Source organism: Vreelandella indica (assembly GCF_037070225.1).
Lineage (GTDB): Bacteria > Pseudomonadota > Gammaproteobacteria > Pseudomonadales > Halomonadaceae > Vreelandella > Vreelandella arctica.
Genome location: NZ_JBANSO010000017.1, coordinates 1 through 57,671, shown reverse-complemented (window position 1 = coordinate 57,671; position 57,671 = coordinate 1). Strand labels below are relative to the sequence as shown.

General features: G+C 52.9%; 54 protein-coding genes and 2 tRNA genes (1 of these 56 running past the window's edge). 17 read left to right on the top strand and 39 right to left on the bottom strand.

Going from position 1 to position 57,671, the window contains the following annotated elements; all coding sequences use genetic code 11:
* A protein-coding gene (gene purU, locus V8L71_RS12960; protein WP_336274364.1) for a formyltetrahydrofolate deformylase crosses the window boundary here: on the bottom strand, positions 1-449 show its 5' portion. The gene continues 406 nt to the left of window position 1, outside the view; only the first 449 of its 855 coding nucleotides appear in the window; the start codon lies at positions 447-449; its stop codon lies beyond the left edge, outside the window.
* A gap of 230 nt (positions 450-679) precedes the next feature.
* Here purU and V8L71_RS12955 point away from each other — a divergent pair, with 230 nt between their 5' ends.
* Complete coding sequence (locus V8L71_RS12955) at positions 680-2,290, top strand: ribonuclease J (protein ID WP_336274375.1); 1,611 nt, start codon at positions 680-682, stop codon at positions 2,288-2,290.
* 36 nt (positions 2,291-2,326) lie between these two features.
* Here the strand turns inward: V8L71_RS12955 and moaE are convergent, their stop codons facing one another.
* From moaE to V8L71_RS12905, 10 genes are all read right to left on the bottom strand, one after another.
* Entirely contained in the window at positions 2,327-2,782 is a 456-nt protein-coding gene (gene moaE / locus V8L71_RS12950; RefSeq protein ID WP_035557489.1) for a molybdopterin synthase catalytic subunit MoaE, read from the bottom strand.
* 2 nt (positions 2,783-2,784) lie between these two features.
* Positions 2,785-3,582 (bottom strand): cyclic pyranopterin monophosphate synthase MoaC, encoded by a 798-nt coding sequence (gene moaC, locus V8L71_RS12945; protein WP_101145426.1) that lies wholly within the window; start codon positions 3,580-3,582, stop codon positions 2,785-2,787.
* Between the two features lie 5 nt (positions 3,583-3,587).
* Positions 3,588-4,151 carry a molybdopterin-guanine dinucleotide biosynthesis protein B gene (mobB, locus tag V8L71_RS12940; protein ID WP_035557484.1) on the bottom strand — a complete coding sequence of 188 codons (564 nt, stop codon included), beginning with the start codon at positions 4,149-4,151 and terminating at the stop codon, positions 3,588-3,590.
* Positions 4,152-4,209: 58 nt separating this feature from the next.
* On the bottom strand, positions 4,210-5,442 hold the full coding sequence (locus V8L71_RS12935) for a uracil-xanthine permease family protein (RefSeq protein WP_035557480.1): 1,233 nt from the start codon (positions 5,440-5,442) through the stop codon (positions 4,210-4,212).
* Positions 5,443-5,529: 87 nt separating this feature from the next.
* The gene (gene upp, locus V8L71_RS12930; RefSeq protein WP_035557479.1) at positions 5,530-6,159 is read right to left on the bottom strand and encodes a uracil phosphoribosyltransferase; all 630 of its coding nucleotides are present in this window, start codon (positions 6,157-6,159) and stop codon (positions 5,530-5,532) included.
* A gap of 93 nt (positions 6,160-6,252) precedes the next feature.
* Complete coding sequence (ung, locus tag V8L71_RS12925; RefSeq protein WP_200897148.1) at positions 6,253-6,936, bottom strand: uracil-DNA glycosylase; 684 nt, start codon at positions 6,934-6,936, stop codon at positions 6,253-6,255.
* Positions 6,937-6,938: 2 nt separating this feature from the next.
* Positions 6,939-7,418 carry a xanthine phosphoribosyltransferase gene (gene gpt / locus V8L71_RS12920; protein WP_008956229.1) on the bottom strand — a complete coding sequence of 160 codons (480 nt, stop codon included), beginning with the start codon at positions 7,416-7,418 and terminating at the stop codon, positions 6,939-6,941.
* A 6-nt stretch (positions 7,419-7,424) separates the two neighbouring features.
* On the bottom strand, positions 7,425-7,970 hold the full coding sequence (locus V8L71_RS12915; protein ID WP_035557476.1) for an adenine phosphoribosyltransferase: 546 nt from the start codon (positions 7,968-7,970) through the stop codon (positions 7,425-7,427).
* Between the two features lie 53 nt (positions 7,971-8,023).
* Positions 8,024-9,322, bottom strand: coding sequence for an NCS2 family permease (locus tag V8L71_RS12910; protein WP_035557474.1), 1,299 nt, complete (start codon positions 9,320-9,322; stop codon positions 8,024-8,026).
* 201 nt (positions 9,323-9,523) lie between these two features.
* The gene (locus V8L71_RS12905) at positions 9,524-10,165 is read right to left on the bottom strand and encodes a riboflavin synthase (RefSeq protein WP_035557472.1); all 642 of its coding nucleotides are present in this window, start codon (positions 10,163-10,165) and stop codon (positions 9,524-9,526) included.
* A gap of 574 nt (positions 10,166-10,739) precedes the next feature.
* Between V8L71_RS12905 and V8L71_RS12900 the strand changes: the two genes are divergently transcribed.
* The 4 genes from V8L71_RS12900 (at position 10,740) to V8L71_RS12885 (ending at position 13,908) form a co-directional block, all read left to right on the top strand.
* Complete coding sequence (locus V8L71_RS12900) at positions 10,740-11,798, top strand: methionine ABC transporter ATP-binding protein (RefSeq protein WP_035557469.1); 1,059 nt, start codon at positions 10,740-10,742, stop codon at positions 11,796-11,798.
* A complete protein-coding gene (locus tag V8L71_RS12895; protein WP_008956224.1) occupies positions 11,779-12,432 on the top strand; it encodes a methionine ABC transporter permease in 654 nt (217 codons plus the stop codon). Before V8L71_RS12900 ends, V8L71_RS12895 begins: the two co-directional genes overlap by 20 nt.
* Positions 12,433-12,535: 103 nt before the next feature.
* On the top strand, positions 12,536-13,327 hold the full coding sequence (locus tag V8L71_RS12890; protein WP_008956223.1) for a MetQ/NlpA family ABC transporter substrate-binding protein: 792 nt from the start codon (positions 12,536-12,538) through the stop codon (positions 13,325-13,327).
* A gap of 101 nt (positions 13,328-13,428) precedes the next feature.
* Positions 13,429-13,908: a GAF domain-containing protein gene (locus tag V8L71_RS12885; RefSeq protein ID WP_035557466.1), complete on the top strand. Its 480-nt coding sequence runs from the start codon at positions 13,429-13,431 to the stop codon at positions 13,906-13,908.
* Positions 13,909-13,965: 57 nt separating this feature from the next.
* On the opposite strand, the gene V8L71_RS12880 is transcribed toward V8L71_RS12885, so the two are convergent.
* A tRNA-Val gene (locus V8L71_RS12880) sits at positions 13,966-14,042 on the bottom strand.
* A 23-nt stretch (positions 14,043-14,065) separates the two neighbouring features.
* Positions 14,066-14,142, bottom strand: a tRNA-Val gene (locus tag V8L71_RS12875).
* A gap of 216 nt (positions 14,143-14,358) precedes the next feature.
* Here V8L71_RS12875 and V8L71_RS12870 point away from each other — a divergent pair.
* Entirely contained in the window at positions 14,359-15,429 is a 1,071-nt protein-coding gene (locus V8L71_RS12870) for an endonuclease/exonuclease/phosphatase family protein (RefSeq protein WP_035557462.1), read from the top strand.
* A 20-nt stretch (positions 15,430-15,449) separates the two neighbouring features.
* On the opposite strand, the gene V8L71_RS12865 is transcribed toward V8L71_RS12870, so the two are convergent.
* Positions 15,450-16,826 carry a class II fumarate hydratase gene (locus tag V8L71_RS12865; RefSeq protein ID WP_035557459.1) on the bottom strand — a complete coding sequence of 459 codons (1,377 nt, stop codon included), beginning with the start codon at positions 16,824-16,826 and terminating at the stop codon, positions 15,450-15,452.
* A gap of 309 nt (positions 16,827-17,135) precedes the next feature.
* Here V8L71_RS12865 and V8L71_RS12860 point away from each other — a divergent pair, with 309 nt between their 5' ends.
* Positions 17,136-17,510 (top strand): phasin family protein, encoded by a 375-nt coding sequence (locus tag V8L71_RS12860; protein WP_035557456.1) that lies wholly within the window; start codon positions 17,136-17,138, stop codon positions 17,508-17,510.
* Between the two features lie 123 nt (positions 17,511-17,633).
* Here the strand turns inward: V8L71_RS12860 and hda are convergent, their stop codons facing one another.
* Positions 17,634-18,341 carry a DnaA regulatory inactivator Hda gene (hda, locus tag V8L71_RS12855; protein WP_035557453.1) on the bottom strand — a complete coding sequence of 236 codons (708 nt, stop codon included), beginning with the start codon at positions 18,339-18,341 and terminating at the stop codon, positions 17,634-17,636.
* Positions 18,338-19,483 (bottom strand): AI-2E family transporter, encoded by a 1,146-nt coding sequence (locus V8L71_RS12850; protein WP_035557450.1) that lies wholly within the window; start codon positions 19,481-19,483, stop codon positions 18,338-18,340. The genes hda and V8L71_RS12850 overlap by 4 nt, the downstream gene beginning before the upstream one ends.
* A 225-nt stretch (positions 19,484-19,708) precedes the next feature.
* On the opposite strand from V8L71_RS12850, the gene purM reads away from it, so the two are divergent.
* Positions 19,709-20,776 carry a phosphoribosylformylglycinamidine cyclo-ligase gene (gene purM / locus V8L71_RS12845; RefSeq protein WP_035557447.1) on the top strand — a complete coding sequence of 356 codons (1,068 nt, stop codon included), beginning with the start codon at positions 19,709-19,711 and terminating at the stop codon, positions 20,774-20,776.
* The gene (purN, locus tag V8L71_RS12840) at positions 20,773-21,540 is read left to right on the top strand and encodes a phosphoribosylglycinamide formyltransferase (RefSeq protein ID WP_035557444.1); all 768 of its coding nucleotides are present in this window, start codon (positions 20,773-20,775) and stop codon (positions 21,538-21,540) included. Before purM ends, purN begins: the two co-directional genes overlap by 4 nt.
* Positions 21,541-21,641: 101 nt before the next feature.
* Here the strand turns inward: purN and dcd are convergent, their stop codons facing one another.
* From dcd to cobA, 4 genes are all read right to left on the bottom strand, one after another.
* Positions 21,642-22,208 carry a dCTP deaminase gene (dcd, locus tag V8L71_RS12835; protein WP_008956214.1) on the bottom strand — a complete coding sequence of 189 codons (567 nt, stop codon included), beginning with the start codon at positions 22,206-22,208 and terminating at the stop codon, positions 21,642-21,644.
* A gap of 11 nt (positions 22,209-22,219) precedes the next feature.
* Positions 22,220-23,020 (bottom strand): iron-sulfur cluster carrier protein ApbC, encoded by an 801-nt coding sequence (gene apbC, locus V8L71_RS12830; RefSeq protein WP_052703755.1) that lies wholly within the window; start codon positions 23,018-23,020, stop codon positions 22,220-22,222.
* Between the two features lie 151 nt (positions 23,021-23,171).
* The gene (locus V8L71_RS12825; RefSeq protein ID WP_035557440.1) at positions 23,172-24,461 is read right to left on the bottom strand and encodes a coiled-coil domain-containing protein; all 1,290 of its coding nucleotides are present in this window, start codon (positions 24,459-24,461) and stop codon (positions 23,172-23,174) included.
* A gap of 186 nt (positions 24,462-24,647) precedes the next feature.
* Positions 24,648-25,448: a uroporphyrinogen-III C-methyltransferase gene (cobA, locus tag V8L71_RS12820; protein WP_035557436.1), complete on the bottom strand. Its 801-nt coding sequence runs from the start codon at positions 25,446-25,448 to the stop codon at positions 24,648-24,650.
* A gap of 266 nt (positions 25,449-25,714) precedes the next feature.
* On the opposite strand from cobA, the gene V8L71_RS12815 reads away from it, so the two are divergent.
* The 4 genes from V8L71_RS12815 to V8L71_RS12800 all read left to right on the top strand — a co-directional run bounded on the left by V8L71_RS12815 (position 25,715) and on the right by V8L71_RS12800 (position 29,801).
* A complete protein-coding gene (locus V8L71_RS12815) occupies positions 25,715-26,617 on the top strand; it encodes a GGDEF domain-containing protein (RefSeq protein WP_035557433.1) in 903 nt (300 codons plus the stop codon).
* 30 nt (positions 26,618-26,647) lie between these two features.
* Positions 26,648-26,986: a 4a-hydroxytetrahydrobiopterin dehydratase gene (locus V8L71_RS12810; protein ID WP_035557430.1), complete on the top strand. Its 339-nt coding sequence runs from the start codon at positions 26,648-26,650 to the stop codon at positions 26,984-26,986.
* On the top strand, positions 26,987-28,177 hold the full coding sequence (locus V8L71_RS12805) for an amino acid aminotransferase (protein WP_008956208.1): 1,191 nt from the start codon (positions 26,987-26,989) through the stop codon (positions 28,175-28,177).
* A gap of 139 nt (positions 28,178-28,316) precedes the next feature.
* Complete coding sequence (locus V8L71_RS12800; protein ID WP_035557427.1) at positions 28,317-29,801, top strand: uracil permease; 1,485 nt, start codon at positions 28,317-28,319, stop codon at positions 29,799-29,801.
* On the opposite strand, the gene V8L71_RS12795 is transcribed toward V8L71_RS12800, so the two are convergent.
* From V8L71_RS12795 to leuC, 18 genes are all read right to left on the bottom strand, one after another.
* A complete protein-coding gene (locus V8L71_RS12795; RefSeq protein ID WP_035557632.1) occupies positions 29,798-31,132 on the bottom strand; it encodes an MATE family efflux transporter in 1,335 nt (444 codons plus the stop codon). The genes V8L71_RS12800 and V8L71_RS12795 overlap by 4 nt on opposite strands.
* 108 nt (positions 31,133-31,240) lie before the next feature.
* The gene (locus tag V8L71_RS12790) at positions 31,241-31,825 is read right to left on the bottom strand and encodes a YceI family protein (RefSeq protein WP_035557424.1); all 585 of its coding nucleotides are present in this window, start codon (positions 31,823-31,825) and stop codon (positions 31,241-31,243) included.
* Positions 31,826-31,908: 83 nt separating this feature from the next.
* Positions 31,909-32,490 carry a cytochrome b gene (locus tag V8L71_RS12785; RefSeq protein ID WP_035557421.1) on the bottom strand — a complete coding sequence of 194 codons (582 nt, stop codon included), beginning with the start codon at positions 32,488-32,490 and terminating at the stop codon, positions 31,909-31,911.
* Between the two features lie 201 nt (positions 32,491-32,691).
* A complete protein-coding gene (locus V8L71_RS12780) occupies positions 32,692-33,906 on the bottom strand; it encodes an O-succinylhomoserine sulfhydrylase (protein ID WP_336274363.1) in 1,215 nt (404 codons plus the stop codon).
* A gap of 12 nt (positions 33,907-33,918) precedes the next feature.
* Positions 33,919-35,439 carry an amidophosphoribosyltransferase gene (purF, locus tag V8L71_RS12775; protein ID WP_008956202.1) on the bottom strand — a complete coding sequence of 507 codons (1,521 nt, stop codon included), beginning with the start codon at positions 35,437-35,439 and terminating at the stop codon, positions 33,919-33,921.
* A gap of 87 nt (positions 35,440-35,526) precedes the next feature.
* The gene (locus V8L71_RS12770; protein WP_336274362.1) at positions 35,527-36,102 is read right to left on the bottom strand and encodes a CvpA family protein; all 576 of its coding nucleotides are present in this window, start codon (positions 36,100-36,102) and stop codon (positions 35,527-35,529) included.
* 3 nt (positions 36,103-36,105) lie between these two features.
* Complete coding sequence (locus V8L71_RS12765) at positions 36,106-36,798, bottom strand: SPOR domain-containing protein (RefSeq protein ID WP_336274361.1); 693 nt, start codon at positions 36,796-36,798, stop codon at positions 36,106-36,108.
* Positions 36,785-38,128 carry a bifunctional tetrahydrofolate synthase/dihydrofolate synthase gene (gene folC / locus V8L71_RS12760; protein WP_336274360.1) on the bottom strand — a complete coding sequence of 448 codons (1,344 nt, stop codon included), beginning with the start codon at positions 38,126-38,128 and terminating at the stop codon, positions 36,785-36,787. The genes V8L71_RS12765 and folC overlap by 14 nt, the downstream gene beginning before the upstream one ends.
* Positions 38,121-39,143, bottom strand: a complete 1,023-nt coding sequence (accD, locus tag V8L71_RS12755; protein WP_336274359.1) for an acetyl-CoA carboxylase, carboxyltransferase subunit beta — start codon at positions 39,141-39,143, stop codon at positions 38,121-38,123. The genes folC and accD overlap by 8 nt, the downstream gene beginning before the upstream one ends.
* 94 nt (positions 39,144-39,237) lie before the next feature.
* The gene (gene trpA, locus V8L71_RS12750; protein ID WP_336274358.1) at positions 39,238-40,041 is read right to left on the bottom strand and encodes a tryptophan synthase subunit alpha; all 804 of its coding nucleotides are present in this window, start codon (positions 40,039-40,041) and stop codon (positions 39,238-39,240) included.
* Positions 40,042-40,064: 23 nt separating this feature from the next.
* Positions 40,065-41,252, bottom strand: a complete 1,188-nt coding sequence (gene trpB, locus V8L71_RS12745) for a tryptophan synthase subunit beta (RefSeq protein ID WP_336274374.1) — start codon at positions 41,250-41,252, stop codon at positions 40,065-40,067.
* 188 nt (positions 41,253-41,440) lie between these two features.
* The gene (locus V8L71_RS12740; protein ID WP_336274357.1) at positions 41,441-42,079 is read right to left on the bottom strand and encodes a phosphoribosylanthranilate isomerase; all 639 of its coding nucleotides are present in this window, start codon (positions 42,077-42,079) and stop codon (positions 41,441-41,443) included.
* Entirely contained in the window at positions 42,076-43,014 is a 939-nt protein-coding gene (gene truA / locus V8L71_RS12735) for a tRNA pseudouridine(38-40) synthase TruA (RefSeq protein WP_336274356.1), read from the bottom strand. The genes V8L71_RS12740 and truA overlap by 4 nt, the downstream gene beginning before the upstream one ends.
* Before the next feature lie 9 nt (positions 43,015-43,023).
* On the bottom strand, positions 43,024-45,162 hold the full coding sequence (locus tag V8L71_RS12730) for a type IV pilus assembly protein FimV (protein ID WP_336274355.1): 2,139 nt from the start codon (positions 45,160-45,162) through the stop codon (positions 43,024-43,026).
* A 182-nt stretch (positions 45,163-45,344) separates the two neighbouring features.
* Positions 45,345-46,457 (bottom strand): aspartate-semialdehyde dehydrogenase, encoded by a 1,113-nt coding sequence (gene asd / locus V8L71_RS12725; protein WP_336274354.1) that lies wholly within the window; start codon positions 46,455-46,457, stop codon positions 45,345-45,347.
* Between the two features lie 224 nt (positions 46,458-46,681).
* Positions 46,682-47,761 carry a 3-isopropylmalate dehydrogenase gene (leuB, locus tag V8L71_RS12720; RefSeq protein WP_336274353.1) on the bottom strand — a complete coding sequence of 360 codons (1,080 nt, stop codon included), beginning with the start codon at positions 47,759-47,761 and terminating at the stop codon, positions 46,682-46,684.
* A gap of 159 nt (positions 47,762-47,920) precedes the next feature.
* Entirely contained in the window at positions 47,921-48,568 is a 648-nt protein-coding gene (leuD, locus tag V8L71_RS12715; protein WP_336274352.1) for a 3-isopropylmalate dehydratase small subunit, read from the bottom strand.
* A gap of 3 nt (positions 48,569-48,571) precedes the next feature.
* The gene (gene leuC, locus V8L71_RS12710) at positions 48,572-50,023 is read right to left on the bottom strand and encodes a 3-isopropylmalate dehydratase large subunit (protein ID WP_336274351.1); all 1,452 of its coding nucleotides are present in this window, start codon (positions 50,021-50,023) and stop codon (positions 48,572-48,574) included.
* Positions 50,024-50,180: 157 nt separating this feature from the next.
* Between leuC and V8L71_RS12705 the strand changes: the two genes are divergently transcribed.
* Positions 50,181-51,125, top strand: a complete 945-nt coding sequence (locus V8L71_RS12705) for a LysR family transcriptional regulator (protein ID WP_336274350.1) — start codon at positions 50,181-50,183, stop codon at positions 51,123-51,125.
* A 38-nt stretch (positions 51,126-51,163) separates the two neighbouring features.
* On the opposite strand, the gene V8L71_RS12700 is transcribed toward V8L71_RS12705, so the two are convergent.
* Positions 51,164-51,580: a GFA family protein gene (locus V8L71_RS12700; RefSeq protein WP_336274349.1), complete on the bottom strand. Its 417-nt coding sequence runs from the start codon at positions 51,578-51,580 to the stop codon at positions 51,164-51,166.
* Positions 51,581-51,921: 341 nt separating this feature from the next.
* Between V8L71_RS12700 and pgaA the strand changes: the two genes are divergently transcribed.
* From pgaA to pgaC, 3 genes are read left to right on the top strand one after another with little or no spacing between them, the layout of a single operon-like run.
* Complete coding sequence (pgaA, locus tag V8L71_RS12695; protein WP_336274348.1) at positions 51,922-54,348, top strand: poly-beta-1,6 N-acetyl-D-glucosamine export porin PgaA; 2,427 nt, start codon at positions 51,922-51,924, stop codon at positions 54,346-54,348.
* Positions 54,345-56,306, top strand: coding sequence for a poly-beta-1,6-N-acetyl-D-glucosamine N-deacetylase PgaB (pgaB, locus tag V8L71_RS12690; RefSeq protein ID WP_336274347.1), 1,962 nt, complete (start codon positions 54,345-54,347; stop codon positions 56,304-56,306). Before pgaA ends, pgaB begins: the two co-directional genes overlap by 4 nt.
* On the top strand, positions 56,303-57,514 hold the full coding sequence (pgaC, locus tag V8L71_RS12685; protein ID WP_336274346.1) for a poly-beta-1,6-N-acetyl-D-glucosamine synthase: 1,212 nt from the start codon (positions 56,303-56,305) through the stop codon (positions 57,512-57,514). The genes pgaB and pgaC overlap by 4 nt, the downstream gene beginning before the upstream one ends.
* The last annotated feature ends 157 nt before the right edge of the window (positions 57,515-57,671 follow it).

Genomic DNA, 57,671 nt, shown 5'->3' with positions numbered 1-57,671 from the left:
ACTTGCTTGTTATCGGGGTCGACTGGCACATAGTGATAAGGAATGCCGTACCATTCGGTCAATGAACGCATATCGTCATGGTTGGAAATGACGCCAACAATATCGCAATCCAACTCACCCGCCTGCCAGCGATAAAGCAAATCTACCAAGCAGTGTGACTCTCTAGAGACCATCAATACCACCCGGCGGCGCTGCTGCGTATCCACCAATGACCACTGCATATCGAATTCGATTGCCACCGGCTCGAACGCTGAACGTAGCGCTTCTACCGACATCCCCACTGAATCCGCCAAGATTTCGTAACGCATAAAAAAACAGCCCGTTTCTAAATCAGAATGCTGGCTGGCTTCAGTGATAGACCCCCCTTGCTTAGCAATAAAGCTTGATACTCGGGCCACAATACCTACCCGATCAGGGCAGGACACAACTAAACGATAATAATGGGACATGTGAGCGACTCTTGACCTATTTCTAAGGTAATTATGACAAACCAACGGCTTAGGTTGCATAGTGTATCGGAAGGCCAAGGATGATTGTTAGCCGCCCCTGCCTTCCCGTATAGTTGAGTCACTACTTTTTAGGCTTTTCATAACTGATGCACTCTTCACGCGTTCAAATTCGTCCCCGTCGTCGTCCTCCGCTGCGCATGTTGCCGCTGGGGGGATGCGGTGAGATTGGCATGAATCTAACGCTCTACGGCTACGATGATCACTGGATTGTCGTCGACTGCGGCATGATGATTCGCCAGGATCTCCCCAACTCACCGCTACAAGTGCCTAATTTTGATACACCAAAAGCATTAGGGATAGCCCCGAAAGCACTATTTATTACCCACGGCCATGAAGACCACATTGGCGCCGTCGCTTGGCTCTGGCCGATGTGGAATTGTCCTATTTATGCCACGCCATTAGCCGCGGGGCTGTTACGCCTTAAATTTGCTGAACATCAACTTAGCAGCGCTGCGATTCATGTCATCGAACCAGGTGAGGCACTTGAAAGCGGGCCGTTTACGCTGCGCTACTTGTCGTTGACGCATTCAATACCCGAAAGCTGTGCCATTATGATGATGGCTGGTGGTTATCGCGTTTTACATACTGGTGACTGGAAACTTGATCCTGAGCCGCTTATCGGTTCACCGGTAAGCGCGGCGCAGTTTAGAGCGCTGGCCCCGGTCGATTTAGTTGTCGGCGATTCCACCAACGCCCCCATGCCAGGCCACTCCGGCAGCGAGGGTGATGTGGCGAGAGCATTGGTAAAAACCCTCGCCAACTGTCAGGGCCGTGTGGTGGTCTCTTGCTTTGCCAGTAACCTTGCGCGGGTATTAGCTATCGGGCGCGCAGCGCATCAGTGTGGCCGTCGCATCAGCTTAATGGGGCGCTCAATGGAGCGAATGGTTAGCGTTGCGCGTGGGCTTGGCTATATGGATGACTTACCGCCGCTGGTACCCAATCACGACCTGGGGTACCTCCCCCCGGATGAAGTGGTCATTATCGCCACCGGCAGCCAGGGTGAGGCCCGTGCCGCGCTTCAGCGCCTTGCTCAGGGCCGCCACCCCTTTGTGGATCTTCAGCCCGGCGATAATGTCATTTTCTCGGCTAAAGCCATTCCAGGCAACGAACGCCCTATTGAACAGCTAAAAAAACGTTTAGCGCAGTTAGGTGTTCGTATTTACGACGAAATCAACCATCCCGAGTTACATGCTACTGGGCACCCCGCTCATGATGAGTTAATCAAACTCTATCAATGGATTAAGCCGAAGCACCTGATGCCTGTCCACGGCGAAGCAAGGCATCAGCAGGCGCATCAGGCAATTGCCCGTCAATTAGAGATCAGTGCGCCGTTGTCGCCAGTTAATGGCGATTTAATCAGCTTTGATAACCAAGGGCTGCGCTGCGAGGCACGCTATCCCCAGCCGCCCTGCATCGTCAGCCAAAACAGCGTGGTTCCTCACCCAGGGTTGGAAGTAAAAGACGCCAGTACGGCACGTCGTGGCAGTTTGTACCTAGCACTGCCGGTGACCGCGACTGATACGGGCTGGGCGCGCATTGGACGTTTGATGCTGGATGCGACGGGTGCCAGCCCGCTGGATGAAGATAGCTTTAGTGATTGGCTGGATGATCAGCTTGATGAGATTGCCGCCGACACACTGGCCGACCTTCGCCAAGCATTGCAGCCTCGCTTGGTACACTGGCTGGCGGAGCATATGCAGCACCTGCCCGATGTGCATCTTCAAATTATGGCCGCCGAAATGCCAGAAGCCCTTACCCTGGAAAATGCTGCCAATCGTTAGTGGTGCATCATTGCGGAGTAGCAAGACGTGGCAAACTCACTCCCAGCGTGCCGCGTCTTGTTGGTCAGAGTGGCGTTCTTTGACCCAATATTCTCCCCGAGTGGAGTGCTCTTTCTTCCAAAAAGGCGCCTGGGTTTTTAAAAAATCCATAATAAAATCGCAGGCTTCAAATGCCTCTCGGCGGTGAGCACTAGCTACAAGCACCCGCACGATGGGGTCGCCAGGGCCCAGATAACCAACGCGATGAATTATCCGCACCGCTTGTAGCGACCAACGCTGCCACGCCTGCTCGCCAATCTCCGTTAGCGTGCGCTCGGTCATACCGGGGTAATGCTCCAGTGTTAACCCCGTAACATCGGGCGTCTCGTTGAAATCACGCACCAGTCCGGTAAAGCTCACCACCGCGCCAATATCGCTGCGCCCGACTAATGCATCGCTATAGCCGTAGTCCATCGAGAATGGCGCTGCTTGAACCGCTACTTTAATATCCAACGTTAACCCCCTGTGACCGGTGGGAAAAACGCCACTTCGTCATCATCGGTCACTAGCGCATCATCGTTTGCCATTACCTGATTAATGGCACATAACGTGCGCTGATCAGTAAGCAGTTTAAACCGATCATCGCGCTCGGCCAGCGCTGCCTTTAAACCACTGATATCGCGGCTAGCAAGCTGGTCCAGCCCAACAGTCGCCTCGCTTTCTCCTACCCGCTCGCGCAGTTCAGCCAGAAATTTAACCCGCACGCAGGGGGAAGGACAGCGCTCACCCAGGCTTACTTCTCCTGAGGTGCCTTCGCCCGTCACGATAGGCGACTGCCTATTCACACGCTGATAATCCCCGCGTTGGCCGCCCTGCTTGCTGTCGAGCTGGATCGCTTCAATATGCATGCCCTTATCGACCGCTTTGCACATATCGTAGAGGGTTAAGCAGGCGACTGAAACGGCTGTAAGCGCCTCCATCTCAACACCGGTGCGACCATTTAAACGACACAGCGACGTTACATGCACACAGGACTCGGCCATGTCGATCTCGAATTCAACCGACACCTTTGATAGCGCCAATGCATGGCAGAGTGGAATCAATTCATGAGTGCGTTTTGCAGCCTGAATGCCCGCGATACGGGCGGTGGCGAGGACATCTCCTTTCGGCAATCCCCCTTCGCTGAGCAATGTCAGCGTTTCAGGCAGCATTACAATGCGCCCCGAGGCGACGGCTTCGCGGCGCGTTTCTTGTTTATCGCCGACATCCACCATGTTGGCTTCGCCCCGGGTATTGAGGTGGGTTAGATGCATGCTGGTCACCTTTCCTTTTTTGAAGCCACAGTTTGGTTTTTTGCGTTTATCCAGGTCACTATCCAGCGCGCGATTGCGTCGCTGTCATCAAGATTTAACTGCGCTACGCAAGAAGTTAAATCAATTGGCGATGGCGCGCTTAATGCAACCGCCTCGACCCATGGGTCGGTCAAAATTGCCGAGTCCCCTACGCCATCGCGATAAAGCACCAGCTTAGGGATCGGCCAAGCTTTAAAGCCTTCGACAATCACTAGGTCGGGATGGTGCGGCACCATCATGGTTATTAAGCTGGCTAAATCGGGTTCTTCCTGGTCGGGCGTTTCCTGCATCAGCGCAAATCGTTGCCGTGAAGCGACTAGAACAGGGGCCGCGCCCGCACTACGCAGTTTATAGCTATCCTTTCCAGGCTGGTCGACTTCAAACGAGTGATGAGCATGCTTAATCACGGCTACTTTCAAACCATACGCAGCTAATAGAGGCAGCAGCTTCTCTAACAGTGTCGTTTTGCCGGTACCGCTCCAGGCAGCAATCCCTAGAATGGGGAAGGATGCGGTTAGTTCGTTACTCATACAGCCTACCCCCCTACTTGCCATTCATACGATGCTTACAGCGTTAAAGTGGATGACTTTACTCGCCCTCTTGCGCCTTGGGTAATAGCCAGTTCAACGCAATACCTACCAGTGCAGCCAAGCTCACGCCTTGCAGGGTAAATTGACCGCTCCCGAACTGCATACCACCTATTCCGAATACCAGTATGAGCGAGACCACTACTAAGTTGCGAGGTGCCGTCAGCGACTGCCCTGCTCGCACTAGCGTGTTCATACCAACGACCGCAATAGAACCAAACAGCAATGTCATAATCCCCCCCATGACCGGGCCGGGTATAGTCTGCAGCAGCGCACCAAGCTTAGACACAAACGCCAGCACAATGGCAAAAATCGCAGCAACAATCATGTACTTGGGGTTAAATGCCCGAGTCAGCGTTACCGCCCCCGTGACTTCCGAGTAGGTTGTATTCGGGGGGCCGCCAAATAGCGCTGCCACACTGGTCGCCAACCCATCGCCTAACAGGGTGCGATGCAGGCCGGGTTTTTCCAAATAGTTTTTGCGGGTCACTGAGCCAATAGCAACCATGTCACCAATGTGCTCTACCGTCGGGGCGATAGCGACCGGGATCATAAATAGAATAGCGGCCCAGTGAAAACTGGGTGCGGTAAAGCTGGGCACCGAAAACCACGCCGCTTCGCGTACCGGGGTAAAATCTACTAATCCCATTAACAACGCCAAGCAATAACCCGTGACGATACCCCCCATAATCGGCACTAGGCGGAGCAGGCCGCGGCCAAAAACGGCCAGCAACAAAGTCACCAACAAGCTGGTCATTGAGAGAAAAATGGCCGGACCATAGCCGATGTTGTCACTGGTTTCACCGGTTGCCATGCTGACTGCCACAGGCGCCAGCGCCAAGCCAATGACCATGATTACCGGCCCGACCACAACGGCAGGGAGTAAGCGGTGCAGCCAAGCGGTACCTTTTAATCGCACCGCTTGTGAGATCGCGACATATACCAGCCCTGAGGCCATCAGACCGCCCATCGTGGCCGGCACACCGAAGCTTGCTACCGCCCCCTGAATAGGCGCGATAAAAGCAAACGAAGAGGCCAAAAAAACGGGCACACTTTGCTTCGTCACTGCATGAAATATCAACGTGCCAGCCCCAGCAGTAAACAGTGCGACACTCGGGTCAAGTCCGGTTAAAAGCGGTACTAATACCAAGGCACCAAAAGCCACAAACAGCATTTGTGCACCGGTTAATACTACTTTTGGCCACGACTCTGCCTGGCTGGTAGCTTCACGCATTAGAGAATTCCTAGTGATTATTAGAGAGTAGATATGCAAAAAAATGCCCCTAACGCGAAGCGTGAGGGGCTAATTTAAAAAAGGCGCTTAGCGCGTTCCGAAAATCTTATCGCCTGCGTCACCTAGTCCAGGGACGATATAGCCATTTTCATCGAGTCGCTCATCGACCGAAGCAGTGTAAATTTCGATGTCGGGATATGCTTCCTGCACCCGTTTGATGCCTTCAGGGGCAGCGACAAGCACAATCACCTTCATATGCACACAGCCACGCTCACGCAGCATGTCCAACGTAGCCACCATTGAACCACCGGTGGCCAGCATAGGGTCAATCACGATTGCCATACGCTCTTCGATATCGTTAGCGAATTTGGCGAAATACGGTACTGGCTCAAGCGTCTTTTCATCGCGGTAAAGACCAACAACACTGACTCGAGCACTGGGAATTAAGTCTGTTACACCTTCTAACATACCCAAGCCTGCGCGCAAAATCGGTACCACGGTAACTTTTTTACCCTTAAGCCGTCGTGTTGCAATCGGCTCGCCGTTCCATCCTTGGATTTCGTGATCTTCCAGCTCAAGACCTTTGGTTGCTTCATAGGTCAATAGCTTAGCGACTTCACCTGCCAGCTCACGAAAGCTCTTAGTGCTCAGATCAACTTCGCGCATCAGTCCCAGCTTATGTTGAACAAGCGGATGGTTAATGGCGTAAACACTCATGGGACTTCCTCACAGCTGGGGATTCAAAATGACAATCTGGGTATGTCACTAGACGCAAAATTGCGCACATTCTACCCGCAACCTAATAGGAGGTTAAGGGGTTTCCGGCAATTGCCAGTCGATAGGCGTGCGCCCCTGCGCTTGCAGGAATTGATTTGCTTGCGAAAAGTGCCGGGTGCCAAAAAACCCTCGATGCGCAGAGAGCGGCGACGGGTGCGGGGCTTCAAGCACCAAATGGCGACTCTGGTCAATTAATGCTTTCTTCTGGCGCGCCTGACTTCCCCATAACAAAAACACACATGGCGACGCATGCTGGCTAACGGCTTCAATGGCGCGGTCAGTGAATACCTCCCACCCCTTGCCGCGATGAGAACCAGCATTCCCTTGTTCAACCGTTAACGAGGTGTTTAATAACAGGACGCCCTGCTTGGCCCAACTATCCAAGTTGCCATGCTGCACCGGTTTAAAGCCGACATCGCTGGCCAACTCTTTGTAGATGTTAGCTAGCGAAGGCGGCACCTGTACACCGGGCCGTACGGAGAAACTCAAGCCATGAGCTTGGTTGGGGCCGTGGTAAGGATCTTGCCCCAAGATAACGACTTTCACTTCATGCAGAGGGGTTAACTCAAAGGCGCGAAACCATTGCGCTGAGTGGGGGTAAATGGTTTTTTTAGCCGCCTTCTGCTGCGCCAAAAACTCCTTTAGTGCGAGCATATAGTCAGCCTTAAACTCATCACCCAGCCACTGACTCCAATCGTCAGGAAGTGGATTGGCCATCATTACCTCTTCATTTGATCGACGAGTGGTTCAACGTAAGCAACACCCATATCCCAAGGAAACTGGATCCAGCACTGCTGCGCTACTTCCGTTAGGTATTGATCCACCAATGGACGACCGTCCGGTTTGGCATAAATGGTCACAAAGTGTGCCTTAGGCAACATTTTGCGTACTGCGCGTGCAGTTTTGCCAGTATCGACTAAATCATCGACGAGTAGCCAGCCATCACCGTCATGGTCGACACCCTTCATAATATCCAGGCCACCCTGATCCATATGGTCGTAGCTCTTAATACACACCGTATCGATCAGACGAATATTAAGCTCACGGGCGATTAGTGCGGCCGGAATTAAACCGCCACGGGTAATCGCCACAATGCCCTTAAAATCACGCTCGATCATCTGATGACAAAGCGTACGCACATCACGGTGAAGCTGATCCCAGGAGACAGTGAAGTGTTGGTGATAACGATCGCTGCTCATTGGGGGCTACTCGTCTTCGTTGAAGGAACAAACTGCGAATACGCTGTAACCCGCATCGCGAATTTTTTGTGACCCACCCAGTTCGGGAAGATCAATAATCGTAGCCGTTTCCACTACGTGACCACCGCTGCGCTGGATAAGGTTAGCCGCTGCCAGCATAGTGCCACCGGTGGCGATCAAATCATCCATCAGCAGAATACGGTCATCTTTCTGGAAAGCATCGGAGTGCAGCTCAACTTCCGAATGACCGTACTCCAGCGTATAAGTCTCGCTGATGGTTTTAAACGGTAGCTTGCCCTTCTTACGCACCGGCACAAAGCTACACCCCAACTCATAAGCGAGCGGTGCGCCAATAATGAAACCGCGCGCATCGATTGCCGCGATAGCATCCAGGTTCATTTCCTGATAGCGATGTACGAAGCTATCAATCAGCTTGCGAAAGGCCGCGCTATTTTGTAGCAAAGGAGTGATGTCGCGAAAATTCACGCCTTTCTCAGGCCAATCTGGAACCGTGCGAATAACGGACTTAATGTAGTCGCCGTAGATGCTCATCGCGTCTCTCATTGAGTAGTAAAATTAAGTAGTTAGAAAGCGGAAAAGGCCGATCAAACCAAGAAGAGATACCTTACCGCAAACAGGAGCGCCAAAATAATAACGGCCGGATTCAAGTCGCTAAAACGGCCTGATAACGTTTTGATCGCTACGTAGCTGATGAAACCGAGTGCAATTCCTTCGGCAATCGAGAACGTCAGCGGCATTGCCAAAGCAGCAATCAGTACCGGCGCAGCATCCGTTGGATCTTCCCAATTAGCATGCGCCAAGCTACCCGTCATTAATACCGCTACATACAGCAGCGCACCAGCGGTAGCGTAGGCCGGAATGGAGCCCGCCAACGGTGCGAAGAACAGGCTGATCAGGAATAGGCCGCCCACGACTACCGCCGTCAAACCAGTCCGGCCACCGGATGCGATGCCCGCTGTTGATTCAATATAGCTAGTGGTAGTGGAAGTACCCAATGCAGCACCCGCCATAGACGCGGCACTGTCAGCCATCATGGCACGGCCAAGGCGCGGCAGCTTGCCATCTTTATCCAGTAGTTTGCCCCGATGAGCAACGCCCACCAACGTGCCCGAGGTGTCAAACAAATCAACAAACAAGAAGGCAAAAATGACGCTGAGCATCGCTACATCTAGCGCGCCCATTAAATCCATCGCCATAAATGTAGGCGCAATCGAGGGAGGCATCGACATTAGACCGCCGTACTCATTATGGCCCAGCACCATGGCAATCACTGTCACGCCCAAAATACCGATCATGACCGCACCGGTGACGCGCAGGTAAGAAAGCGCGGTAATCACAAAGAAGCCTAACAGCGCATATAAGGCGGGCGGCTGAGATAGATCACCTAAAGAAACAAAGGTAGCGGGATTAGCAACCACAATACCGGCATTTTTCAGCGCAATCATCGCCAAGAAAAGACCGATACCAGCAGCGATCCCGAGTCGCAATGTCATGGGAATAGAGTTAATAATCCATTCACGAATTCTAAAAATGCTTAACAGGAAGAAAGAGAGACCAGAGAAGAAGACGGCGCCGAGTGCCGCTTCCCATGTATACCCCATACCCAATACAACACCGTAGGTGAAAAAGGCATTCAACCCCATGCCTGGTGCTTGGGCGATTGGATAATTGGCCCATAGGCCCATCACGAAACAGCCAATCGCTGCGGCTATGCACGTCGCCACAAATACCGCACCGTAGTCCATGCCCGCTTCAGACAGGATGCTCGGGTTAACAAAAATAATGTAGGCCATCGTCAGGAACGTAGTGATCCCGGCGATAACTTCTGTTTTCACATTAGTTTTGTGCTCAGTGAGCTTGAAATAACTATCCAGAAGTTTCATGAATTTTCTTATCCTTAGCGATAACGCAGCACGCGCACGCGTTCTGGTGCTGAGAAAAGCCGCACATACTACCGAAACGCTCACCGTGATGCGAGCGCTTCAGCATGGCGACCCATGTAAGCGAGAGCAGCCCCGCCGCTGTATACAAAGCAATCTTCAGGCCACAACCTAACCGATCGGTCAATTCAATGGCGGATTAAGCTAAAGAGGGTTGCTGCGCCCGTTTTTTTGAGAGAGCACGCGCTCTACCGTTTCAACGATCACCTGGGTTTGCGGATCAATTTCAATATTGACTTGATCCCCCGGCGCTCGATCCTGAAGCGTAGTGCGCGATAAGGTTTCAGGGATTAAATTGACGCTAAACTCTACGCTTCCGCTACCGCTTTGACGTACATCACCGATAGTCAAACTGATACCGTCCACCCCGATATAGCCTTTCTCGAACACAAATCGGCCAAGCCTTTCCGGCAGGGAAAACCATAATCGACGGTTATTGGGCGCTTCTTCAATAGCCACTACCTCTGCCATGGAAATGATGTGCCCCGACATAGAGTGCCCACCAATCTCATCGCCAAAACGCGCCGCACGCTCTATATTGACGCATTGCCCTGGCACAATTGCACCAAGATTAGTCAATCTCAGCGTTTCACGCATCAAATCAAAACTAACGCTATCACCATCGATGGCCGTCACCGTTAAGCAAACGCCGTTATGAGCAACAGATGCACCAATCTCAAGCCCCTCGCGCATGGCTGGCGGCATTTCCACAACATGTACGCGAAAATCATCCAGCTCACGCACCGCTACTACCTTGGCGACCCCTTGCACAATGCCCGTAAACATATGGCTCATTCTCCTAATGGGTAAAAACTAAGTATTAAAAAACTAAGTATTAAAAGCGGGGAGGTAAAAATAACCAAAATCATGGGCACAAGCTTACTACTGGCGCCCCCTATGTGTGCACTCTTATGGTGATTTCCATAAGAGCATGAAACGTGAGGCCCTCTATTCTACGTCACTCGTTTTTATAGGGTCTTGCGTAAGCGTGTTTTTCTCTCATCGAACACGCCCCTCTAAGCCTGTCGACAGCTCTAAAAACCTAAACACTCTTTTCTAATAGAATAAAAGACTATTGTAAGCTCCTAAAACATAAAATCAGACGGCTATAATTGACAAAACACCTACCTATCTCTAAGCTTTTGCCGCAAATGTAATGACGCCGATTTGTACCCAGATTGCGGGCGTCCACCAAGTTTCTAACTCGGTGAAGTGCAGCTAAAAGGGTGTGTCCAGCGTTGATGGCCGCCCATTAGGGTGGCCTTTTTTGTTTCTCATTCGCTGCAGGCCCGCCCTATACTGACCCGCCCAATGCTTGCACCCCGCACTCCGTCTTCGGCCTACCGTTAAGGCAGACGCTATGATTGAACTTAGCAACGTCAGTAAAACCTATTTCAGCAACAACAAAGGCAACGGCTCCAATGCCATCCATGCGCTTAAAGAAGCCAACCTCATCGTGCCCAAAGGCACCATTCACGGCGTCATTGGCCTGTCTGGCGCGGGGAAATCGACACTAATTCGCTGCGTTAATCTGCTAGAGCGCCCCACTAGTGGCACCGTGACAGTGGATGGCCAGGAAATGACGAGCCTGAGTAACGCAGCCCTTAACCAGGCACGTCACCGCATCGGTATGATTTTTCAGCACTTCAATCTGCTAACCACGCGCTCGGTCTTCGATAATGTTGCCCTACCGCTTGAGCTGATGGGACAAAAACGTCATACCGTTCGCGAACGTGTTATTCCACTGCTGGAAATGGTTGGCCTGGCAGATAAAGCGGATCAGTATCCCGCCCAGCTTTCAGGCGGCCAGAAACAGCGCGTCGCGATTGCTCGGGCACTGGCCAGCAAGCCGCAGGTATTACTGTGCGATGAGGCCACCTCCGCGTTAGATCCACAGACCACCAGCTCTATATTAGAACTGCTGCGTGACATTAATCATCAACTGGGGATCACCATTCTACTGATCACCCACGAGATGGAAGTGGTGAAATCGATCTGCCACCGCGTCAGCCTGATTTCAGACGGCGAATTGGTGGAGGATTCCGAAGTCGGCGACTTCTTCACCGCCCCTCGCACCCAGCTTGGCCGTGAGTTTCTCAATGACTTTCTTCAGCTAACGCCGCCTAAAGAGCTGATAGAAAGACTCGTTGATACCCCTGGCGATAATACACATCCGGTGGTACGCCTAACGTTTTCTGGCGACGCGGTTTCCACACCGCTGATTTCACGCCTGGCTCGCGAGTGCGGGGTCGATGTCAGCATTTTGCAAGCCAAGGTAGAGTCGATCCAGGAACGCACACTGGGCCTGATGATCGCTGAGCTGCTGGGCACGCCGACGCAAACTCAGCAAGCCATGACCTATCTTGAATCTCATCAACTACAGGTAGAGGTACTCGGCCATGTCCAGCGCAATGATTGATCTTATTTTACAGGCCACGCTGGATACCCTTTATATGGTGGCCGTCTCAGGGCTTATTTCTACCCTAGTGGGCCTACCGCTTGGCGTGATGCTGTATGTCACTCGCCCACGCCAAATATTGGCGAAGCCGGTGCTCAATCAATTGCTGAGCATTATTACCAACATTGGCCGCTCTATTCCGTTCATTATTTTGATGGTGGCCATCATCCCTTTTACGCGCATGTTGGTAGGTACCTCAATTGGTATTAACGCCGCGTCAGTGCCGCTTACTATTGCTGCCATTCCGTTTGTTGCTCGGCTGGTAGAAGCAGCGCTGAATGAGATTTCGCCAGGATTAATTGAAGCCGCCCAAGCCATGGGGGCAACGCCGTGGCAGATCATTTGCAAAGTACTGATCCCAGAAGCCCGTGGCGGAATCATGACTGGCTTAACGATTACCGCCGTCACGCTGGTCAGTTACTCCGCCATGGCGGGTGCCGTCGGCGGCGGCGGCCTAGGCGACTTGGGCATTCGCTACGGCTACAACCGCTTCAACCCCACCATCATGCTGATTACGGTAGTGATTCTGGTTGTTATGGTGCAAGGCTTCCAAAGCCTGGGTGACTACTTGGTGCGCAAGAGTGATCGTAAATAAAAGCGCCCAACGGAATAATCCAATATAACCAAAACGCATTAGACAACTGCTTCTTATTACCGCATCATTGAACCATTACGTACAACGTTACTGGAGAGACCTCATGCAAAAACTCATTATTGGTAGTCTTACCGCCTTAGCCCTTGCGGTTAACGTCGCTAACGCTGAAACGCGCAGCATCAAGATGGGTACCGTTGCCGGCCCTGAAACGGAAGTAATGGAAGTGGCAGCGCGCATTGCCAAAGAAGAGTATGATCTGGATGTCGAAATCATTGAGTTCACTGATTACGTCACGCCCAATGCTGCTCTGGCCGACGGCAGCCTGGATGCCAACGCCTACCAGCACGAGCCCTACTTGCAGTCGATGGTAGAAGATCGCGGCTATGACCTGGCAATTGCGGGTTATACCTTCGTTTACCCAATCGGCGCTTACTCAGAAAAATACGACAGCATCGACGATCTACCTGACGGTGCGCAAATCGCGCTGCCCAACGATCCTTCTAATGAGGGCCGCGCGTTGATCCTGATGCACAACGAAGGGCTGATCACCCTTAACGACCCAGAGTTTCTGGAATCAACACCTATTGATATCGCTGAAAACCCCCGTGACTTCCGTTTCCGCGAAATTGAGGCGGCCCAGCTTCCTCGCGTACTGCCTGATGTCGATATGGCGTTCATCAATAATACCTTCGCGCAGCCTGCTGGCCTGAGCCTGGATGACGCCTTGATTAAAGAAGGCCCTGAATCTCCGTATGTTAACTTGATCGCCGTACGTGGCGGTGACGAAGAGCGCGAAGAGATTCGCCAACTGGTCGACGCCTATCAGCGTGATGAAGTGATTGAAAAAGCGGAAGAGCTATTTAAAGGTGCTGCGGTACCTGGCTGGACCGAGTAAAACCGCGAATTAGTAATCAATAGATGACATCAGGCCGGCACGCATAGGTATCTCCTATGCAAAAAGTGCCGGCCTGTTGCGTTAGTAGCAAGAGAGGCTTCATGCAAAACAGCGTTGACTACCCACTTCTTAATCGCCAGCTCGAAGCGCTGCTTGATACGCGCGACTGGCTCACCAACAGCGCCCAAACGTGTGCTTTTATTCAGCAGCAGCTTAGCGACCTTAACTGGGTCGGCTTTTATCTCCAGCGCCAGCCTGACGTCTTGGGCCTGGGCCCGTTCCAAGGGCAGCCTGCCTGCCACCCGATCCCATTCAGCAAAGGCGTATGCGGTGCCGCTGCACGCCAGCAAATCACTCAGCGAGTCGACGATGTGCATGCGGTGGCTGACCATATTGCCTGCGACGCCAACTCACGCTCCGAGTTGGTAGTGCCCATTGTAGTCAACGGCACCCTTTGGGGGGTTCTTGACCTGGATAGCCCTCGCCATGCGCGCTTTACCTCACAAGACCAAGCAGGCATTGAAGCGCTAGTCGCCACCTTTATACGTCAGACAGAGCTGCCCGACTTAATTGAACGCTAACAACGCCCATACAAAAGCACCCCGAGCAATAAATGCCGGGGTGCTTTTGATAATAGCTGGTAGGACCAGGCGGATTTGAACCGCCGACCTCCACGATGTCAACGTGGCGCTCTAACCAACTGAGCTATGGTCCTAGAAATTGGGGCTGGCTAGCGAATGGTAGGACCAGGCGGATTTGAACCGCCGACCTCCACGATGTCAACGTGGCGCTCTAACCAACTGAGCTATGGTCCTATTGCGCGCTGAAACAGATGGCGCTAGCTAAGCAACGGATGCGTATTTTACGCTTTCATCACTGAATTGCAAGCTATTTTACACCACGAGCGAATGCACCCTGAGCCGCTCAACGGGATATAGATCGTCATTTATAGCGCATTTCTATCTTTATAATCCTTATACCGCTAGGCTGGGTATTTTAATATTCTTGATATTCATTAAGGGTGATAGACCATGCTGGGTATTTTGCTAGGAAGCATAGCCATCGTGTTATTAATAGCGACACTGATGGCGCGCATAGAATTACATTGGTGGTGGGTTCGCAGTTTTGAGTTTCCACGCCTACAGATTATTAGCCTAGCGTTAGTCACCTTCATTGCAACGGCAATACTGGTCGAGGCTGGCCCATGGCAATGGGTAGCACTACTTGCGTCAGGCATCACTTTTCTGATCCAAGGCTACTACATTATGCCTTTTACTCGCCTATGGCCTATACAGGTTAAAACAGCAAAAAGTAACGACGAAGATAAAACCATTACCCTGCTGATTGCTAACGTGCTGACGCCTAATCGGCAAGTTCAACCGTTAATCGATATGATCAAACAGCACCAGCCTGACATCGTATTAACGCTAGAGTCTGACCAATGGTGGCAAGACCAATTGGATCCCGCGTTAGCTGAGCAATGGCCCAATAGCGTTAAAATCCCGCTAGACAATCTTTATGGCATGCACCTCTATTCTCATCTTGAGCTTACCGACACCTCCGTTGAATGGCTGATTCAAGATGACATCCCGTCTATTCATACCAGAGTAACGCTGGCTAACGGTGACTCTATTCGCCTATTTGCCCTGCACCCTCGCCCGCCAGCACCTAGCGAGAGTGAAAAATCCCTTTGGCGCGATGCAGAGCTGTTGTTGGTAGGCAAACGTATTCATGAAGACCCCCAACCGACACTAGTCGCTGGCGACCTTAACGACGTGGCATGGTCACGCACAACACGCCTGTTTTGCCGTGTTGGCGGCATGCTTGACCCACGCCGAGGACGCGGGTTGTTCAGCACCTTCCACGCCAAATACCCGATATTGCGCTGGCCACTGGACCATATTTTTGTGACCGAACACTTCACACTGCTGGGTATGCAGCGGCTGAAGTACTTTGGTTCTGATCATTTTCCTATGTTGGCAACGTTTTGCTATCGCCCTTCGCGCAAAAATGAAGCAGAAACCCCAGAGGCCAGTACGGAAGAGCGAAGTGAGGCCAGCGAAACAATCCAAGAAGGTAAAATTGAAAAACAAGAGACCTGATCGCTGGCTACCTGCATTGCTTACTCAGGGACGCCTCCCTGGGTAAGCACGGCCGGGTCTAGCAGCCGCTCTAACGTTTCGCGATCCAGGTCGGTCCTCTCCTCAGCAACATCAATAATCGCCCGCCCGGCTTGATAAGCCTCTTTAGCAATCGCCGCGGCAGCGTTATAACCAATCACGCCGTTTAATGCCGTTACCAAAATAGGGTTCTTTGCTAGCGGCCCTTTTAAATTCTCTTCACGCACTTTAAAGGTCGCAATTGCTCTATCCGCTAGCAGCCGGGCGGTGTTACTCATCAGGCTAATGGAGGTAAGTAGATTGGAAGCGACCAGCGGCAACATCACGTTCAATTGAAAATTGCCGCTTTGCCCGGCAACCGTAATGGCCGTATCCAGGCCAATCACTTGCGCGGCAGCCTGAGCGGCTGATTCTGGAATCACCGGGTTAACTTTTCCTGGCATAATGGAGCTACCGGGCTGCAGTGCCTCAAGTTCAATTTCCCCCAGCCCTGCCAGTGGGCCAGAGTTCATCCAGCGCAAATCATTGGCAATTTTCATGATGACGCAGGCGAGCCCTTTCAGTTGCCCCGACAGCTCTACTGCCGCATCTTGTGACGAGAGGCTGGCAAAAAAGCTGTCATTGGGCGTGAACATTAACCCGGTCTGTTCACTAAGCTCTTGAGCAACCTGCTCAGCAAAACCGGCTGGCGCGTTAACACCGGTACCTACAGCGGTCCCGCCTTGCGCTAATCTGCAGAGCCTCTTCATTGCGCTGTCAAAACGCTCTATGGCCTGATTAATCTGGCTCGACCAAGCGCCCAGCTCTTGATCCATGCGCAGCGGCATAGCGTCCATAAGATGCGTACGGCCGGTTTTTACCACATGGCTTAGTTCGCTTGCGCGCTGATCAATAGTATCGCGCAGATGAACAAGGGCTGGGCGCAGCGATTCGTGAACAGCAATGGCCGCGGAAAGATGGATAGCCGTTGGGATCACATCATTACTCGATTGCCCCATATTAACGTGATCGTTCGGGGTTACCTCAACGCCCTCCCTGCTTGCTAAGGTCGCCAACACCTCGTTGACGTTCATATTGGTGGAAGTGCCTGAACCGGTTTGAAAAACATCGATGGGGAAATGCTGGTCATGCTTGCCGGTTAATACGTCACGAGCCGCTTTTTGGATAGCTTCACCACGTGCGCTATCTAACCCTCCCAGGGTTTGGTTTGCACGTGCTGCGGCTAGTTTGATGCGGGTGACCGCATGAATAAAAGCGGTCGGCATAGGCGTATGGGAAACAGGAAAGTTATTGATTGCCCGCTGAGTCTGCGCGCCGTAGAGGGCATCGAAAGGCACTTCCAGTTCGCCCATGCTGTCGCGTTCCGTCCGTGTGGCCATTGCTCTTACTCCCATCAGTGAAATTAATAATGCTGCTTATCTGAGCGCATACTCTCTCTTTCGTTCGCCAGCATAAAACTGCATCAACTCCCTTTAAGCTAGCTGGTTAGGCCATGCGGGTAAACATGACCTAGTCCACATACACTTACTTGCCTGCCTATCCTAAAATGCCTAAAGCCAAATGTTGCACTGCACAAAAACAGTTGTTATGCTGCATCGCAAGATAGCTTAAAAAGCTACCCAATCAATAAGCAGCGCCAACCTCTGGATAGCTGCTTTTGGCAAGACTAGACCCTGGAGGGTATGACGATGCGTACTTTAAACACGAACGAAATGACTCAGCAATTTGACAACATGTTTATGGCGCCAGTACGCGCTTATATGGCATTGAGCATCGATTACAGCGAAAAAATGGTCAATGCTCAAATGGATGCCAGCAAAGCCTATTTCGACACAGGCGTTGCACAGATGCGCCAGATGATGGATGTCAAGGATGCAGAAGGTCTGCGTAGTTACATGGAAGGTCAGCAGAAAGTTGTTAAAGATTTAGCCGAGCGCGCTAAAGGCGACGCAGATAAAGCTGTATCGCTACAGCAGGACTTTATCCAGAAAAGCCAGAAAATCACTGAAGATAACGTCAAGCAGGCGCAAACTGCCGCTAGCAAAATGACGAAAACTGCCTAAACCAACAAGGTTTAAGTAAACCATAACGCCACCGCTGGCCCTGCCAACGGTGGCGTTTTAGTCTCTGGGCCATCAATTTTCATCTCATTTCACCAACTATTTCAGTTCACCAACTATTTCAGTTCACCAACTAAGTGCAGATTTCACAAACGGAATGGTTAGTTTGCGCTTGGCCGACAAAGACGCTTTATCCAGTGTTTCCACCGCGCGGCAAAGCTCGCCCAACTCGCGCGGGCCACGATGCAAAATATAGCGCCCGACATCATCGGGTAGCTGCATTCCTCTCACGCTGGCGCGCAGCTTTAAAGCTGTCAAACGCTCTTCATCGTTCTCTAAAGGGTGTACGTGAAAGGTTACCCCCCAAGTCAAACGCGAAGCCAAATCGGGCAGTACCACATTGAGCTGGCGTGGGGAGGCACTTGCCGTGATCACCAGTTTTTTACCGGCATCACGCAGTCGATTAAAGGCGTGAAATAGCGCCTCTTCCCAACGTTTACGACCAATCACACACTCCAGGTCATCAATGGCGACAAGGTCCAGGCGCTCGATATCTTCCAGCATTAATGGCGGAAAATGGCCTAAATCACTTAGTGGCAAATAAAGCGTGCGCTTGTCAGCATCCGATGCGGCGTGACAGGCGGCTTGAAGCAAATGACTACGGCCAACACCAGGAGCACCCCAGAGATAAAGAAACTGCTCTCCCGTGGGGGTTAACTGCTGGGTAATATGCTCAACCAGCGGTGCGTTTGCCCGCGACGCATAATAGTTATCGAAAGTAGTGTCATCCCGCAGCCCGATCCCCAGTGGAAGCTGTGCCGGTATTCGGCTCATGGTGATTCCCCAAAATCGTTACGACCCTGCTTATCACGACCTAACTCATCATGATATGAAGAACTGGATTCAATTATCGTTGACTCTTTGTCGATGTTTTTATCGTCGTACAACTCACTATGTTGGTAACGAACCTTAACCTCTTTAAGTAGCACTAGAATGACCGCCGCGACGGGCAGTGCTAACAACACCCCTGTCAGTCCAAATAGATTCCCCCCCGCCAGCACCGCAAATATGACGGCGACCGGATGCAGGCCAATTTTATCACCTAGTAACTTAGGCTGTAGAATCACACTCTCAGCCACTTGGCCGATACTGAACACCAAAATGACGCCGACCAAGGCCCACCAAGTAGCATACTGGAAAAGCGCGACAACTAGAGCGATTACTAACCCAACGATAAAGCCCAAAAACGGCACGATGCTTACTAGCCCCGACACAAAGCCGATGAGTAGGCCAAAATTTAGGCCCATCAACGTCAAACCTACCGAATAAATAATTCCTAAACACAGCATAACGAGCAACTGCCCGCGCAAAAATGATGAAAGCACTTCATCGCAGCGGCGCGCTAAGCGAAAGGTATCATCTGCCCACTGACGCGGAATCAAATTGGCAATATTATCGAGCAAACGGTTCCAGTCCAAAAGCAAATAGAAAGTAACGACAGGGATCAAGGCCACATAGGTAATCCAAGAAACGAATGCCATCCCTGAGCGGCCAATTTGGCCTAAGGCCTGGGCTAAATAGCCACCGGCATCCCGCCAGTTTTCAGCGAGTGTTTCGCGGACATTGGTTAATTCCGCCGTCACATCGTAGCCAGTCCACTCCTGCACCTGTGGGGCAAGGATATTTTCCACCCAGTTGAAGATACTCGGGATGGCCTCTCCCAATTGTTTAAGCTGCTGGACAATCAGCGGAATCAATATGAGCAAACTCACCACTAGAATGAGGAGTAACACCAAAAACACACTACTGACTGCTAATGGGCGGTTCATCCCCCAACGCTGGAACTGGTTTGCTAACGGATCGGCTAGATAAGCGAGAATCATCCCAGCAATAAAAGGCATCAGTACTGCATCTAACAAATAAATCAAACCGCCGATCACCACTAAAAACAGGACACCCCACCAAGAATTCCGCATAGTTCCCTCTCAAACGTGGCTTTAAACCAACATTTTCATTAAACACTACTATTTTTACTTACCACTACTATGCCGCATATGAACAAAAGCTGCTCGTATGCTTTTCATCATGTGTCACAGCGGTGCGACCTGAGCCGCTGAGTGTTACAATCCGCTCAAGTTAAGCCCAGCACTGGCTTTGTCGCCAGCACTACCAGCACCGCTAATTGCTTCACAGGATCTGTCATGACCGAGACCTCCTCTTCTTCGGCTACTCCTTCCCTCAGCTATAAGGACGCAGGCGTCGATATTGATGCCGGTAATGCCCTGGTTGACCGCATCAAACACGTTGCCAAACGCACCACACGCCCAGAAGTCATGGGCGGGCTGGGTGGTTTTGGCGCGCTATGTGAAATTCCGGCGGGCTATCGGCAACCCGTGCTTGTCTCGGGTACCGATGGCGTCGGCACCAAACTGCGCCTAGCGATGGATCTTGGCAAACACGACACGATTGGGATTGACTTAGTCGCGATGTGTGTCAACGATCTGATCGTGGCTGGCGCCGAGCCATTACTATTTCTTGACTACTATGCCACGGGTAAGCTTGATGTGGATATTGCTGCTGACGTTGTCACCGGCATTGGTGCTGGCTGCGAGCTGGCCGGCTGTGCACTGGTCGGTGGTGAAACGGCCGAAATGCCGGGCATGTACGAAGGCAGCGATTACGATTTAGCTGGTTTTTGTGTCGGCGTAGTTGAGAAAGCAGACATTCTGGATGGCAGCAAAGTGGCCGAAGGTGATGTCATCCTGGGGCTTGCATCCTCAGGACCGCACTCCAACGGTTATTCGCTGATTCGCAAAATACTCGACGTCAGTAACGCTTCATTGACTACTGACATCGACGGCAAGTCCCTGGGTAATGCATTAATGGCGCCCACCCGCATTTATGTGAAATCACTGCTCTCGTTAATGCGCGGTAGTGACATCCCTGTGCACGCACTGTCACACATTACCGGTGGCGGTCTGCTGGAAAATATTCCCCGCGTTCTACCGGATGATCTCGCTGCTCATATTGATATTAATAGTTGGCAGCGCCCTGCCGTATTTGACTGGCTGCAGGCACAGGGCAACGTCAACGAAACCGAAATGCACCGTGTGCTTAACTGCGGCATTGGCATGGTCGTTGTCGTGCCTGCGCAACAGGCCGAGCAGGCCATCGCTCATCTGCAGGGCGAAGGCGAATCCGTTTATCGTCTTGGCCAGATCGTCAAACGCCAAGGGGAAGCCGTCATTCTGGAGAATCTCTCGGCATGACCAATACGGACTACCAAAGCGATACCATTAAAGATATAACCCCAGACCCCCTGGGTGCTCGCCGCATCGTGGTACTGGTGTCGGGTAGCGGCAGCAACCTTCAGGCATTGATAGATGCGCAGTCCCATGACCGCCTCGGCGGCGGGGAGATTGTTGCCGTTATTTCGAACGTGGCGGATGCTTACGGCCTAAAGCGGGCCCACGAAGCGGGCATTGAAGCGGTCGCCCTGCCCCACCGCGAATACGATAGCCGTGAAGCTTATGACGGCGCGTTGATCAAAGTCATTGAACGCCATGAACCGGATCTTATCGTCCTGGCAGGCTTCATGCGTATTTTGACGCCTCGTTTTGTTCAGCGTTTCTTAGGTCGCATGCTGAATATTCACCCTTCGCTGCTCCCCGAGTACCAAGGGCTTAATACTCACGCCCGTGCCCTGGCAGCCGGCGTTACCAGCCATGGGTGCAGCGTGCACTTTGTCACCGAAGAGCTGGATGGTGGGCCCGTCGTGCTGCAAGCAGAGCTCCAGGTCAGCCCTGACGATACGGTGGAAACACTGCAGGAAAAAGTGCGTTCCCGTGAGCATCTACTCTACCCGATTGCAGTGCAGTGGTTTTTGGAAGGCCGACTGCAGTTCAGCGCCGAAGGCGCCAAAATGGACGGTCATCTGTTACCCGAGCATGGAATGCGCCTTTCTCACGCCGACGCGGCTGAAGAGCTGGATGAGGAGTGGGACACAGAGCTGGATGACGAACAGCAGGACTAATGAATGCTTTCTAGCCGGAAATGACTGTTCACTCAGTTTGAAATAGAAACGCCTGACGGCTTTACCACCGTCAGGCGTTTTTTGTCAGCAAAGCAGTAAGGCTAGGTGCGCGGCAAAGTAACACCGCGCTGGCCCATGTACTTTCCTCCGCGGTCTTTATACGAAGTTTCGCACACCTCATCGGACTCTAAGAACAACATCTGCGCAACACCCTCATGGGCATAGATTTTCGCTGGCAGATTGGTGGTGTTAGAAAACTCTAGTGTCACGTGGCCTTCCCACTCGGGCTCCAGCGGGGTCACATTGACAATAATGCCACAGCGCGCGTAAGTAGATTTCCCCAAGCAAATAGTCAGCACATTTCGAGGAATCCGGAAGTACTCGACCGTACGCGCCAGTGCAAAAGAGTTGGGCGGAATAACGCACACATCGCCTTTAATATCGACGAAGCTTTTCGCATCAAACGCTTTAGGATCAACAATCGCTGAGTGAATATTAGTGAAAACTTTAAATTCATCTGAGCAGCGTACGTCATAGCCATAGCTTGACGTGCCGTAAGAAATCACGCGTTGGTCATTCACATAACGCACTTGCTCGGCTTCAAACGGCTCAATCATCGCGTCGCTTTTGGCCATGCGGCGAATCCAATTATCAGATTTGATACTCATGTGTTACTTCTTCACTCGCTAAAGGAAATAGTGGGTCCATCGCCTTGATTGGCATTAACCGCTTCGGCTACTTTTTGGGCGATAACAGCAAAGGTCTGGCTCACCGTCCCCTCAGGTTCAGATATGACACTCGGGCGCCCTGAATCCGTCAGTTCACGGATGGAGAGCGTGAGTGGTAGCCGTCCAAGCACTTGGGTATCGTATTCTTGAGCGATGTTATCTCCGCCACCAGTACCAAAAATAGCCGCTTCATGGCCACAGTTTTCACAGTGGTAAAGGCTCATATTTTCCACTACGCCCAGTACCGGCACGTTAACCTTGCGGAACATCTCGATCCCCTTGCGGGCATCTAAAAGCGCAATATCTTGCGGCGTTGTGACGATCACAGCGCCTGCCACCGGCACTTTCTGCGCCAGCGTCAGTTGGATATCGCCAGTGCCCGGCGGCATGTCGATCAACAGAAAGTCGAGATTGTCCCATTGGGTTTGCGTCAGCATCTGTTGAAACGCCCCCACCACCATAGGACCACGCCACACCATTGGCTCGCGAGTGTTAACCATAAACGCCATCGACATGGCTTGAAGGCCATGCGCTTCCAGCGGCAGAAATTTATCGTTGGCAGCCGCTTGAGGGCGTACACCCTCTTTAACACCCAGCATCTGAGCCTGACTGGGGCCGTAAATATCTGCATCAAGAACACCCACACGATATCCTTGCGCAGACAAGGCTAACGCCAAGTTAACGGTGACCGTGGATTTACCCACGCCACCTTTACCCGATGCCACTGCAATAATATGTTTAACCCCATCCATTCAATGGCACTCCTCATTTAGGCACTTAATTAACGTTGAGTGAATGATACTCCTCGGGGGCTCAATCATAAACCAGCAAACAAAAAGCGGATGCCGGTTGCCCGACATCCGCTCTCGTGTTGCTAGTCTACAGCGTTACCGCTTTTCACTATTAGCCAGCAGCGTTTTGCTGTGCTTCCTCACTACCACCATCGCTATCGTTGGCGCTCTCATCGCCATTGCTAGACGCTTCTTCTGACGAATTCTCTTGTGCAGAGCTGTCATTTGAAGAACCACTATTTGAAGAGCCATCGTCTGAAGCGCCGTCGTCTGAAGAGCTGTCTTCAGACGAACCGCTTTCTGACGAGCCACTTTCTGAACCGCTGCTCTGGGAAGAAGAAGTGGCTTCACCAGCAGACTCCTCAGCGTCGGCCAAACGGCTGTCTAGTGTGGAAAGCTCATCGCGCCATTCACCAAGCTGACTCTCTAAGCGCTCTAGTTGGCTCTCACGCTCTTCAATATCATTCTCAACGCTCGACACTTCCTCACGGCCCATCTCTAAAGCGACCATGACGTCATCGAGCTCGGTGCGCACGTCGCTCAAGCTCTGCTCTTCCTCTTCGCGAAGCGCCGTTAGCGAATCCACTTCATTTTGCAGCTCATCGCGTTCGCTAGTGATGGAATCACGCTCGCTTTTTAGTTCATCAAGCTCGCTTTGGGCAGTTGAGATTTCCTCTTCTAAACCGCTTAGCTGTTCATTTGACTGGCTAATCTGCTCTTCTAGCCCTGACAGCTCCTCTTCCATGCTGCCCAGCTCTTCAACCGCTTGTTGGCGCTGCTCCTCGGCTTCTTGACGGGCGGCTTCAGCCTCCTGACGAGCTTCTTCAGCGCTAGAACGCGCTTCTTCAACTTGCTGGAGAGTACTTTCCGCCTCATCGCGAGTGCTGATGATCTCGTCGCGCTCTTCACGCAGCGCGCTCATCTCACTGTCAGCGCTCTCTATCTGCTCATTAAGAGAGGCGATTTCTTCTTCTAGCGCATTTCGCTCGGATTCAAGTTCTTCTAACCGCGACTGCACATCGCTGACATTGGTTTGAGCACTCTCGAGCGAAGAATTGGCCTCTTGCTGCTGAGCCTCAAGAGACGCCATTTCCTCTTGCAGCGCGGCTAAATTGGTTTCAGCTTCCTCTATTTCGCTAATGCGCTGGCTCATTTGGCTGTTTTCTTGCTCAACGCTAGCGAGCTGCTCTTCTAAGCTATCGACGCGATCCTGGCGAGAGCCTGCGTTAGACTGCGCCATAATCGCCCAGACAACCGCAATAGCAGCGATCCCTGCAATCGCTTTTACTCGGTTATCTTGAAAGAGAGTTTTCATATCCGTCTTTTTAGCCGGCTCTGTCTTTTTGGCTGGCTCCGGCTTGTTGGCCGGTGTCGGGTGATCCGTATTATTTGTTTCTGACATTATGCGTTCCTCTTTGGTCTAAGCTAACGTTGGCCAAGCTAACGTAATCAATTGCATTTGTAATGCGCTAGCCGTGGATGTTCTCCCTTTCAGCATACACAGCTCCCTGTATCTAGCCAGTCTGTTAGTAACAATCGTATATAAATGTTGCTGTAACGTTACCACCACCCTCTATGATAAATCACGTTAAGCTGAAGGGGGGTGTTTACCCTCATAGAAGCCTGATGCTTGTCCATTGTGCACATCAAACCAACTGAGCGTCGTGTGCAGCGACACCACACTTCCCACTATTAGCAGCGTAGGCGGTTTAATGTGGCCCGCCAAGAAAGTAGCTGGAAGCGCTGACAAACACCCAATATGAGTTTGCTGTTGGCGCGTTGTTCCTTGCTCAATCAAGGCAAGCGGTGTTTCCGGCGCTAAGCCGTGCTTAATCAACGCCTGGCTAATCACATTTACGTTACCCAACCCCATGTAAAAAACCAACGTTTGCCCAGGCCGCGCGAGCGCATCCCAATCAAGATCACACTCGCCTTGCTGCAAATGTCCGGTCACAAAGCGCACCGACTGGGCATGATCGCGATGGGTCAGCGGTATTCCCGCATACGCCGCACAGCCCGATGCCGCGGTTACTCCCGGTATAACTTCCACACTAATGTGCGCCGCCACCAGGGCCTCAAGCTCTTCGCCTCCGCGGCCAAAAATAAACGGATCGCCGCCTTTGAGGCGAACAACGCGCTTACCTTGCTGCGCCCATTTTACTAGCGCTTGGTTAATACCATCTTGAGGAACGCTGTGCTGCGAGCGCGCTTTGCCGACATAAAAACGCTGCGCTTGCGCGGGTATAAACGCAACAATCTCATCGCTGACTAAGCGGTCATATAGCACGACTTCAGCAGACTGCAGCCGCTTATATGCTTTGAGCGTTAATAGCTCGGGATCGCCGGGGCCTGCCCCCACTAAACTGACCAAGCCATATGAGCGAGACATTTGCTCTCGTGCTTCTTCCAAGAAACCACCTCAGGAATAAAAAAGTTTTTTAATATGCAAAAAAGTAATTAATTTTATCACTAAATGCCAATAACGCATCGACTATTGCTTAGAATTCAACTTTTTATATTTTATAAAATAATATGTATATTCTTAAAAAATATAAATTTTAACCATATTGCCTGAAATTACTTACATACTGATTACGTAAATAGCGCTAATCTTCACGACCAAAATTAAATTGGCATATGCTTGGAGATTCACGCATGCCCGTGAATGATATAGACGCACCCCAGCGAATCAGCGCTGACCACTTGATACCCCACATTCCTGGCGTCATCTTTCAATTACACCGCGCTCGTAACGGTCATATGCGCTTCCCCTATATAGAGGGTGGCGGTGTGGCTCTCAAACATATTGACCGAGACCTGCTCGCACAAAATGCTGGTGAGTTGGTTGAGCAATTAACGGGCAATGATCACCCCAAAATCATGTCAGCGATCGAACGTTCAGCACGCTGGATGCTGCCGCTGACGACCCGCTTTCTACTACCGTTGCCGAAAGAAAAACCTCACTGGATTGCGGTGAGCGCACGACCAAAGACGGTCGTGGATGGAGTGCAGTGGAACGGCATAATGATGGACATTAGCGACCAGGTCTCCGAGGAGCAGCGGCTTCGCAAGCTATGCGATACAGACCCGCTCACAGAGTTACCCAATCGGCGCAAATTGATGGTGCATTTAACTAATATAGCCTCACTTAGCACCCGCCATGGCACGCCGCTCTCCATCATGATGATCGATATCGATCATTTTAAACGCCTTAACGACCGCTGGGGCCATTTGCACGGTGATGACGTGCTCAAACAGTTGGCGACACAAGCGCAGTCACTACTGCGCTGTGAAGACATGATCGCCCGCCTGGGCGGAGAAGAGTTTATGGTCGTGCTGCCGCTCACATCGCTGCAGCATTGCCATACACTTGCCGACCGAATACGCCATGCCATCAGTGTGTACGACTTCGGCATGGGTGCTGGCCAGGTAACACTAAGCATCGGAATTGCCGAATTTCGTTGTGGCGAGCCTCTTACGAGTTTGATCGAACGGGCCGACCAGGCGCTGTATAACGCCAAGGATATTGGTCGCGACTGCGTTTGCCTTCTACGCTAGTAAGAAACACCCCGCTAGAGGAGCAAAAAGATGGCAACGCTCGCTGAATCTACCTGCGAACCCTGCGGTAAAAATGCTCAGCCGCTAAACTTAGGAGAAGCCCAAGAGCGGCTAAAAAGCCTCAGCCAGTGGCAGATTGTCGAGCACGATGGCATCATGAAGCTGTCACGGAGTTTTACATTTCGCGACTTCGCCAACGCATTGGCATTCACCCAACGCGTTGGTGATATTGCAGAGCAGGCTGGCCACCACCCCGTTATTACCACAGAGTGGGGCAAAGCCACCGTCACGTGGTGGTCTCATGCTATTAAAGGCCTGCATCTAAATGACTTCATTCTTGCCGCCAGAACCGACGAGGTAGCCGAATAAATGTTTGAGCATATTGAGCGAGTCCCAGGAGACGCCATTCTCGGGCTGATCGAAGCTTTCAAAAAAGATACCAACCCACAAAAAGTGGATTTAGGTGTCGGTGTTTACCGTGATACCCAAGGCAATACGCCGGTAATGCGCGCTGTTAAGGAAGCAGAAGCTCGCCTGCTCAAAAACGAAACGACAAAAACCTATATCGGTTCTCACGGCGCGCCTAGCTATGGCGAAGTCGTGCTGCCCATGGTTTTTGGCGCTGATTCATCCGTCTTGAAAGCCAATCGTGCCAGCGCCACCCAATCACCAGGCGGTACCGGCGCGCTGCGCTTGGCTGCAGATTTTATTGCCACACAGCTGCCGGGTAAGGGTATCTGGGTAAGTGACCCGACATGGCCGAACCACCACGGCATTTTTACCGCGGCTGGTATTGAGCTGCACAAGTACCCTTACGTTGACCCCGACAACCGTCTCGACTTTGACGGCATGCGGTCAGCGCTGAAAAGCATTCCTGAAGGTGATGTGGTGGTGCTACACGCCTGCTGCCATAACCCCACCGGTTTTGATCTTTCCCATGACCAGTGGCAGGAAGTGCTGGAAATCGTGCGTGAACGCAAGCTGCTTCCGCTGATCGATTTCGCCTATCAAGGCTTTGGCGAAGGTCTGGATGAAGATGCTTATGGCGTGCGCCTGCTGGCAGAGAACCTTGATGAAGCGATCATCACCAGCTCATGCTCTAAAAACTTTGGTATTTACTGCGAGCGTACCGGTTGCTTGATCATGGTGGCCAAAAATAACGAGCAGATGGACAACATCCGCTCTCAAGTCGCCATCGTTGCCCGTGAGAACTACTCGAACCCGCCCGCTCACGGCGGCTCTATCGTCAGCGAAATTCTCCACGACGCCGAACTGACCGAGATGTGGCGTGAAGAACTCACCGAAATGCGTGATCGCATCAATACCCTGCGCCGCGACTTTGTGGAAGCACTGAAGCCCTACGGACTGGACGAGAAGTACGCCTGCGTTGCTGAGCAGCGTGGCATGTTCTCCTACACCGGCTTAACGCCGGAACAGGTCGATCGCCTGCGTGACGAGTTTGGTATCTACATGGTGCGCTCGGGTCGCGCCAACGTAGCGGGCTTCTCCCACGAGAATCTCCCCTACTTGGCCAAAGCGATTGCCGCTGTTAACGACTAATCGCCAAGCAGCAACGCAGTAACAAACGCCCAGGCAACGCCTGGGCGTTTTCATGTATTAGGCACTTGACCGATTAGTCAACACTTCGGCACACTCAGTATAGCCTTGTATACAACACACCATAATCAAGAGGCATAACATGGCGGCTGCCAGCACTCACTATCCGTGGTACAAAAAAGAAGACACTGACGCATTCTTCGCTCTCTTCCAAAACAACATCGCCAACTTTGTCATTATCGCCATCACCATGCTGGGCATGGGGTTTCCTGCCTCCATTGTCTATGGGCAAGTGCTGCCCGGCGCAGCGGTAGCGGTGATGGTAGGCAACTTCTACTATGCATGGAGCGCGGCAAGGCTGGCACGCAAAGAAAACCGGGCGGATGTGACAGCGCTCTCTTACGGTATCTCGACGCCGGTGATGTTCGTATTCCTGTTCGGCGTATTGCTACCCGCCAAACAGCTCACCGGCGATGCGGAAATGGCTTGGAAAGTGGCTGTTGCCGCCTGCTTTATAAGCGGTGCCATTGAAGCCGCGATTAGCGTCATTGGTCGCTGGGTGCAATACCACTTACCAAGAGCCGCTATGCTTGGCGCAGTGGCCGGCGTTGCACTGACGTTTATTGCCGGAGAAATGCTGTTTAAAACACTCGAAATGCCGATTATCGGCCTGCTGGTATTAGCGATTATTATTGTTGGGCTGGTCGCACGAGTGAGCATGCCCTTTAAGCTTCCAACCTCGCTATTTGCCATTATTGTCGGTACCGCCATGGCCTACTTGATTGGCGACGCTGGCACCGAACGGTTTAGCGATGCCTTTACCCACCTAGGCTTTTATCCATTACTTCCCAATCTGGCCTGGTTTGAGGGGCTGGGGCTACTGCTGACCAGCATGCTTGCAGTGCTGACCGTGGTGCTGCCCATTACACTGTATAACGCTATTGAAACCATGAACAACGTGGAAGCAATGGAGGCGGCAGGCGACAAATACGATGTGCGCGAATGCCAGGCAGTAGATGGCGCAGGCACCATGATTGGCGCGCTATTTGGCGGCGTCTTTCCAACTACGGTTTATATCGCAACGGTAGGCGCTAAATGGATGGGCGCGGGCCGGGGATACAGCCTGCTGAATGGCGCTGTATATGCCTTAGCCACCATGTTCGGTCTCATTGCTGCGCTGGCAGCAATTATTCCCGTTTCTGTAGTAGCGCCCATTCTAGTCTTTGTTGGCATGTCGATGATTGCGACCGCCTTTCAAGCCAACGACACGCGCTACTACCCTGCCGTGGCGCTGGCCATGCTGCCCTACTTTGCTAACTACGTGATGACGCGCTTTAATCGCGGGGCTGGCGAGGTAGTGACCGATATCTCAAGTGCCATCGTAGTAATGGGCCAAGGGGCCATGTTTATGGCGATCCTACTGGGCGCTATGACGGTCTCGGTGATTGATCATCAGTTTAGGCGTGCAGCCGCCTTCGCGGCAATTGCGGCGGGCTTTTCGTTTTTCGGACTAATGCACGCCCCTAAACTCTCTTTCAATGCAGCGCCAGAGTTTGTCATGGGCTACTTGGGTATGGCACTACTGTTTATGTATTTTTCCTATCAGGAAGCAGCACGCAAGCGTTAATGGATGAATCCCGCCTGCCGATGCGGGCGGGATAAAATACGCCGCATAACGAGCCATGCCATAAAGCCTGCCAGCAGATTCCCCACGGCCGCACCCGCCGCCAGCCCCCACCAACCGAAGAACTGCGAGCCCAACCATAGGCAAGGCAAATAACAAATAAACAGCCGCGCACTGGATAACAGCATGGCTCGTAATGGCCAACCTAACGCATTACCTGCCGAGACGACTAGCATGCAAACACCTAGTGCCGCATAGCTAGGCAAGAGAAAACGAATCAGCAGCGTCAGCTCGCTTTTCACATCCGGGTTGCCTGCCAACGCCATCGCTAGCCAGGGCGCTCCCAGTGCCAATACTATGCCGAGACCCAGCTGCCAAAATAGCGCGACCTTAATAGCTAACGTCATCAGCTGCTGAATTTGCCCCCAATCACCGGCACCGTAGCAACGCCCTAACCATGGCGGCAGCGACATGGTCATGGCCAGAATGACCATCAGTGAGAGTGTCTCCAAACGGCTTGCCAAGCCCCAGGCGGCCACTTCGCTTTCACCCAGGCCCGCCACAACAGAGATTGCCAGCATCGCAGCCAAGGGTGGCATCAGCTGGCTGACCATGGCCGGTGCGGCAATACCCGTAAATGGCCGCCACGACTGTTTGGCCTCTTGCCACAGTCCCTGCTGAGCGGCCCACTGGCGTTTAAGTAATTTACGCGTGGTCACCAATAGACCTACTGAAAAAGCAATCGCGGTTGCCCAGGCTGCGCCAGGTAGACCCCAGCCTTCCCAATCACCAATGCCAAAGATTAGCAGTGGATCGAGAACAAGGTTCACAAGACTACTCAGCACCATCATTTTGCCTGGTAGGCGGGTGTCACCGTGGGCACGAAAAACGCTATAGCTGAAATAAAGCAGTGCCCCCAACCATGTGGATAGCAGCTGAGGCGCCCAATAAATGCGGATATAGGAAAGCGTCGTTTCATCCGCGCCCAGCAGTCGAAAGATAGGCACATAAAATATCCATAATGCGATCGCCAAGAGGCCGATGACGCCGCCACCCGCCATAAGCACCAAACTGCTTAAGCGTCTCGCCCGGGCTTCTTCACCCGCCCCCAATGCCCGCGAAATAAGCGCGGCAATTGCAATACCCATCCCTACCTGAATGCCGATAATCAGAAACGACAAAGGAAAGGTAAATGACTGCGCGGCCAACGGCGCAGTACCCAAACGAGCAATAAATGCGCTATCAACAAGTTGAAAACCCAATAGCGCCAACACCCCAATGGCCATAGGCCACGTTTGACGCCATAGGGTTATCGCCAACTCTTTTTGTTGCATGACAGCAGCCAAGCACTCTCTCCTTAGGTGATGGATAAATATTTATCGGTTGTAACGTAAAACGCCACCGCCCTTAAAGGGCAGTGGCGTACTTAGCGCAGTAAATTCTTACTGACGAATACCTTCAAACGTCACATATAGCTCAAGTTCGTGCATAGATTCAGGGAAGTCACTCATATTAATACCATAATCGCCCAAGGTCAGCGTAGTGCTACCTTCAAAACCAGCGCGGTAGTTGCCCCACGGGTCATCGCCTTCACCCATCAGGGTAACCGGCATTTCAATCTCTTGAGTTTCGCCGTGCAGGGTCAAATCACCGGTCAACACGCCTTCATTATCACCCGTTGACTCAAAGCCTGTGGAGGTAAAGGTAGCTGTCGGGAATTCACTGGCATTCAAGAAGTCGCCGCTCAAGATATGACGGTCACGCTCAGCATGGTTGCTGGTCAGGCTATCCACTTGGACTTCGATTTCTGCTGAAGATGCTTCAAGGTCTTCAGGATCGTAAGCGAACTGGCCCTCAAACTCTTCAAAGCTACCTAGAATGTAAGAGAAGCCCAAGTGAGAAATTTTGAATTGAATAAAGGCGTGCTGGCCTTCGGTATCGATTTGGTAATCAGCTGCCTGTGCTTGGCTCAATGGTACCAGCGCTACAGCGGCGATCGCGGATGCAAATGCTGTTTTCTTGAACATATTGAATTGCTCCTTGCTTTACTTAATAGGCACCGCGGAAAGTCAATTATCTTACGCGCGATGTTTAGAAAAAGTGTAAACGGCTAACGTGATGACTTTGTTGCACTATGATCGCCAGCTCGGCTATGCGCAGGGTTTAGCATACGTACCAATGTTGAATGCCGGTCTAGCCAGTGGTGCTTAAACGCGGCAAGCGCGTGACCTGCCGATATAATTATCAATGCCAGAGCGCTATACCAATGTACGTTACCTGCCAAGCTTGCCTGGTTGGGGAAGTCATATACCAGTGCAGGCACCTCAAACCAACCAAAGACACTGATACCGCTCCCGTCAGCGGTAGAAATTAAGTAGCCGCTCACCATGACCAGCAATACAAGCACATAAAGAGCGATATGCCCCACATGGGCAGCAATAATCTCTAGGCGGTCGCCTTCTGCCGTAGGGGTTGGTTGAGCAAAACGCCATACTAATCGCGCCAGGGTAGCAAATAGTAGCAACATACCAATCGAGCGATGTACCCATGGGCCCTGATTGTACCAGGGGTCATAATAGCCAAGGTCCGTCATCCACCAGCCCAGCGCAAACAGACCGATAATAGCCAGCGCGCTTAGCCAGTGAAACAGAATACTGATCAACCCCCACCCGCTACGACTATTACGCCACATCACTGTTTTCCCTTATTCGTCGCTACCCGTTAGCGAATACGTTAATAACGCAAGCATATCGTGTAACCGCGTTAGGAACCGCTGAAAAAAGCAGAACACATCATTCGTAAAAACCACTGTTTGAAGATAGCGTGCTGATTGAGATTGGCGCAGAAAAAAACCGGCCAACTGCTGGGCCGGTTTTGCTTATCAAGCGGCTAGTTAACTCGCAGCCAGGGCATCCAGTCCACGGGCTAAATCACGCTGAATGTCTTCCTGGCTTTCTAACCCTACCGCGACTCGGATCAAGCCAGGGGCGATACCGGCAGCGGCCTTTTGGTCATCAGAAAGACGCCCATGGGTAGTGGTGGCCGGGTGGGTAATCGTGGTTTTAACATCACCTAAATTACCCGTTATCGAAAGCATGCGAGTCGCATCAATTACCTGCCACGCGCCTTCCTGACCGGCCTTCACTTCAAAGCCCAATACGGCGCCGAACCCCTTTTGCTGCTGTTTGGCCAAGGCGTGCTGTGGATGATCCTCCAGGCCGCTATAGAACACGCGGTTCACCGCCGGATGTGCATCTAACCAGCGGGCAAGGATCAAGGCATTTTCACAATGCGCTTTCATACGCAGTGATAGTGTTTCCAACCCTTTGGTGAATATCCAGGCATTGAAAGGGCTCAAGCACGGGCCGCAGGTACGTACCACACCGAACACTTCTTCAAGCAGCGCATGGCTCCCCACTACTGCCCCGCCAATGGCACGGCCCTGCCCATCCAAATACTTAGTCGCCGAATGGATGACTAGGTCAGCACCTAGCGCCAACGGCTGCTGGAGGGCCGGTGTGAGGAAGCAGTTATCAATTGCCAGCAGCGCGTCGTGACGTTTGGCCAACGCGGCCAGGGCCGGAATATCGGCAATTTCAGACAGCGGGTTCGAGGGCGTTTCGGCAAACAATAGACGCGTTTTGGGCGTGATCGCCGCTTCCCATGCAGCGGCATTGGAAAGCTCGACATAACGCGTGGTAATACCAAACTTGCCTAAATACTTATCGAACAGACTAACCGTTGAGCCAAATAGCGACCGGGAGGCCACAATTTCATCCCCTGCTGAGAGCAATGCAAGCGCGGTAGACAGAATGGCCGACATACCCGAGCTGGTGGCAACACAGCGCTCGCCGCCTTCAAGCGCCGCTAGGCGACGCTCAAAGGTATGCACTGTCGGGTTGGTAAAGCGCGAGTAAACGTTACCCGGCTCTTGGCCACCGAACTTACGCGCCGCTTCTGCAGCGCTTTCATAGACAAAGCTCGAGGTCGGAAAAATAGGCTCCGAGTGCTCCTGCTCAAAGGTGCGCTGATGGCCTGCCCGGATCGCCAGTGTCTCTAATGACCATTCATCCTGGTGACCGTCTTCCTGATGATTGTCATCATGCATAAGGCTTCACTCCTAATCGTCCAGGTCATCGTCTTGATTGTGCATATCGACAAGAGCGTGATCGCCAGCGCTCTGATCCTTGGCAGAATCATTACGGCTAGCTTCAAGCGCGGCCAAATAAGCGTCGTCGATATCGCCGGTGACGTAGTTGCCGTCAAACACCGAGCAATCGAACTCTTCCATTTCAGGATTCACTTCACGACACGCCGCTTTTAGATCTTCCAGGTTTTGATAGAAGATGCGGTCAGCCCCAATTAAATCACCGACCTCCTCTTCGCTACGGCCATGGGCAATCAGCTCAGACGCGGCGGGCATATCGATGCCATACACATTGGGGAAGCGAACCGGCGGCGCCGCCGAGGCAAAATAGACCTTACGGGCACCGGCATCACGCGCCATCTGGATGATCTGCTTACAGGTCGTGCCGCGCACGATGGAGTCATCCACCAGCAGCACGTTCTTGCCTTTAAACTCAACGTCGATAGCGTTGAGCTTTTGACGTACCGATTTCTTCCGCTGAGTCTGCCCCGGCATAATAAAGGTACGGCCAATGTAGCGGTTCTTCATAAACCCTTCGCGATATGTCACCCCAAGGTGCTGTGCCATTTCGAGGGCAGAGGTGCGCGACGTGTCTGGAATAGGAATGACCACATCAATATCATGATCCGGCCATTCATTGAGGATTCGATCACCCAGCTTGCGGCCCATCTGCATCCGGGTGCCGTAAACATAGGCACCGTCCAGCAGCGAGTCTGGGCGCGCTAAGTAAACATGTTCAAAAATGCACGAGCGAAGCAGCGGACGATCAGCACAGACTTGGGTATGAATATTGCCTTCGATATCTACAAAAATAGCTTCACCAGGCGACAGATCACGCTCAAGCTCAAAGCCACCGACATCCAACGCAACGGATTCGGAGGCGATCATAACCGCTTGACCGTTTTCCTCTTCGCGGGTACCGAAGACTACCGGGCGAATACCGAAGGGGTCGCGGAACGCCACCATGCCAAAGCCATTAATAATCGCCACGGCGGCATAGCCACCTTTACAGCGACGGTGAACGCGACGCACGGCGTCAAAGATGTCTTCCGCTTCCAGGTGTAAGCCTTGCTTACCCAGCTCATGAGCAAACACGTTGAGCAGCACTTCAGAATCGGAACTGGTATTGATGTGGCGTAAATCGGTCGAGAACAGCTCCTGTTTCAACTGCTCAGAGTTGGTCAGGTTGCCGTTATGCGCCAGCGCAATACCATAAGGCGAGTTGACATAGAACGGCTGCGACTCTGCTTCACTTGATGAGCCTGCCGTCGGATAACGTACATGACCAATGCCCAGGTTGCCTTTCAGGCGAGCCATGTGGCGGGTGTGGAATACGTCACGAACCAATCCGTTACTCTTGCGCAGTAAGAAGCGTCCCTCGCTCCATGTCATCATGCCGGCAGCGTCCTGGCCACGATGCTGAAGTACGGTCAGGGCATCGTAGATTCCCTGATTTACCGCCTGTTTGCCTAGAAGGCCCACTATACCGCACATTCACGTTACCTCGCTTAATGCCATGGCTTACCTAAGTCACTTACCTAAGCAAGCCCGTACGTTCGTAGAATCGACTTCAGTAACAGGTCAATCACCTGTCGGGATAACTTCACGTTCCGCTGCACCAGGCAGGCGCAACGCAGGCAGAGAAATATCTCGTAGTGACGACGGCGCATCAGGCAGCTCGCGATCCCACTGGTTTAACTGACTCACCGCCCAATCGCGCAGTTGGATAAAGGTCGGCCGCAGCTCCGCCTGTTGCCACGCCTGTAGCTCAGATAACGGGGTGAGCGTAATCAGCACCGTCGCCACAAGCAAAACAACCGCCCCGCGGGCAACACCGAAAGCGGCCCCCGCCACGCGGTTCAACAAGCCCATGCCGACCCACTCTACGGCAGCGTGCACCAATCGGATCACGATGCCACAGAGTAAAATGACGGCAAAAATCACCAGCATGAAAGCGAGCACCAGGCGGGCATCAAAGCTTTCAATAAACCCGCTCATCAGTTCCGCCACCGGCTCGGCGAGCACCCGGGCCACCATTAACGCGACGACCCAGGCGGCCAAGCCCAATGCTTCGCGTACAAATCCTCTTACGAAACCGGCTAGCATTGATAACGCCAGCACGGCCAAGAACACCGCATCAATCCATGTTAACGCCATGGTTTAGTCTCTTACTCGAACAAGAAGGCCCTGAACATTGGCGCGTTCTTTGATCGAGGACATGGCGGATTCACCGTCTTCGGAGGTGGCATACGGGCCAACAAATACAGTGGTCATATTGTTATCACGCTCACGTTGATAAACGCTAAACCCCTCTTCTGACAGTTGTGCGCTGAGTCGCTGGGCATTCGCTGGCTCACCGAAACTGCCCACTTGCACCGCCCACTCCCCTTGGGCGCTGGAAGAAGGACTAGAAGCGCTTTGTGACTCGCTTCCAGAGCTGCTTTGACCACTGCTACTATTGGTGGCAATTAAATCAGCGATGGGGTCGCTATCAGGAGTAGACGGCGCCTCGTCGGGCTCACTGGAGCCTGCCGCTTCTGCGCTAGAAGGTGACTGGTTTGAAGCAGCGATTTGATCGGTTTGCGGCGCTCGCGGGTTGGCATCAATAGGGATAGAGCCGTTGTCACTATCGTCACTGGGTGCTGAAGATAATGCGGGTTCATCAATGGTTAAGGGCCTTTCTGGCGCGGGTACATTACGACGCTCCACCTCAACCGGCTGCTCAATGACAAAGCTCGGCTGGGGACGCTCTTCTCTAGGTGCCGGGTCACTCATTAGCCACGGCACAAAGATCGCCAGCAGTGCGAGCAAAATTACAATACCGCTAATGCGTTCGGTTTTACCGTATTTCATTTCCGTCTCCATCAAGCGACGCGGCGCCTGTTGGTAGTGGCCGAGCTAGCAGTGCCGCTACAGTAAAGAACGACCCGGTGGCCAAGACACGATCATTGGGCGTTAACACCTTAGCGAGCCAATCGGCGCCAGCGTGCGGCGACTCTGCGCAAAAGTGCACCCGCCCTCCCTGAGCTATAATACGTTGCGACAACTCACTTGCCAGGCAACCTCGTTCGCCTGTCAGCGACACGCATACCCAATCGCTGATGCGGGCAGATAATGCCTGTATGACACCGTCAATATCCTTATCATTCAACATGCCGATAAGGCCCCACTGCTGGCCCCCTTCGGGCGGTGACGGTAAGTGGCGAGCGACGTACTCGGCGGCATGAGGATTATGCCCAACATCCAGGCACCATGGCCCAATCCATTGTAGCCGCCCAGCCAGTTGCACCGTCGCGAGCCCTACTTTTACATGAGCGGGCACCAACGCCATTCCGGCTAGTACGAGCGCTTGTAATGCAGTCGCCGCATTATCGATAGGCAGCCCAGGGTCAGGAAGCGCGTCAACGACGATGCTCGTGCCATCCGCTTGCTGCCCCTGCCAGCGCCAATTGGAATACTCTTCACCCATGGTTTGGTGGGTAAACTGCTGCCCTAATGCAAACTTAGGCGCTGCTAACGACTGTGCGCATTCGAAAACGCTTACTGGTAACGCTTGACTGCCTAATACGGCTGGCTTGCCAGCACGGAATATACCGGCTTTTTCGCGCCCAATCTGAGCCAGATCGGTGCCTAAAAAATTAGCATGATCCTGAGCAATCGTGGTGACGATGGCCACATCTGCATCAATGATATTGACCGCATCAAGTCGACCGCCAAGACCTACTTCAAGTACCGCAAGATCAAGTTCTGCGTTAGCTAAGCACCACAGACCGCACAGTGTGCCCGCCTCAAAATAGGTCAGGCTGATTTCATCATCCTGCAAGCGTGCTCGCTCAACGTGCTCAAAACCTTCTACGAGCAGTTTATCCTCAGCTTCCTGACCGTCGATTTTGACGCGTTCGTTGTAGCGCAATAAGTGGGGTGATGTATAGGTACCCACCCGCCAACCGTGGGCACGGGCAATGCTCTCGATCATGGCAAGGGTTGAGCCCTTGCCATTTGTTCCCGCCACGGAAATAACTCGGGGAGCAATCGGGCTTGAAAGCAGCCCCATACGCCTTGCCACTTTGGAAACCCGCTCCAGGCCCATATCAATACCGACCGGGTGCAACGTTTCCAAATGTTGAAGCCATTGATTTAAAGACAAGGGCGACAAGGAGTCTGGCTGCAAAGAATCAGGCATTGCGTGTATGGTCGTCACTCTTAGGGGTAGAGGAAGTGTCCTTCTTAGCCGGCTCAATGCTTTCAAAAGTGACGTCAGCAGTGTCCGCTAACGCTGCCTCTTCGACGATAGGTTCTGAAACGTCCGCATCATCAGTCGACCACGAACTAACTGGCGTAGCATCGTGATGAGTCAGTTTACGCAGCACACTGCCCACGCGGGCACGCATTTCATGACGATGAACGATCATATCGACAGTGCCATGCTCAAGCAGAAACTCACTGCGCTGGAACCCTTCGGGTAGCGTTTCACGCACCGTTTGCTCAATCACCCGTGGGCCAGCAAAGCCAATCAAGGCATTGGGCTCGGCAATATTTAAATCGCCCAGCATGGCCAGTGAGGCTGAAACACCACCAAAGACGGGGTCTGTAAGCACCGATATATACGGCACGCCTTCTTGCTTGAGCTTTTCAAGCGCGGCGGATGTTTTGGCCATCTGCATCAACGAGAAGAGCGCTTCCTGCATGCGCGCACCACCCGAGGCAGCAAAGCACACCAGCGGGATATTCTCGTCCAGGGCCAGGGTAGCGGCGCGCACAAACTTCTCACCGACCACCGCCCCCATCGAGCCGCCCATAAAAGTGAACTCAAAGGCAACCGCTACTACCGGCAAACCGTCCAACTCACCGCGCATTGCCACCAGTGCATCTTTCTCACCGGTATCTTTTTGCGCTGCAGTCAGGCGGTCTTTGTATTTTTTAGAGTCGCGAAACTTCAATCGATCATTGGGTTCGATTTCCGCCGCGATCTCTTCGCGTCCTGCTTTATCCAAGAACCAGTCCAAGCGTTTACGCGCCGTCAAGCGCAGGTGGTGATCGCACTTGGGGCAGACGCTATTGTGTTTCTCTAACTCAGGAAGATAGAGAACCGCTTCGCACTTGGGACATTTACGCCAGAGGCCGTCGGGAACGCTAGCGCGACGGTCTTTACGCTGGATACGACCCATGGAGGGTACGATCTTGTCTAACCAGCTCATATCAAAAAGGCTTCCGTTATACGTCAACGCCTGGCAAAACCAGGCTTGATGAGTGTCGTCAAACTGTTAAGTATAGGCGATAAAGCATTTAGCTTTAGGCATCCATCGCCGTACGCATTTCTGCTAATACACTTTTCAACTGGCCCGCAATGGTTTCCGGCGCATCCAAGCTTTCGGCGATACGGTTAACCAAGGCGCTACCTACAATTACACCATCGGCGACTTTAGCCACTTCCGCGGCCGTAACGCCATCACGAATGCCAAAACCAACGCAAAGCGGCAAATCGGTCATCCCACGCAGTGGAGCCAAGTGCTCGGCTACGTCTTCGGCATTCAGGGTGGCAGCGCCTGTCACGCCTTTCAGCGAAACATAGTATAAGTAGCCCTCGCCATGGGCGCATATTGTAGCGGCACGCTCGTTAGAAGTGGTAGGCGCAACGAGAAAAATCGCCGCTAAATCACGAGATTTCAGCAATGGGCCAATTTCATCGGCTTCTTCCGGTGGCATATCGACAATCAATACGCCATCGACGCCGACTGTGGCAGCTTGGTCAGCAAAGTTCTCGTAACCAATACGCTCAATCGGATTTAAATACCCCATTAACACGACTGGCGTTGTGGTGTCGGTTTGGCGAAACTCATTGACCATTTGCATCAGGTCAACCAGCCGTGTGCCCTGCTTTAACGCACGCTCACAGGCTTTCTGAATCACTGGGCCATCGGCCATTGGGTCGGAAAAAGGCACGCCAAGTTCAATGACATCGGCACCGGCGTCTACCAGTGCGTGCATAAAGCCCACCGTATACTGCGGTGCTGGGTCCCCTGCGGTGATGTAAGGGATCAGAGCCTTGCGGCCCTGCTGTTTAAGTTCACTGAAACGCTGATCAATACGGTTCATGCTCGCCCTTAAAAAAGCTGACCTTAAAATTCGATGCCATCAATCTTAGCAACGGTCATGATGTCTTTGTCGCCACGCCCAGAAAGGTTGACCACGATATGTTGGTCAGGTCGCATGGTAGGCGCCAATACCTTGGCATGGGCCAGCGCATGAGCCGACTCAAGAGCAGGCATAATACCTTCCATATGCGTTAACTCACGAAACGCTTCCAGCACTTCGTTGTCCTTAGCCACCACATATTTAACACGGCCAACATCCTTCCACAGGGCGTGCTCCGGACCTACGCCCGGGTAATCCAGGCCGGCTGAAATGGAGTGTGTGTCTGACACCTGACCCGCTTCATCGGACATTAAATAGGTGCGGTTACCGTGTAGCACACCGCGCGGGGCGTTGGACGCCAGCGGTGCCGCGTGGCGGCCCGTTTCAACCCCATCGCCACCGGCTTCTACGCCGTACATAGCAACGTCATCATCTTCAACGAACGGATAGAACAGCCCCAGGGCATTCGAGCCGCCCCCAACACAGGCAATCAGCGCATCTGGCAAACGGCCGATCTGCTCCAACGACTGGCGACGCGCTTCACGGCCCACGACCGCGTTAAAATCACGTACGAGCAGCGGATAAGGGTGTGGGCCAGCCACGGTACCGATGATATAGAAAGTGTTATCAACGTTGGTGACCCAGTCACGCAGCGCTTCGTTCATGGCATCTTTAAGCGTACGCGTACCGGACTCTACCGGAATCACCCGTGCGCCCAGTAAGCGCATACGATAGACGTTTAGCTTCTGACGTTGGACGTCTTCCGCCCCCATATAAATATCGCACTCAAGCCCAAGGCGAGCAGCAACAGTAGCGGAGGCAACGCCATGCTGGCCCGCCCCCGTTTCAGCAATAATGCGCGGCTTACCGGTTTTCTTTGCCAGTAGCGCCTGGCCGATGGTGTTGTTGACCTTATGAGCGCCGGTGTGATTCAGGTCTTCCCGCTTCAGCCAAATCTGTGCGCCACCAAGGCTTTCCGACCAGCGTTTGGCATGATAAAGCGGCGACGGGCGCCCCACATAGTGGGCAAGATCATAGTCAAACTCAGCTTGGAAGTCGGGGTCATCACGTAAGCTGAAATATGTTTTTTCCAGCTCTTCCAAAGCAAAGCTGAGGGTTTCTGACACAAACCGACCGCCGTAGGGGCCAAAATGACCACGGGCATCCGGCATTCGGGTCAGGTCACTGAACTTTGTTTTCAGTACAGTGTTAGAAACGGTTTCAGAAGCGGTCACAGAGACACCTCACAAGATCGCCAGAACAGGCAACCAATAAATGAATCAACTTAACAACGTAGCTCGATAAAATACCCATAGGCAACATACATGAACTGCGTCTATCTAAACGTGCGCAAAGAGCGCTAACAGGCGTCGGCTAATGCCACATGACGAACGAAAGACGCCATCTTATCGGCATCTTTACAGCCGTGGGAGGCTTCAATACCGCCGGATACATCCACTGCATAAGGCGCTACTTGGCGCACAGCGTCAGCGATATTATCAGCACTCAACCCACCGGCGAGGATAACAGGTTTTGCTAGATTTGCGGGGATTCTCGACCAATCAAAGGTCTCCCCTGTGCCCCCCGGCACTCCCGGCCGGTAAGCATCTAACAGCAACGCCTGAGCCCCATGATAGCGTTCAGCTTCATGCGCTAAATCTATTTCATCGCGCATGCGTAGCGCTTTCATCCACGGAAGCGAATAGCGCTGGCAGGCGTCGGGTGTTTCGCTGCCATGAAACTGGAGCATATCTAAATAGGGCAGACAGCGCTCAATCAGCTCATCATCCTGATCTACAAACAGCCCTACGCGGGTCACAAATGCTGGCACGCGCGCTGAAAGCACCGCCAGTTGCTCGACATCCACACTACGGGCACTGCTCGGCCACATCACAAAACCTAAGGCATCCACCCCTAGCGCCACGGCACGATCAATATCCTCGCCGCGGGTGAAACCACAGAACTTAATGCGCGTACGGAGTAACGGCAACGTACTCATATAGACGCCTCCTGTTCAGGGTTAATTGCCGTATTGCTAAGCGAACGGTTGCGACGATAGGCGACCCGGGGCGTATCAGGGAGCTCGCGCTCGCCTGTCCACTCGCCGGTAAATGCGAGTAATTGCGGCCCTAAAGGCTCCTTAGGCAAATCAAAGCGCTCATCGTACACCGAATCAACAAAATGCAGCCCGCAGGCGGGCGCCGTGACATCGCCTTTGCGACGGTTTTGAAGCGCTAAAAGTTCACCAATATAGGCTTCTTTTTGAGCACCGCGGCCAACGCTCACCAGCGCACCGGCAATATTGCGGATCATATGGTGCAGGAACGCATTTCCTTGAATATCAATCATGACTAGCTGGCCGTAGCGCTTTACGTCGACAAAGTGCATATGCCGCCAGGGGGTTTTTGATTGACAGCCAGCGGCACGGAAGCTCGAAAAATCGTGCTCCCCTACCAGCGCCTGAGCGGCTCGATGCATGGCATCGGCGTCTAACGGATCTCGGCACCAGGTCACATTGGCGCGCTCCAGTACGGGGCGGCTAATCTGGTTCAGCAAGACGTATCGGTAGCGGCGCCCCAGGGCGCACAGGCGTGAATGAAAGTCGTCGCCCACTGGTTTCACCCAGCGCACGGCTATGTCGCGAGGTAACTGGGTGTTGGCACCAAAAATCCAGGCTTTCTCAGAACGCCCCGCGGTGGGGTCAAAATGCACGATTTGGCGCGTTGCATGCACTCCCGAATCGGTGCGGCCGCTGGCATTCACCTGAATAGGCTCATTGGCCACCTTGGACAATGCAGCCTCTAACGAAGCCTGGACAGAGGCGGCGTGCTTAAGGCGCTGAAAGCCGCAGTAATGGGTACCGTCGTACTCGATACCCATCGCCAAACGACCCGTAAGCGGAATTTTCTCATCGAAGTGATAGAACAGCGTCATCAAGCCACATCATTTTGAAGATTTTGAAGGTTCGCTATTATCCAGGCCTCGCGGCTTGAATGCTACCTCTTCAATTTCCCACTCCTCTTCAATCGGCCGATGCGGTTGTTTTGCAGGGGAAACAGTTTCGGCGTCAGGCTGACTGGCGAACTCTACCGTAGGCTGCATTGGGGTTTCGGTGCGCAGGCCTTCTTGGCTACTTGGCGTGTTCATTAAAGTGGGCGGGTGATAATCGATAAAGCGATGCCCGGCATCCTCAGACCCTTTGGGGGCGCGTTCGGTTGGCTGTACATGATCAACAGGTGCCGCTGGCTCAGCCGATTTTAAGTCAGCACTGAGAGAAGCCAGCAACAAACGCATGGGCGCTGGGCTTAGTGGCGGCGCTAATGACAAGTGATCAGAACCGTTATCGGGGGCAACATGCAGACCTAAGCGACGCTGACGTCCTTGCTCAGCCAACCCGGATGCCTGGCTTTTTTCATAACTATTCTCATAGCTATTTTCATAATTTGTTTCATAACTGTTTTCATAGCGAAGCGTGTCATCTTGCTCGGGCGTTTGCGCTTGCTCATCAATTAACCACTGATCGGAGTTCGCCGTTGACGCTGCGCTGGTGTAAGAAATCTCGGGTTCGTCTTCGATGGCGACCTGTGGCTCGCTTTGTTGATGTGGCTCTTCCACGTCGTCATCATTCGCCTGGATTGGGTACGCAACAGGAACAGCCTCAGGCATCTGCGCTGTCTTAGAGGCTGCTTTAGGCGCTGCACCAGGCGTGACTGTTGGCTTTGTTACTGGCTCAGGGACATCGTCCCAGGTCTCTTCACGTCGCCTGCGTAACCACACCAATACTCCCAGAAGCAGCGCGATGGCAGCTAACGCGAGCGGCCACTGATAACGCTCAACTAAGGCAGCCACTCCCGGGCTGCCCATCTCATCCATGCTGGCAATGAGTGGTTCGGGTGACTGCTCTTGAGCAGCCAACGCATCGCTCAACGCCTGAGTTAGCGAGGCCACTTCACTACGCAGCGCATTAAGCTCGGCACGCATTAACGCGCGCTCTTCCATTACCTGCTGAAGCGTCGCTTGGCTTAGGCGCAGCTGCTCGGTTAATTCTGCCCGGGTTAGCGCCTCGGGCTCGTCGGCAGCCTCTTCCAGTGCAGCTTGGTCATTTAATGCGGGGTCATTTACTGCGGGGTCGTTTACTGCGGGCTCGTTTGCTTCTCGCTCATTTTGTTCAGCGCCACCCGCGGCAAGCGCGCTGTCTGGCTCAGCTGCACCAGTAGACTCAAGGGTTTGGCCAGCAGCTATAGCAATGTTTGAAACCGCATCCTCTTCAACGTCAGGTAACGGCACTGTCTCCAATGAGCCGTTGCGGCGAGCGCGCCAGGCTTCATTCATCGCTTTTATAGCGGCGTCAGCATCAAGATGGGAGCGCGCCAAAATTCGCTCAGCATCAGGGACACTCAGCGTTTGGCCTGCACGCATATCATTTATATTGCCGCTAGGAAAGACGTCTGGATTGGCTTCCAGTAGCGCCACCATCATCTGCTGAACGCTAGCTTGAGGGGGTTTAACGCGCTCTGCGACGCCCCATAGTGTATCGCCGCTACCCACATACGCGCTGCTGCTGCCATTTCCACGCTCGCTTACCACGGGTGGCGCCGCTGATCTGGCTTCAGCCACCGGAGGAGTCGCTGCGTTACTCGTTGTTGGCGCAGCGTTGGGAGCAGCGCTTTGGGCCTGCCCTTGCTGCGAATAGCCCTGGGGATCAAACAGCAAGGTGATGTCACGAAATTGTTGGCCGCCCGGAAACTCAACCGCCAGCAGCAGGTCAAGCCAAGGCTCCTGCATCGTTTGACCGGAGCTTAAACGCACTTGTCGTTGCCCTTGCTGCTCTACAATCTGGGCACGAACACTTGCAGCTAGAGGCGTCCATTCAAGGCCCGCCGCGGCAAAATCTTCCGGCTCGGCAACGCTGACTCGGATATCGTCAAGAGCGTAGTCACTGCTTTCCAACAATGGAATGGAAGCATTTAGAGGCGCATTCAGATACGAGCCGACACTCGCCTGCCCCAGCCCAACGGCTAGTGCAAAAGGACTCACTGCACTCAATGAGAGCCATGTAATCCATGTCAGTGTCTTTTTCATGAATGATCCCTGATCGCCTACTTACTTTTTTACCATGGATACAAGCTTATTGTATTACGTCTTTTTTATCATAACTTAACGAAATAAAGCCGTATTTCCCACTACCGTGATTAATAGCAGCGTAAAAAAACGGGAAGCTGCAACCAGCTTCCCGTCTTCGACTAGCGTATAACAGCGAACAATTACTGTTCCCGCAGAATCTTCAGCATCCGCTTAAGGGGCTCTGCTGCGCCCCACAGCAGTTGGTCACCGACGCTGAACGCGGAGAGGTATTCACCCCCCATTTGCAGCTTACGTAGGCGGCCAACCGGCACCTGTAGCGTACCAGTGGCAACGGCAGGTGTTAGGCCAGCAATGGTCGCATCCTTGTCGTTCGGGATCAGCTTGACCCATTCGTTGTGCTTGGCAATGCGATCTTCGATCTCATCCAACGGCACATCGTGCTTCAGCTTGATGGTGAACGCCTGGCTGTGTGAGCGCATTGCGCCAATACGAACACATAGGCCATCGATGGGGATCGGATTGTTGCCGAGGCCAAGAATTTTATTGGTCTCAACACTGGCCTTCCACTCTTCACGGCTCTGACCGCTTTCCAGCTTGCTATCGATCCACGGTAGCAGGCTACCTGCCAATGGTGCGGCGAAGTTATCGATCGGGAAATTGCCACCGCGCATTGCGGCGGTTACCTTGCGATCGATATCCAGAATCGCACTGGAGGTATCCTTCAGCTCTTCACCAACACTGTCGTGTAACTGCCCCATTTGGTTGAGCAGCTCGCGCATGTGCTTAGCGCCTGAGCCAGAAGCCGCCTGATAGGTCATGGAGGTCATCCATTCAACCATATCGGCTTCAAACAATCCGCCCAAGCCCATCAACATCAAGCTTACAGTACAGTTCCCGCCCACAAATGTTTTGGCGCCCTTGGATAGCTGGTCATCGATAACCTTGCGGTTAACCGGATCCAGCACGATCGTCGCCTCATCTTCCATACGCAGAGTGCTAGCGGCGTCAATCCAGTAGCCTTTCCAGCCTGCGTTACGCAGATCTTTGTAGACTGGCTTGGTGTAGTCACCGCCCTGGCAGGTGACAATAACATCCAGCGCTTTGAGCGCTTCAATATCGAAGGCGTCTTTAAGCGGAGGCACATCCACACCGATATCGGGGCCGGGCTGGCCAACCTGGGAGGTGGTGAAGAACACCGGCTCAATGCCGTTAAAATCACCATCGTCCAGCATGCGCTGCATAAGTACAGAGCCCACCATACCGCGCCATCCCACGAAACCGACTTTCAACATATGAAGTCCTCCTGCAAAGAATGAGTCTCTATATTATACACACTTCTTTACGCTGATTTTTGAAACCACATTGACCAGTGGTGTAATAACGACTGCGTAATCCAGGGCGCCGGGGATAGGTCGTAGAGGGGGTCATTTGCCATGGATGGCAAATGTAGCGCCCATGGAGGGGTTCACAGCGCCCCCTCGTAGGCCTATCGCCGGGATAGCCCAGCCAACGTCACTTACTGCTTAGCAAACGCCGCCAACACTGCATCACCCATGGCATCGGTGCCGATGGTCTGCATGCCTTCTGAGGCAATATCCGCCGTGCGCAGGCCATCATCCAATACGCTGCCCACAGCGGCTTCAATACGCTCCGCCAGAGCATTCTCATTCAGTGAGTAGCGCAACATCATGGCCACTGAAAGCATCATGGCTAAGGGATTTGCTACGTTCTGACCCGCGATATCCGGCGCGCTGCCGTGGCACGGCTCATACATTCCCTGCCCACTTTCATTGAGCGATGCTGAAGGCAGCATGCCGATAGAACCGGTGAGCATAGCGGCGGCATCAGAGAGAATATCGCCAAACATATTGCCGGTGACCACCACGTCAAACTGCTTCGGGGCACGTACTAGCTGCATAGCGGCGTTATCCACATACATGTGGGTAAGCTCTACGTCCGGATACTCCGGCGCCAAACGCTCCATGACTTCCCGCCATAGAATGGTGACTTCCAGCACATTGGCTTTATCAACTGAGCAAAGCTTCTTGCCACGCTTCTGAGCCATTTCAAACGCGACACGGCCAATGCGCTCGATTTCGCTTTCAGAATAAATATAGGTGTTAAAACCTACGCGCTCGCCATTACGGACTTCAATGCCGCGGGGTTGGCCGAAGTAGATCCCGCCTGTCAGCTCGCGAACGATCATAATATCCAGCCCGGCGACCAACTCAGGCTTGAGGCTTGAAGCGCTGGCGAGCTGCGGATAAAGCATAGCTGGGCGCAAATTACCGAATAAACCCAGGTTTTTACGCAGGCCCAACAGCCCTTTTTCAGGACGCTTGGAAAGATCTTCGATTTTATCCCACTTGGGGCCACCCACCGCACCCAGCAAAATAGCGCTGGCCGCTTTGGCTTTTTCCAGAGTTTCCGCGGGCAGCGGCTCACCGTGGACATCGTAGGCAGAGCCACCCACCAAGCCCTCTTCCACTTCAATATCCAAACCCGCTTCTTGGCAAGCTTTTAACAAGCGTGCCGCCTGGGCCGCAATCTCGGGGCCAATACCGTCGCCCGGTAACAATAAAACCTTATGAGTCATGCTGAATCCTTAGCACTTACAACTAAATAACTTAGGGTCAACGGCAGGCCTCTGCGAGGGCGCTGTAAACCCATCCCTGGGCGCTACTTTCGCCATCCTTGGCGAAAGACCCTCGCGTCGACCTGCCCTTGCCTACGCATTGCGAGATCTCAAAAATACTTACGCAGACTGCCGGAATAACCAGGGGCGCGCGGCTTTATGTTTCTGCTCAAAGGCGCGAATGGCGTCTTCGTCTTTTAGCGTCAAGCCAATATCGTCCAACCCTTCCAACAGGCAGTGTTTGCGGAACTCATCCACTTCAAACTCTAAAATCTCGCCGCTGGGGGTAATGACGCGCTGATGCTCCAGATCGACATCCAACTGGTAGCCTTCATTGGCGTCCACTTCGGCAAACAGGCGATCTACTACGTCTTCTGGGAAAGTGATTAGCAGAATGCCGTTTTTGAATGAGTTGTTGTAGAAGATATCGGCAAAGCTGGGGGCAATCACCACTTTGAAACCGAAATCTTCCAGCGCCCACGGCGCGTGTTCACGAGAGCTACCGCAACCAAAATTGCGCCGCGCCAGCAATACTTCAGCGCCTTTAAAGCGCGGCTGATTCAAGACGAAATCTGGGTTCAGCGGACGCTGCGAGCAGTCCTGGCCCGGCTGACCTTCATCCAGGTAGCGCAGTTCATCAAACAAGTTAACGCCAAAGCCGGTACGCTTGATCGACTTCAAAAACTGCTTGGGGATAATCAAATCGGTGTCGACGTTAGCGCGATCAAGGGGCGCTACCACGCCTTCAAAACGTTCAAACTTTTTCATGGCTTAGGCCTCCTGAGCGTGAGTGGCATCGTTAGCGGGTAAGCTGCGAACGTCAACAAAGTGACCGGCGATCGCCGCTGCCGCTGCCATGGCGGGGCTGACCAAGTGCGTGCGGCCGCCATAGCCCTGGCGCCCTTCAAAATTGCGGTTGGAAGTAGAGGCGCAGTGTTCACCCGCGCCCAACTTATCCGCGTTCATGGCCAAACACATCGAGCAGCCCGGCTCACGCCACTCAAAACCTGCTTCAATGAAAATTTTATCCAAACCTTCCGCTTCCGCCTGACGTTTCACCAAGCCAGAACCCGGCACCACCATGGCCAGCTTGATCGAATCAGCCACTTTATTGCCCTTGGCGACTTTGGCGGCTTCACGCAAATCTTCGATACGCGAGTTAGTGCAAGAGCCGATAAAGATTTTATCCAGCTTGATATCGGTGATTTTCTGGTTGGCCTGAAGACCCATATATTCCAGCGCGCGGGTATGACTGCGCTGCACGGTTTCATCCAGCGCTGCGAGCGGATCAGGCACTTGGCCTGAGATACCGGTGACCATTTCTGGGCTGGTGCCCCAACTAACCTGCGGCTCGATCTCTTCAGCCTGCAAAGTAACCACTTTATCGAACTGCGCATCGTCGTCAGACACCAGATTGCGCCAGTCTGCCACGGCGGCTTCCCACTGCTCAGCAGTCGGCGCGAAGGGGCGCTTGCCAAGGTAATCAATGGTGGTGTCGTCCACGGCAATCAAACCTACCCGAGCACCTGCTTCGATAGCCATGTTGCACACTGTCATGCGGCCTTCCATGGAGAGCGAGGCAATTGCGCTGCCGGCAAACTCAATGGCGTAGCCGGTGCCGCCAGCGGTGCCAATCTTGCCGATAATCGCCAGCACCACATCTTTGGCCGTCACGCCGAGGCCCAGCTCGCCTTCCACACGTACCTGCATATTCTTCATTTTTTGCGCCAACAGGCACTGGGTCGCCATGACGTGCTCGACTTCCGAGGTGCCGATACCGTGGGCCAAAGCGCCAAAGGCACCGTGAGTCGCGGTGTGGGAGTCGCCGCACACTACGGTCATGCCCGGCAGTGTTGCACCCTGCTCGGGGCCCACCACGTGCACAATGCCCTGGCGCGGGTCGTTGATTTTGAACTCTTCAATGCCGTACTCAAGGCAGTTGTCGTCCAGGGTCTGTACCTGAATCAGCGATACCGGATCTTTGATGCCGCTGTTGCCTTCAGCGCGCTCTTTAACCGTAGTGGGCACATTGTGGTCTGGTGTTGCCAAGTTGGCATCCAGGCGCCACGGCTTACGGTTTGCCAGGCGAAGCCCTTCAAACGCCTGGGGCGAAGTCACTTCATGAAGCAATTGGCGATCAATGTAGATTAACGCGGTGCCGTCATCGCGCTGTTTCACCAAGTGCTGATTCCAAAGTTTGTCGTAAAGCGTTTGGCCTGACATGTGGCTCTCCCGGGCAGTGCCCTGCTAGTTCGGTATGGCAGCCTCTGTGTGCTGCTTATATGGCGATAGCAAGAGTGTCACGCGACTCGCGCATAAAAGCAATTCATGTTATTCATAGTTTAGATTCCATATTGGAATACCTGATCAGAGAGCCTCAGTGGATACTCAAAGCCTCCAAGCATTTATGGCCGTGGCCGATACCCAAAGCTTCTCACGTGCCGCGGAGCAGCTTCACCTTACCCAGCCGGCCATCAGCAAACGCATTGCTACTCTGGAATCCCAGGTGGGCACTCGGCTGTTTGATCGCATTGGTCGGCGCATCGCGCTAACCGAAGCCGGTAATGTTCTGCTACCCCAAGCGCGGCGCATTCTGTTGACCGTGGAAGATAGCCGCCGCGCCCTGGCGAATCTTTCGGGCCAAGTTGGCGGTAAATTAACCCTGGCTACCAGCCACCACATTGGCCTGCACCGCTTACCACCGCTCTTAAAGCAGTACACCCAACGCCATCCGGAAGTAGAACTCGATCTTCACTTTTTGGATTCAGAGCAGGCTTACCAAGGCGTCTTGGATGGCACACTGGAAATGGCGGTGGTAACACTGGCGCCCCACCCTCATGAGCAGCTACAGGTTATTGAACTGTGGCGTGATCGGCTCTGTTTTACCTGTGCTATTGACCATCCACTCGCCTCTCATGCCAAACCCCAAGCTCGCTCTCACACTCACCCTTACACTCACCCTTACACTCACCAAGAAACGTTATCGCTTTCCGCGTTGTGTAATTTTAATTGTGTGATGCCAGGGGCCAAAACGTTTACCGGTTCGTTGATTGCACAGCGCTTCACTGAAGCAGGGTTAAAACTGCCGGTCAGCATGGCAACCAACTATTTAGAAACGCTCAAGATGATGTGCAGCGTAGGCTTAGGCTGGAGCCTACTACCGGAAAAGATGGTCGATAGTGAGCTAGTAGAGCTTAACGTCGATACTCCCCCTATCCATCGCCCGCTAGGGTATTTGGTGCATACCAACCGGACGCTTTCCAACGCAGCGCGTCGCATGATTGAGCAGCTAGAGGCAGCACGGGAGAACAAAGAAGCTCAATAAAGCGCCTTATTCATCAAAGGTTACTGCCTCAACCAAAGTTATTGCTGGTCGTACTGCGCAAATGCTTCTTTACCGGTTAGCTGCTTGGTTTTTTCCGCCAAAGAGTAGTAAGTAGGTTTTTGCTCTATAAATATCTGCTCGGTTATTTTCCACGCATCAGTGCTATCCAGAAGGCCAACGGGAAGCGCGTAGTGCCCATTCTGCTTTAACCGATAAAACAGGTGCGTACCGCACTGCCGACAAAAACCACGCTCAGCCCAATCTGATGAATTGAACGTCGCTATGTGCTCTGCGCCTTTAAAATCCACATCCCCTGCAAAGTCAACGGCAAACATCGGGCCACCTCCCCACTTTCGACACATCGAGCAGTGACAAACGCCGACATGGTTGCTTTTGGTGGTAACAGTGACGCTAACAGCGCCGCAGAGACAAGCTCCCTGATGAGAAACAGCCATTATCACAGCTCCTTCTAAATTTGTAACATTGTGTAAATAAAAAAGAATTTTCTGATGCATCAGCTGTCGGAAAACTCATCACCACAAAATAGCTTAAAAGTGACTAGCACTATTTTAAGAACCAAAAAAAATCTCTTAGAGAAAGATATCCATCTCTTTAATCCCCCTATAAGTGCCGCTCTCATAGGGGTCTGATGAATTTTATCAGCTGTTTGGCTGATGATATCCCTCTTCAAGTTCACGTTTTATTCCAATATTTACTTAAAGATACTCCTATACACTAGAAATATACATTTGATTACAAATCTGTGGTCATTAGCTTTCTGGGTAGGAGTATCACCATGCAAAATCGTCCTAGCTCCCTACTGCCGATTTGCCTGCTCGCCTGCTTAACATCGGGCGTAGCGTATGGGCAAACGACGACCGATGCGCAACGCGAAGCATTAGTTATCCAAGCACGCCAGGGAGCTCTGGAAACATCAATCGACGGTTTAAAAACGCTTTATTACCAAACACGCGATATTCGTGTTCGTGAGGATTTGGTAGCACTGCTGGTGCGAGCCGGGCGCCATCAGGAAGCACTCGCCGTTTGCGATTGGTGTCTAACAGAAAATTACAGCGATTCAGAACTCGCCAACCTAGCAGGGGCGGCACGCAGTGCAGGTGATTACGATCAGGCGCTGGAACTGTTTCGAGCGCTCACCTACCGTGATCCTTCCAACGCTCAGGGATGGCTAGGACAGGCGTTAGTCCATACGGATATGGAAAATTATACCTTGGCGGATATCTCTCTACAGCAATACAACCAAGTAGCGGGTACAACGACGGCAGGCCTTGAGGCAAGGGGCTACTTAGCAGCACGAACCGCCAATGCCACGCAAGAACTGGATGCCCGCCAATCCTTAATCGCGGAAGACCCCAGTAATACGAGTGAGTTAAATGCCCTTTATCGGCTGGCGGTAGGCTTGGGTGCTAGCTCTGCAGCACGCCGTATTATGGAAACGAACCCCGAGGTTTTCAGCGATAGTGACCGCCTATGGCTTACTTATTATGAAGGGGTAACCGATATACGCCTGGGTATTCACACCGACCAACCCTCAAGAACCCGCAGCGGCCTAGAGCAGCTGAATAATGTTCTGAGCGCACCGAATGCCCCTCAGGAGCTCATTACCATTGCCGAATACGACAAGGTAGTGGCTCTAGCTGAATTAAGGCGCTTCTCTGAAGCTGAAGCGCTGGCGGTGAGACTAGAGAATCAACACGGCCAGCTACCCAGCTACGTTGCTCGCGCCAGAGCCCATGCGCTTAATGGTATGGGCCGCCCAGAAGAGGCCATCACGCTTTATGAAAACCTGATTCGGCAATCTCCCAAGCAGGCCACAAACCCTGACGACCCGCTTAATGAAGGGTTGTTCTACAGCTATACCGACGCCCAGCGCTTTCGTGATGCGGATAAGTTGCTAGAACAGTGGCGTGCCAGTGAGCCCGAGCAGCGCTTGGACTTCACTCAAACCGTTCGTATCGAAAACCCCAACTACCAGAAAGTATTACTGTTAGAGGTGCTACTTGATGCCTGGCGCGGCCGTGAAGCTGAGGCCAGCGAACGCCTTGCCGCGTATCAAGCTCAAGCGCCAGCTGACCCTTACTTATGGATCATCAAAGGTGATATCGAACGCGACAGAGGCTTGCCAAGAAAGGCCGAGGAGTCTTATCAGCAAGCAATGCCCTTATTGCCTCCTGATCGGCAAGAAGCCGCCGAGCATGGCGTATTGCTTTCGCGGTTACAGCGTGGCCAATGGAAAGGCACGACCAGCGAGATCGCTACCGAAATTGCAACCGCACGACCAAGCGCATCACGGGACGATATGGCCCGCGAGTGGCGAGAACAGCGTGCACCGCAACTAAGCTCCACCGTTGAGCGTAGCAAAGGCCAAGGTAGCGGCACGCAGGCATCTCGTGAGTGGCGCTATGAAGTACTTTTGGAAGGGCCGCGTAATGACAACGGTTCCCGCCCTTTTGCTCAGCGCATTGGTCAGTATGGGGAGTTTGAAGATGAGGATCTTTATGCTTCTTACAACGTGGCGGGCTATGAATGGAACCTACACCCCGCCACGGTAACGCTGGCGGCAGGCCATGGGTCTCAGCTTAACGAGGACTTCCTGGCGCTCGCCGAACTGCAGTACGCCCCAACAGACCACATCACCACGACGCTGGGTGTCGAAATCAACACCACCGATACACCACTGCGGGCGCTGCGGGACGGTATCAATGCCGACCGCTACCGGGCTGAAGTGGCCTATCGAAAAGATGAGCGCGGCGCAGGTGCGCTCGGCGTCATGGCCACGGATTTCGACGATAGCAACCTTCGGCAATCCGTTTTCGGATACTGGAACCAAACGCTCTACCACCTGGACCGCTGGCAGGTTAATGGCGGGGTTCAAGCTTCTGCATCACGCAACGATGACGTTGAAGCCAGCTATTACAATCCAGAGCGCGATGCCAGTTTAGCAGGCGTCCTGTCAGTTAATTATGAGATCCCGATCGATTACCGGCAGTCCTTTATTCAAACCGTTTCCCTAGGTTCAGGCCGCTACTGGCAAGAAGATTTTGACAGCGAAAACACTTGGTCAATTGGTTACCAACATAGCTGGGAGTTAGCCCCCAACGTGAACTTTGAATACGGCATCGCCCGCGAAAGAGCCGTCTACGACGGCGTTCCTGAATACGACAACGTTATTTCAGCCGGTTTTGTATGGAGATTCCTATGACACTCTGGCGCGTCATTATGATGAGCGCGGTTCTGCTTGTTATCGTCAATATTCAGCAGGCTCAAGCCGCACGCTCAGCGGATGATTATGTGGTGATCAGCTACCACGATGTCGTGGACTCCACGGTCACGCCCGATCTAGATATTTATTCACAGACGATTACGCGTGGCCGACTAGTCGAACACTTCAACCTGATTGCCTTAGGCGGCTATCAGCCAGTGAGTTTACAGCAGATCATCGATGCCAAAGCGGGCGGGCAACCCCTGCCTGAAAAAGCGGTGCTGCTGACGTTCGATGACGGTTATCGCAGCTTCTACGATATTGTTTTCCCGCTGCTCAAGCTATACGACTTCCCTGCGGTGCAGGCAGTGGTAGGCAGTTGGCTGGATGTTCCAGCAGGCGGACGAGTGCCCTACGGCAAAATCACCCTCCCCCGCGAACGTTTTCTTTCCTGGGAACAAGTTAAAACCCTAGATGAATCGCCGCTGGTAGAAATTGCATCCCACACTTACAACCTTCACTACGGCGCTGTCGGTAATCCGATGGGCAATGAGCAAGCAGCTGCGGTGACTAGCATTTGGAACGCGGGCAATGGTTATGAAAGCGAAGCGGACTACATCGAACGCATACGCAATGATATGGCACGGACGCAGCAGCAATTCCAAGAAAAAATAGGCAAGAGTCCGCGCGTGATGGTATGGCCCTACGGCGCTTACAGTGAAGCGACGCTCAATATCGCCTCCGAATATGGCATGAAGTACACCTTCAGCCTACTCGGTGAGCCCAACCAGCTTAATGACCCCATGCGCAGCATTAACCGCTACCTGATTGACCAGGAAACCACCTTGGAAACAATTGAGGAGATTCTCTCTAACCGCGTTTGGGATAATGACGATCTGCGTATCGTGCACGTTGACTTGGATTACGTATTTGACCCAGATCCCATTCAGCAAGAACAAAACCTGGACCGGTTGATTGAGCGCATTTCTCGGTACGGCGTTAGCACCGTTTACCTTCAGGCCTATGCAGACCCGGATGGCGACGGCGTAGCCGATGAACTTTACTTTCCCAACCGCCACTTACCGGTCAGAGCCGACCTCTTCAACCGGGTTGCTTGGCAGTTAAAGAAACGTGCCAATGTGAAGGTGTACGCATGGATGCCGGTACTGTCGTTTGATCTGGGGGATGGTTATCAATACGTCACCGATGTAAGAACCGGCAATGAATCTCCAGACCACTACCGCCGACTCTCTCCCTATGTGATTGAGAACCGCAACACCATTCGTGAGATCTACTTAGACCTTGGCCGCCTAACCAAGTTTGACGGTCTGCTATTCCACGATGACGCCTTCTTGACCGACTTTGAAGATGCTAGCCCCGCGGCATTGGACGCCTATGAGCGGGCGTCGTTACCCCGCGATATTAACGCCATTCGTAACGACGAAAACTTGTTGGCCACCTGGGCCCGCTTTAAGGGAGAACACCTGACCGATTTCACGCTAGAGCTGGAGAAAGCAGCTAACTACTATCGCCAGTCCGACAACAAGGTATTCACGACCGCTCGCAACCTGTATGCCGTCACGGTGATGGAGCCGCGCAGCAAGCGTTGGTTTGCCCAAGACATGCAGAATTACGCCTCGTCTTACGACTTCGTTGCCGTGATGGCCATGCCCTATATGGAAGGAGCCGAGAACCCCAACCAGTGGCTAAGAAGCCTAGCCCAGCGTTCGCTGGAACAGGTGAGCGCTGACCAACTGGTGTTCGAGCTACAAGCTCAGGATTGGAATACCCAAACCCCCATACCCAGTGCAGAGATAGCCCAGTGGGTACGCATACTGCGCGAAGAAGGTATCAAACACATTGGCTACTACCCGGATGATTTTCATCAAAACCATCCTGATATCAATGTGATGAGACCGGTATTTTCCATCGGACGTCGATTCAGGGCCATCCCATGAACATACTCGACCACCTAGCCATCTTTACCCTCGGCTACCCCAGCCTGATGGCAACCATATGGATATGCGGGGGCATCTACTTCTACGTTCATTGGGAGCGCAAGCAGCCCTGGCCCACCACCTTCACGTGGGATGAAAATGCCCCGAAGGTAACTGTGCTGTTGCCCTGCTATAACGAAGGGGCCAATGTGGATGAGACCATTTTTCACCTCTTTAAACAGAATTACCCGTTCATGGAAGTTATCGCCATTAACGATGGCAGCAAAGATGACACTGCCAGTCGGCTTGACGCCTTAGTGCTTCAATACCCTGCCTTAAAGGTGCTACACCAGGCCAACCAAGGCAAGGCCAGCGCCATGAACAACGGCTTGAGCCACGCCACCGGCGATATCATTGTAGGCATCGATGGCGATGCGATACTCGACTACGACGCGATTGGCTATATGGTCAGCCACTTCCTCAGTAGCCCTAAGGTCAGTGGGGTTACTGGCAACCCACGGGTCAGAACCCGCTCGACCGCCATTGGCAAGATCCAGACCGGTGAGTTCTCCGCCATCATCGGCCTGATCAAACGCGCACAACGCATCTATGGAATGGTGTTCACCATCTCAGGGGTCATCTGTGCGTTCCGGCGCAAGGCGCTGGAAGAGGTCGGTGGCTGGAATACCGACATGATCACCGAAGACATCGATGTCAGCTGGCGCTTACAGCTGGCAGGCGGCCAAGTTCGCTATGAACCCAGGGCCATGTGCTGGGTACTGATGCCGGAAACGCTACGCGGGCTTTTTAAGCAGCGGCTGCGTTGGGCGCAAGGTGGCGGCGAAGTGTTCCTGCGCTATTTCACGCAAACCATTCGTTGGAAAAACCGCCGCTTCTGGCTGCTGATGCTGGAGTACATTGTCAGTGTGGTGTGGTGTTACTCAGTGATTACTTTGCTTTTTGCTTGGCTGGTTTCTCAGTTCTTTGTGCCCATGTCGTGGCCTATCACCGCTACGCTGCTCTCCTATTTTGGCAGCATCCTCATCGCTATTAGCTTCATCCAGTTCACCGTCAGCTTCTATATCGACAGTCGCTACGACAAAGAGATATTCCGCTGCGTTTACTGGAGTATCTGGTACCCGTTCGCCTATTGGATTCTCAATATGGCGACCGTTGTAATTGCCTTCCCGAAAGCTATGCTGCGCCAATGCGTATTCCGGCGAACGTGACCGGTCATTCCGGTGATCGTGACCGATTTGCACACAGCCTTCACGCTGGAGAGAGTTTTGTACGCTGAGCGGTCACGATGGGTCAACCGATTCCGTTTTTTGTGCGTTGGTTTTTCTCAGTGATTCCCCTTTCAGATTGAGTCGGTGAGCGCCGTGC

Excerpts from the sequence above, each read along its gene's own strand:
- V8L71_RS12955 (WP_336274375.1), top strand. The coding sequence starts at position 680 with ATGAATCTAACGCTCTACGGCTACGATGATCACTGGATTGTCGTCGAC.
- moaC (WP_101145426.1), bottom strand. The coding sequence starts at position 3,582 with ATGCATCTAACCCACCTCAATACCCGGGGCGAAGCCAACATGGTGGAT.
- mobB (WP_035557484.1), bottom strand. The coding sequence starts at position 4,151 with ATGAGTAACGAACTAACCGCATCCTTCCCCATTCTAGGGATTGCTGCC.
- V8L71_RS12935 (WP_035557480.1), bottom strand. The coding sequence starts at position 5,442 with ATGCGTGAAGCTACCAGCCAGGCAGAGTCGTGGCCAAAAGTAGTATTA.
- upp (WP_035557479.1), bottom strand. The coding sequence starts at position 6,159 with ATGAGTGTTTACGCCATTAACCATCCGCTTGTTCAACATAAGCTGGGA.
- ung (WP_200897148.1), bottom strand. The coding sequence starts at position 6,936 with ATGGCCAATCCACTTCCTGACGATTGGAGTCAGTGGCTGGGTGATGAG.
- gpt (WP_008956229.1), bottom strand. The coding sequence starts at position 7,418 with ATGAGCAGCGATCGTTATCACCAACACTTCACTGTCTCCTGGGATCAG.
- V8L71_RS12915 (WP_035557476.1), bottom strand. The coding sequence starts at position 7,970 with ATGAGCATCTACGGCGACTACATTAAGTCCGTTATTCGCACGGTTCCA.
- V8L71_RS12910 (WP_035557474.1), bottom strand. The coding sequence starts at position 9,322 with ATGAAACTTCTGGATAGTTATTTCAAGCTCACTGAGCACAAAACTAAT.
- V8L71_RS12905 (WP_035557472.1), bottom strand. The coding sequence starts at position 10,165 with ATGTTTACGGGCATTGTGCAAGGGGTCGCCAAGGTAGTAGCGGTGCGT.
- V8L71_RS12900 (WP_035557469.1), top strand. The coding sequence starts at position 10,740 with ATGATTGAACTTAGCAACGTCAGTAAAACCTATTTCAGCAACAACAAA.
- V8L71_RS12895 (WP_008956224.1), top strand. The coding sequence starts at position 11,779 with ATGTCCAGCGCAATGATTGATCTTATTTTACAGGCCACGCTGGATACC.
- V8L71_RS12890 (WP_008956223.1), top strand. The coding sequence starts at position 12,536 with ATGCAAAAACTCATTATTGGTAGTCTTACCGCCTTAGCCCTTGCGGTT.
- V8L71_RS12885 (WP_035557466.1), top strand. The coding sequence starts at position 13,429 with ATGCAAAACAGCGTTGACTACCCACTTCTTAATCGCCAGCTCGAAGCG.
- V8L71_RS12870 (WP_035557462.1), top strand. The coding sequence starts at position 14,359 with ATGCTGGGTATTTTGCTAGGAAGCATAGCCATCGTGTTATTAATAGCG.
- V8L71_RS12865 (WP_035557459.1), bottom strand. The coding sequence starts at position 16,826 with ATGGCCACACGGACGGAACGCGACAGCATGGGCGAACTGGAAGTGCCT.
- V8L71_RS12860 (WP_035557456.1), top strand. The coding sequence starts at position 17,136 with ATGCGTACTTTAAACACGAACGAAATGACTCAGCAATTTGACAACATG.
- hda (WP_035557453.1), bottom strand. The coding sequence starts at position 18,341 with ATGAGCCGAATACCGGCACAGCTTCCACTGGGGATCGGGCTGCGGGAT.
- V8L71_RS12850 (WP_035557450.1), bottom strand. The coding sequence starts at position 19,483 with ATGCGGAATTCTTGGTGGGGTGTCCTGTTTTTAGTGGTGATCGGCGGT.
- purM (WP_035557447.1), top strand. The coding sequence starts at position 19,709 with ATGACCGAGACCTCCTCTTCTTCGGCTACTCCTTCCCTCAGCTATAAG.
- purN (WP_035557444.1), top strand. The coding sequence starts at position 20,773 with ATGACCAATACGGACTACCAAAGCGATACCATTAAAGATATAACCCCA.
- dcd (WP_008956214.1), bottom strand. The coding sequence starts at position 22,208 with ATGAGTATCAAATCTGATAATTGGATTCGCCGCATGGCCAAAAGCGAC.
- apbC (WP_052703755.1), bottom strand. The coding sequence starts at position 23,020 with ATGGATGGGGTTAAACATATTATTGCAGTGGCATCGGGTAAAGGTGGC.
- V8L71_RS12825 (WP_035557440.1), bottom strand. The coding sequence starts at position 24,461 with ATGTCAGAAACAAATAATACGGATCACCCGACACCGGCCAACAAGCCG.
- cobA (WP_035557436.1), bottom strand. The coding sequence starts at position 25,448 with ATGTCTCGCTCATATGGCTTGGTCAGTTTAGTGGGGGCAGGCCCCGGC.
- V8L71_RS12815 (WP_035557433.1), top strand. The coding sequence starts at position 25,715 with ATGCCCGTGAATGATATAGACGCACCCCAGCGAATCAGCGCTGACCAC.
- V8L71_RS12810 (WP_035557430.1), top strand. The coding sequence starts at position 26,648 with ATGGCAACGCTCGCTGAATCTACCTGCGAACCCTGCGGTAAAAATGCT.
- V8L71_RS12805 (WP_008956208.1), top strand. The coding sequence starts at position 26,987 with ATGTTTGAGCATATTGAGCGAGTCCCAGGAGACGCCATTCTCGGGCTG.
- V8L71_RS12800 (WP_035557427.1), top strand. The coding sequence starts at position 28,317 with ATGGCGGCTGCCAGCACTCACTATCCGTGGTACAAAAAAGAAGACACT.
- V8L71_RS12795 (WP_035557632.1), bottom strand. The coding sequence starts at position 31,132 with ATGCAACAAAAAGAGTTGGCGATAACCCTATGGCGTCAAACGTGGCCT.
- V8L71_RS12790 (WP_035557424.1), bottom strand. The coding sequence starts at position 31,825 with ATGTTCAAGAAAACAGCATTTGCATCCGCGATCGCCGCTGTAGCGCTG.
- V8L71_RS12785 (WP_035557421.1), bottom strand. The coding sequence starts at position 32,490 with ATGTGGCGTAATAGTCGTAGCGGGTGGGGGTTGATCAGTATTCTGTTT.
- V8L71_RS12780 (WP_336274363.1), bottom strand. The coding sequence starts at position 33,906 with ATGCATGATGACAATCATCAGGAAGACGGTCACCAGGATGAATGGTCA.
- purF (WP_008956202.1), bottom strand. The coding sequence starts at position 35,439 with ATGTGCGGTATAGTGGGCCTTCTAGGCAAACAGGCGGTAAATCAGGGA.
- V8L71_RS12770 (WP_336274362.1), bottom strand. The coding sequence starts at position 36,102 with ATGGCGTTAACATGGATTGATGCGGTGTTCTTGGCCGTGCTGGCGTTA.
- V8L71_RS12765 (WP_336274361.1), bottom strand. The coding sequence starts at position 36,798 with ATGAAATACGGTAAAACCGAACGCATTAGCGGTATTGTAATTTTGCTC.
- folC (WP_336274360.1), bottom strand. The coding sequence starts at position 38,128 with ATGCCTGATTCTTTGCAGCCAGACTCCTTGTCGCCCTTGTCTTTAAAT.
- accD (WP_336274359.1), bottom strand. The coding sequence starts at position 39,143 with ATGAGCTGGTTAGACAAGATCGTACCCTCCATGGGTCGTATCCAGCGT.
- trpA (WP_336274358.1), bottom strand. The coding sequence starts at position 40,041 with ATGAACCGTATTGATCAGCGTTTCAGTGAACTTAAACAGCAGGGCCGC.
- trpB (WP_336274374.1), bottom strand. The coding sequence starts at position 41,252 with ATGCCGGATGCCCGTGGTCATTTTGGCCCCTACGGCGGTCGGTTTGTG.
- V8L71_RS12740 (WP_336274357.1), bottom strand. The coding sequence starts at position 42,079 with ATGAGTACGTTGCCGTTACTCCGTACGCGCATTAAGTTCTGTGGTTTC.
- truA (WP_336274356.1), bottom strand. The coding sequence starts at position 43,014 with ATGACGCTGTTCTATCACTTCGATGAGAAAATTCCGCTTACGGGTCGT.
- V8L71_RS12730 (WP_336274355.1), bottom strand. The coding sequence starts at position 45,162 with ATGAAAAAGACACTGACATGGATTACATGGCTCTCATTGAGTGCAGTG.
- asd (WP_336274354.1), bottom strand. The coding sequence starts at position 46,457 with ATGTTGAAAGTCGGTTTCGTGGGATGGCGCGGTATGGTGGGCTCTGTA.
- leuB (WP_336274353.1), bottom strand. The coding sequence starts at position 47,761 with ATGACTCATAAGGTTTTATTGTTACCGGGCGACGGTATTGGCCCCGAG.
- leuD (WP_336274352.1), bottom strand. The coding sequence starts at position 48,568 with ATGAAAAAGTTTGAACGTTTTGAAGGCGTGGTAGCGCCCCTTGATCGC.
- leuC (WP_336274351.1), bottom strand. The coding sequence starts at position 50,023 with ATGTCAGGCCAAACGCTTTACGACAAACTTTGGAATCAGCACTTGGTG.
- V8L71_RS12700 (WP_336274349.1), bottom strand. The coding sequence starts at position 51,580 with ATGGCTGTTTCTCATCAGGGAGCTTGTCTCTGCGGCGCTGTTAGCGTC.
- pgaA (WP_336274348.1), top strand. The coding sequence starts at position 51,922 with ATGCAAAATCGTCCTAGCTCCCTACTGCCGATTTGCCTGCTCGCCTGC.
- pgaB (WP_336274347.1), top strand. The coding sequence starts at position 54,345 with ATGACACTCTGGCGCGTCATTATGATGAGCGCGGTTCTGCTTGTTATC.
- pgaC (WP_336274346.1), top strand. The coding sequence starts at position 56,303 with ATGAACATACTCGACCACCTAGCCATCTTTACCCTCGGCTACCCCAGC.